Raw genomic sequence first — 57,671 nt, forward strand, 5'->3', positions numbered from 1 at the left:
CGGGCGGCCATCGAAGGGGTGGCGGTGAGCGCCGACGGCACCGACGTTCCATCCAATAAAACATGGATTACCGCTGCGGCGATGGATGCTCTCAAGGCCGCTCTCGCTGATGGGGAGGGCGTGGCAGCGCAACCGCATCCGACCAAGGATGCCGTCGACTCCGCCGTCCAGGCCATCGCCGACGCGAAGGCCGCGTTCAAGCCCGCTGCCGGCACCAAGGCCGTCGACGGCGACGTGAGCGACCTCGCCGCCTCTGCCGCGGCCGCGAAGGCGGCCCGCGAGGGCGTGGCCTCCAGCGCCGACGGCACCAATGTCGAGTCGACAAAAACATGGGTGAGCGCGAACGTCGCCCAGACGCTCGACGATGCCGTCGCCGTCGCCGAGGCGCTCGCGAAGCAGGAGAATCCCGATCAGGTGGAGGTCGACGCGGCGGCGAAGGCCCTGGCCGACGCGATGGCCGCGTTCAAGCCGGCCGCCGGCACCATGGCCGCTTCCGCGTCGGTCGCCGCGCTGGGAAGCGCCGTCGCCTCCGCCGCCGAAGCCGCCGACGGGGTCGTCGTCAGCGCCGACGGCTCTGACGTCACCTCCGACAAAACGTGGGTGACGGAATCGGCGAAGGACGCCTTGGAAAAGGCCCTGGCCGACGCGAAGGTTCTTGCCGAGCAGGACAAGCCCTCGCAAGCCGACGTCGACGCCGCCGCCAAGGCCCTGGCCGACGCGAAGGCGGCCTTCCGGCCCGTCGCGGGGCTGAAGGCGTCGCAGGCGGCGATCTCCGGGTTGACCGGCGCCGCCGACGAGGCGGAGGCCGCCCGCAAGGGCGTCGCGATCGACACCGACGCCGCCAACGTGGACAAGGGCGCGTCTTGGGTGACCCAGGATGTGGCGGACGCCCTGGACGCGGCGATCGCCGCCGCGCGCACGGTCGCGGCCGATCCCGACACCACCCAGGCCGAGGCGGACGCCGCCTCCCTGCAGCTGAACAAGGCGCTCGCCGCCTTCGACGCGGCCAAGCAGGCGGGGACCAAGGGCTCCGGCTCGGGTGCGGTGACCGACCCGGGCAAGGGCGGGGCCGGTTCCGGCGGAACCGTGGGCGGCGGGACATCGCCGGCTTCCCAGGGCGGGGCCGGCGCGCCGCTCGTCAAGACGGGCGATCCGGTTCAGCTGCTTTCCATCGCGGGCACGGCAGCGGGAGCGCTTGCTGCTCTTTGCATGGCTCGCTTTTTGATGTATCGTAAACGAGATTAATCTCGAATAGAGATATTATGGACGCGTTGACTCCGATCGGTCGGGGTCAACGCTTCGCTTGAACAGCGTTTTTCGGGGGTGCGGAACTTGGGCAGGGCCGAGCATACCAAAAAAAACTTGAAGCGATGGCGTTTGGCAGCGACCATGCTCGCGGTATGCGTGGTCGCTCTGACCTTGACGAGCTCCGTCGCGCCAGCGCGCGCTTATGCAAATCCGTTCCTGAACAGTTCGAACATTTCCGCCTCGGGCATGCCGGTGTCGGGAGTCATCACGCTCCAGTTCAGCAACAACGTCGTCGGGCAGAGGGACCAGTCGACGGGCGACTGGGGCATATGGGTGTTCGACCACAACGTCGGATGCATTTCGATCTACGACGAATACGGCTCGAGCGTCGGTTTTTCGGCTTATCATAATTTCAACGGATACCAGAACGACGATTCGGGCTTTGAGCGCCAGAAGATATACGTGAGTTACGGTCCGCTTCAGCCTGGCACCGTCTACACCTTGTCGATAGCTCCAGGTATGCGGCAAGCGGGGAACCCGAGCGTCAACTCGGGCAGTGGAGGTTCCATCACCTTCACCACCGCCGGCGAGAAGCCGGTGGAGGAACCGCCGGATCCGCCGCCTCCGCCCGATCCCGATCCTCCTCCCGTCACGCCTGACGGCGGGGGCGGGTCGGGCGGCATGGCGGGCTCCGACTCCACCGGCGGCGGGCTCGACCAGAGCGGGGCGAACGGTTCGGGCGCATCGACCGGCACCTCGCCCGACGCCACCTCCGAGGCCGTTGCGGCACCCGAGGAAGCCGCCGTCGAATCGTCAGCGAAGGGCGGCGAGAGCCGTGCGGCCGGGTTGGGGGGCGGCGTGCTCTACACCATAGGAGCGGCCGGGCTCGATGCGGGCAAGGCGACCGACGAGGCTCCCGTCGAGGTTCCGGAGCTCACATGGCGGTTCGTTTTGACGTTGGGCCTGATAGCCGTTTGCCTCGCGCTGCTGGGAGCGGGGAAGCGCGCCGCAGCGTGGCGCAGGCACACGGCGCATTAGGGAATAGCACAGCCGCAAGGGGGCGCCCCGCACGGGCGACGGGAACGCGGCGCGAGAGACGAGGAAGAAGACGATTTTGGACGTTGACGTAGCGATAGTCGGCGCGGGCATCCTGGGGTGCACCATGGCGCGCGCCCTGGCCCGGTACCGGCTGGACGTGTGCGTGCTGGAAGCCGCCCATGACGTGGGCGAGGGCGCCACCAAGGCGAACAGCGGGCTCGTCCACACCGGGTTCCACCCGCGGGGCGGCAGCCTGAAGGGGACGAGTTGCGTCGAAGGCAACGCGCGCTTCGATTCCATCGCCGACGAGCTGCAGGTGCCGTTCGAGCGCGTGGGCGCCCTGTACGTGGCGTTCCACCCTGCCGGGATGGAGCATATCGCCGAGAAGCGCGAGCGCGCGCGGCTGAACGGGGCGGGCGACTTGGAGGTCGTCTCGGGCGACGAGGCCCGCCGGTTGGAGCCGCGCCTGTCCGAGCGCGTCGTCGCGGCGCTCGTGGCGCCCACGACGGGCATCGTCTCGCCGTTCGAGCTCGCGCTGGCCACGGCGCGCAACGCCGCCGCCAACGGCGCTCGGTTCGAGTTCGGCTTCGAGGTCGACGCCATCGAGCGCGTCTCCGGTCGATGGGAGCTGCGCACGAAGGACGGCCGCCGGGTTCGGGCCCCGTACGTGGTGAACATGGCCGGCGAGGAGGCGGCGCTCTTAGACGTGCAGGTTCATTCCGCCGACTTGGTGGTGCGCCCGCGCCGGGGGCAGTACGTCGTGTTCGACAAGCAGGAAGGCGGCCTTGCGGGCAAGGAGCCCATCCGCCACGTGCTGTTCCAAGCGCAGGAGACCGACGAGGGCGGCACGCTGCTCGCCCCCACCGTCGACGGCAACCTGCTGGCGGGCCCCACGAGCGAGAACGTGCGCTCCTTCGCCGACAACGCCACCACGCAGGCCGGCATCGAGCACGTGAAGCGCGTCGCGCGCAAGCTGGTGCCCGATCTGGATTTCGGTCGGGTCATCACCGAGTTCTCCGGCATCCGCGCCAACATCGTCAACGTGGAGAAGGAGAAGAAGGACTTCGTGGTGCGCGTGTCGGCGCCCGGCTTCGTGAGCGCGCTCGGCATCAAGAACCCGGGGATGACCAGCGCTCCGGCGCTTGCCGATCGTGCGCTTCGGTTGCTGGGGGAACAGGGCCTGCGCCTTGAGAACAACCCGGCCTTCGATCCGCGCGACCAGGGTCCCGTGCATCGAAGGCCCTTCATGGACTGCATCGCCTCCGAGCAGCACGCGCTGCTGGGGGCCGATGCGCGCTACGGGCACGTGGTGTGCCGTTGCGAGCGCGTCACCGAAGGCGATGTCCGCAGTTGTTTGCACGACACGCTGCCGCCGCGCACCCTCGACGGGTTGAAGCGCCGGCTGCGCTGCGGCATGGGGCGCTGCCAGGGCGCTTTCTGCACGCCGCGCATCTTGGAAGTCATGGCCGACGAGCTGGGGTGCGCGCCCTGGGAGATCGCGAAGGGCGAGCGCGGCGGACGCGTGGTCAAAAGGCAGGTGAAGCGGGCATGCGGAAGCCGGTAGCGGAGGGGCGCGTCCTTTCGGCCGCGGAAGGGCGCGTCGATGTGGACGGCGTGTTCGACGTGGTCGTCATAGGGGGTGGTTCGGCGGGGCTGGCGGCTGCGGCCGCCGTTGCGGAGAGCGGCCCGTACCGGACGCTCGTGCTGGAGCGCGAGGAGTACCTGGGCGGCGTGCTGCCCCAGTGCGTCCACGACGGGTTCGGCCTGTACCTGTACGGCGAGTCGCTCACGGGCCCCGAGTTCGCCCATCGCTGGGTCGAGCGCGTGCGCGGCGACGGCGTGCCGACGGCGCTCGCCGCGACGGTGCTGTCGGTGGAGGGCCCGGGTTCCGACGGGCTGCTGCGCGTCGATGCCCTCGGGGCCTCCTTGGGCGGCCGCGCGACGCTGGCCGCGCGCTCCGTCGTGTGCGCGACCGGCTGCCGCGAGCGCACGCGCGGGGCGCTGCAGATACCGGGTGGGCGTCCGGCCGGCGTGCTGACGGCGGGATCGGCCCAGTACATGGTCAACGTGGCCAACCAGCTTCCGGGCGACAAGGCGGTCGTGCTGGGGTCGGGAGACATCGGCCTCATCATGGCGCGGCGCATGACGCTGGAGGGCGCCGAGGTGCGCCTGGTTCTGGGTCAGGAGGCCACGGGCCTCGTGCGCAACCATATCCGCTGCATCCAGGATTTCGACATTCCCATCCGCTACGGCTGGGGCTTGGCGAGCGTTCACGGCTACGGGCAGCTGCAGGGGGTCACCGTGGCGCCCTTGCGGGCCGACGGATCGTTCGACCTGGCGCGCAGGGAGTACGTGCGCTGCAACGTCCTGCTGGTGGCGTGCGGCCTCGTTCCCGAACGCGAGGTGCTGGGTTCCTTGGCGCTCGCGCCCGACGCTCCGGGCCTGTTCCTTTGCGGCAACGCCAACGTGCCGCACGATCTGGTGGACCAGGTGACGCAGGAGGGCCTGCGCACGGGCGCCGCCGCAGCGGCCCATGCGGCCGCGCTCTCCGGCAAACCGGCTCCCGCGCTGCCCGACGACCTGGCGCGCATGGCCGGCCTTTCCGTCCGCGAGCCGAAAGGCAGGATGGGCGACATGGCCGGCGACGTGCCCTCCGGCCACCAGCGCATCGTGTGCACGGTGTGCCCGACCGGATGCGTGATGGAGGCGTCCGGGCGCGGCGGGGTGGCGGGCAACACCTGCCCGCGCGGCGAGGAGTTCGCGCGGCGCGAGCTGGCCTGCCCCACGCGGATGTTCACGGGCACCGTCGCCGTTGCCGGCGGCCGCCGTTCGCTCGTGCCCGTGCGCACGGAGCGTCCGGTGCCGAGGGATCGGCTGTTCGACGTCGCCCGCGCCTGCCGCCGCTTGAACGTCAAGGCCCCCGTGCGCATGGGCGAGGTGCTGAAAAGCGATATCGCGCGCACCGGCGTCGCGCTCGTGGCGACCGGCGAATGCGAAAGGGCCGCGCATGGGGGCAGGTAGGCGCATCGCTTTGCGGTCGGCGGCGGTCTTCGCGCTGCCGCTCGTCTGCGTGTTCGCGTCGCTGTTCTGCGGGCGCTACGCCCTGACGCTGCCCGAGGTGTGCCAGGCGCTCGCGTCGTGGTTGCCGGGGAGCCCCTCCGCCGTCTCGCCCGAGTCCGCGACGCTGGTGCTGCAGGTGCGCCTGCCGCGCGCGTTGGCCGCCGCCGCCGTGGGCGCGGCGCTGTCGGCTTCCGGCGCCGCGTTCCAAGGGGTGTTCCGCAACCCGTTGGTGAACCCGGGCCTTCTGGGCGTGAGCAACGGCGCGGGCTTCGGCGCCGCGCTCGCCATCGTGCTGTTCGGCGGCGGCGCGGCCATCTACCCGTCGGCGTTTTTGTTCGGGATCGTGGCCGTATGCGCCAGCTACTGGATCGCACGGGTGTACAAAAGCGCGCCCACCATCATGCTCATCCTGGGCGGCACCATCGTGTCGAGCGTGTTCTCGGCGCTGGTGTCGCTCATGAAGTACGTGGCCGACGCCGACACGCAGCTGCCGTCCATCGTGTACTGGCTCATGGGAAGCCTCTCGTCGGTGGGGTGGGAGAACTTCTGGTCGGTCGCCGTCATGGCCGTCGGCTGCATCGTGCTGGTCTTGTTCGCAGGGCGTGTGGACGTGCTGTCCATGGGCGACAAGGAGGCGCGCTCGCTGGGGCTGGAGGTCGGGCGGGACAAGGGCGTCGTGGTCGCGGCGGCCACGTTCGCCACGGCCGGCGCCGTGTGCATGGCCGGCGTGGTGGGCTGGGTGGGGCTCATCGTGCCGCACATCGGGCGCATGCTGGTGGGAAGCGAGAACAGGCGCCTCATCCCCGTTTCCATGGCGCTCGGCGGCGCCTTCCTCGTGGTCGTCGACACCTGCGCCCGCTGCCTGTGGGCGAGCGAGATCCCGCTCGGCATACTCACGGCCCTCATCGGCGCGCCGTTCTTCGTGTACCTGCTGAAGAAGACGAAGGGCGGTGGCTGGCGATGAGCGAATCGGCAAGCGCGTCGGCGTCGCCGACGGCCGACCGCGCGGGAAGGGCCGGGGGCGGCCATCCGGGCAGTCTTCCCATGCTCAGGGCGCGCGACGTGCGGTTCTCGTGGGGCGACCATCGCGTGCTGCAGGATTTCTCGCTCGAGGTGAAGCGGGGGTCGGTCGTGTGCCTGATGGGCGTGAACGGGTGCGGCAAGTCGACGTTCCTCGACTGCGTGCTGGGCGAGAACAGGCCGGCGTCCGGCGTCATCGAGGTCGACGGCGGCGACACGGCGGGCATGCGGGCTTGGGAGCGGGCGCGCCTTCTGGCCTACGTTCCCCAGATACACGAGCGCACGTTCCCCTACACGGTGGAGCACTTGGTGCTCATGGGCCGCACGGCCTACCAGGCGGGTTTCGGGTCGACGGACGCGGACGACCGACGCCGCGCGCTCGAGGCGTTGAGGACGTGCGGCATCGATCGTTTGCGCGAGCGGGTGTGCACGGCGCTTTCGGGCGGCGAGATGCAGATGGTGCTGCTGGCACGCGCCCTCGTGCAGGACACGCCGCTCATCGTGCTGGACGAGCCCACAGCGCATCTGGACTTCAAGAACGAGCTGGTGTTCCTTGAGACGGTCGAGCGGCTGGTGGGCGAGCGCGGCGCGACCGTCCTCATGGCCACGCACGCGCCGAACCAGGCGTTCCATCTGGCGGCGGCCGGCTTAGACGTGAAGGTGGCGCTCATGTCGCATGGGCGGGTGGCGCGGGAGGGCACGCCCGACGAGGTGCTGACGCCCGACGCGCTTCGACGCTACTTCGGCGTGACGGCCGCCGTCGCCGAGGTTCGGTTCCGGCAGGGCGAGGATATAGAGGGTTTCGGCGACGGCCGCGCGGCCGTCGTGAGGCAGATCGTTCCCCTGAGCACGACGGGAAGCGAGACGGGAGAGGATGTTCGATGACAACGCAGAAACGCGGAGCGGGAACCGTCTTGGCATCGGCTGCGGTGGGGTTGCTCATCGTGGCGGTGTGCGGCCTGGGGCTGTTCGCGTTGAACGGCGGTTCGCCCGCGACGCTGTTCGGCGGTTCGACCGCCGTCCGGGGTTCCGCCACGGAGACGAAGGAGGTCGTCGACTCGCTCGGCCGCACGGTGAACGTGCCGACGGAGCCGCAGCGCATCGCGGCCCTGGACGCCTTCTCGGGCAACGTGTGCGTGCTGGCGGGGGCGGGCGACAAGCTGATGGGCGCGCCGGGCGGCGTCCTGTCGAACAAGCTGCTGCGGGACCTGTGCCCCGGGCTCGAATCGGTCGAGCAGCTTTCGGGGAACAGCATCAACGTGGAGACCCTGCTTTCCGCCGGCGTCGACGTCGCCCTGGTCAAGCGCGACCTGTACGATGGAGGCGAGGAGACCGCCAAGCTAGACAAGCTGGGCATTCCCTACGTGGTGGTGGACTACTCCACGATGGAGGAGCAGCAGGATGCCATCGAGCTGGTGGGCGAGGTGTGCGGCCCGGGGGCATCCGAAAAGGCCGATGCCGTCGCGGAGTACTACCGCGAAACGGTCGCCCTCGTGGAGGAGCGCGCCGCGAGCGTTCCCGAAAGCGAGCGGAAGCGCGTGTACCACTCCATCAACGACCCGCTGCTAACGGACGGCTCCGGCTCGCTCGGCGCCGACTGGGTGGCGCGCTGCGGCGCCGTCGACGTGTCCGCCGAAGAGGCGGACGTGGGCGGCACCGGCGACTACTCGGCCACGCTCGAGCAGGTATACGCGTGGAACCCCGACGTCATCGTGTGCAGCACCGCCGACGCCCGCGCCTCCATCTTGGGCGATGCGCAGTGGCAGGGCATGGCGGCCGTGGCGGCGGGCGAGGTGCGCAACCTGCCGGTGTCCACGAGTCGTTGGGGCCAGCGCGGCGACCCGGAGACGTTTCTGGGCATGCTGTGGCTGGGCAAGACCCTGTACCCGCAGCTCTACGAGGATGTCGACCTGAAGGATACGGTGCGCTCCTACTACCGCGACGTGGTGGGGCTGGACATCGACGACGCCACCTGGGAGGCCATCGTGGCGGGCGAGGGGCTGCGCGCCGAAGGCTCCGGCGGGCAAGAGGGCCAAGGCAGCGGATCCGGAAGCGGAGGGGGAAAGTAGATGCGCGCCCATCTGATGAACACGCCGGCAATCCCGGCGGCCTCGGAGCTCGTCGGTGTCGTCGTGGGCGTCGACGACACCGACGACGAGACCCGCGCCACGTCCACCGGCGAGATAGCGAGCCTCATCGCCTCCGACGTTGTGGCGCTGGGAGGAAGCCTTCGGCTCGAGGTGACCCGCCATCAGCTGCTGTTGCGCGACGACGTTCCCTACACCTCGCACAACTCCTCGATGGTGTTCGAGGCGCTCATGCCGCGGTCGCGCATCGACGAGATGCGCGCGCGGGCGGTGCGCATCATCGCGGAGCACCGCGCTCCCACGTCGGATCCGGGGCTCTGCGTGGCGCGCGTGCCCGAGTCCGCATTTCGAGCCGGGACGGCCGTCGACCACGAGAACGGGCGGATGGTCGAGGAGCTCGTCGCGTTCGGACGCCGTGCCAAAATCGACTTTTGCAGCATCGAGTCGGCCTACGAGCTGGCTGGGCGCATTCCCTGGGTGAGCTTGAGCGAGCACGGGGGCGACGGGTCCGGCGTGGTGGGGGCCCTGGCCGGCGTGGGCCTGCGCCTGGGGGGCAACGACGGGCGTTTCCGGGGCAAGTGGAACTTCTCGAAGCTCTGCGCGGGCGAGGCGGCCTGCGACGTGGCGGCGGTCGCGTGTCGGCTGTCCCGCGACTTCCGCGGCCCCGTCCGGCTCGTCGACGCGCGCGGCGAGGGCCTGCCCTTCAACCTGCCGTTCGCCCTTGACGCGGAGGGCAAGCCCATCCTGCACGACGGCGCGCTCACGGTCGTGTGCGACGTCGTCGACGGCGTGGCGCACCCGTGCTCGAAGGTCGACTTGGGAGAGATCGGCAACGTTGACGACAGCTGGTCGCGCGTGTGCTCGGTCTTCGAGTGGGACAACGACGCGGAGGAGTGCATCGACCGCAGGCCCTCGTGTAAGAACTGCCTGCACCGGCGTTGGGTCGCCGGAGGCTTCCAATGCGCGCGGGACCTGGTCGTGCAGGCAACCTGACCGCAGCGCGCAACCGCTTCCGTTCCGCGCCTTCGAGCTCTTTGAAAGGATTCCAATCTCATGAACTTCCTCAACCAATTCTTCGCCAACGACGCGCTGCACGCGCTGTCGCAGGGGCTGCTCATCCCCACCGTCGTCTGCCTGGTGATACTGGCCGCGTACGCCGTGTACACGTTGGGCTCGCTGGTGGTGGAGGTGGCAGTCGAGCGCCGGCGCTACCGGGTGGCGCTGCCACAGTTGATAGCCGATCTCGACGCGGCGCCGTACGGCCAGCTCGACGGCGTGATCGACCGAAGCGGCCTGCTGGACTCCCAGAGAAGCGGCCTGCGGGAGCTGGTCTCGTACATGTACCTGCCCGAGGACGCGCTCACCGAGGTGGCCAAGCGCTTGCTGGCCGACGAGAGCGCGCGCTACCAAAAGGCGCTCTCCCTCACCGATTCCGCGGTGAAGATCGCCCCTATGCTGGGCTTGATGGGCACGCTCATCCCCTTGGGTCCGGGCATCGTGGCGCTCAGCTCGGGAGATCTCGAAACGCTGTCGTCATCGCTTTTGGTGGCGTTCGACACCACCGTGGCCGGGCTCGCGGTTGCCGTCGTGTGCTTCTTGGTGACGAAGGTGCGCCGTCGTTGGTACGCCGACTACCTGATCAGCATCGAGGGCGCCATGAACACGATCTTGGAGAAGGCGGACGCCCTGCATGCGGAGGGGTTCGCGTTCCCGCAAAGGGCGGGCTCTGCGGCCGCCGCAGCGGCTCCGGGGCTCGAGGGGAAGGCGGGCCGCCATGCCGAGGCGTGATCTGAGGGCCTCCCGCTTGGCGGGGTCGAGGCTTCTGGGCGACGACGAGCGCGACCCCATGGGGTCGATGGGCAACCTCATGGACGTGATGCTGGTGTTCGCCTGCGGCCTGCTGCTGGCGCTCATCGCCAACTGGAACGTCGATTTGGAAAGCGTGCGCACGTCGGGCGGCAGCCCCGCCATCCGCGAGATACAGGGGGACTTGGAAGCGGTGGAGGAGGGCATCGCCGCGAGCGGCAGCACCTACGAGAACCTCGGCACCGTCTACCGCGACGAGGAGACCGGCCAGCTCTACGTGGTGGCCCAGGAAGGGCAGGAGTAGGAAGCATATCTCGACGGTCGTTCGAGCGCCCGCCCGCCTTCCGTAATATGGAGAAACCGTGCCGCTGCCGTGCGGGGTGCGCTACACTGGGGTCATCTTGCTTGCCTTTGTGGGGCGGAGCAGCGCCGCCGGGTTTCCGGTCGGCACCAACACCAACAAACCACTGGACACCAGTTTCGCGGACGCGCGCCTGCGCGTCCGCCTGCGCCTGCCACCGTGCGGCGCGCCTGTCGAGAGAAGAAGAGGTACTGCATGGCCCGTTCCGAAAACGTCGGCGAACGCCGGGGTCGCTACACTTACGCCGATTGCCTGCGCGGCGACTTCAATCCGCCCGCTTCGGAAGGCGAGGGGACCTTGTTCCAAACGCTGTTCGTGGTGGGCATGGCCACGGCCATGATCCTGTTCGTGAACGTCGTCGTGCATCCGGCGCCCTCGTTCGACCCGCTGGCGCTGCTCGCGTCGTTCCCCCTGTGGTTCTGCATCGCGTTCACCGTGCGAAGCCTGTTCGCGAACAAACTCAGCTTCTGGCTGCTCGACAGGATCTGCGGCGGCAGGCGCGAGGGCGTGGGCGTGTCGGCCGTGCTCGTGCTGGTGAACGTGTGCATCATGGCGCCCGTCATGTGCGCTGTCGGCGTCACCATGTCAGGCGTGCCCCTGGGGGCGTTCGTCGGCGCCTACGCGGCAACGCTGCCCCTCGCGGCCGCAGCCGCCTACGCTCTCTGCTTTCTTTTGGTGCGCCCCCTTGTCATGCTCGTGTTCAGCAACGCCTGCAAGCCCCTGCTCGCCCGCATAAGGCAGGCGGGATAGGGGCAGAGCGGGCTCTGGAACCCATGAGGGTTCGCCGACGAACCGGCCTTGCGGGGTGGTCCATGCCCCGTTGTCCGGCTTTCTGCCGCTCGTCGGTACACGGGCGCCGGGCGGCCGCGCTATTCGCCGTCGAAGAGCGCGGTGGAGAAGTAGCGCTCGCCGGTGTCGGGCAGCAGCGTGACCACCGTCTTGCCGGGGCCCAGCTTGCGCGCCAGGCGGCGCGCGGCGGCCACGTTCGTGCCGCTGGAAACGCCGCAGAGCAGGCCCTCCTCGCGCGCGAGGGCGCGTGCCGTGTCGAGCGCCTCCTCGTCGGACACGATGCAGATGTCGTCGTAGATGCCCTGGTCCAAGAGGCGGGGATGAGCCCGTCGCCAATGCCCATCTGCAGGTGCGTGCCGATGCCGCCGCCCGAGAGTATCGCGGCGTTTTCGGGCTCCACGGCCCATATCTCCACGTCGGGGTACAGGCGCTTCAGAATCTGGCCCACGCCCGAGATGGTGCCGCCCGTGCCGATGCCCGAGCAGAAGCCGTGCACGGGGCCCTCCACGTCCTCCACGATCTCGAGGGCCGTGTGGTAGCGGTGCGCGAACAGGTTGTCCTCGTTCTCGAACTGCTGGGGCACGTAGACGCGCGGGTCTTCGGCCGCCATGCGCTCGGCGGTTGCGATGCACTCCGCGATGCACTTGCCTATGTCGCCGTCGTCGTGCACGACGACCACCTCGGCGCCGTAGTGGCGCACGAGCTTGCGGCGCTCGATGCTCACGGAATCGGGCATGATGATGCGCGCAGCATAGCCGCGCACCGCGCACACGAGCGCCAGGCCGATGCCCTGGTTGCCGCTCGTGGGCTCCACGATAATGCTGTCGGGGTGCAGCTCGCCGCGCTTCTCGGCCTCGTCGATCATCTGGAAGGCCGTGCGCGTCTTCACCGAGCCGCCCACGTTCACGCCCTCGTACTTCACGAGCATTTGCGCCGCGTCCGGCTCGGCCAGGCGGTTCAGGCGTATGAGGGGCGTGCGCCCCATGGCGTCGAGCACGTTGTCGTAGATCATGATGCTCCTGTTCGTCGTGCGGATGGCCCGAGGCGCGCCGTCTCCCGGTAATTCGAGCGATCCTTTCGGGTTATCGCGCATCATCATACGGCACCGCGTCGGTTTCGCGAAGCGGCGGCATCGTTCATCGCAAGAGATGCAAAGTATCGCGTGGCTCCGTCAAGCAACCGATGTCAACGCTCGTTAAACCGTCGGGCACTGCGAAGGCTTTCCCGTTTCGGGCTCGCATCGCAGCGCGGCGGGGTGGTCGGCTTGCGATGGATTCGCGCGCAGATCGCCTGCCCGCGGACGAACGGACTCCAAAGAACGCCGGTTCTCGTCCCAACGGCGAATAAGTGACAATATGGCGGAAGATAACGGCCAGTTCTCGGCGAACAGCCAACATGAGATTTTCTCCGTTCGGCTGAATTATTTCGTTACTAGAATACTACCTGTCAGGCAATGCGTGGGCGTTACGATAGAACGCAGCCGCTAACGGCGGTATTCCGATGAAAGGAGCGCATATGGTTTTGGCAGAGCAAGAGGAAAAGAAGGGTCTGGTACAGGGCAAGACGAAGCGCGTTCTTGTCAGCCTTGTCGCGGCTGTGGCGTTGACGATGTCGTTGTCGATCCCGGCTTTCGCTGTTGGCGGGCAGATGCAATCGCCCTACAGCGCATCTGGCGGAGTCACCGATTCTTCCGGCGCGTATTTGGTGGACGTCGATTCGACGGCCTTCACGGCACCCAGCAAGTTCTGGGGCTTCAACTCGATGGACGGAGGCCCTGGCTCATTTGCCGTGCGCTTCGAGAACACGGCAAACGGCTCCTCGTTGTCTTTCGATATGGCTAACGCCCATCTGGGAGTCGCCGCATATGGTCCTCTGTACACCGACGGTTCGAGTTCGGGCACTCCCGACTCGTACGTCGGCAACATAACGACCGATCCCGCCGAGGCTGCCGACGTGTGGAGCGGCGACTGGGTCTACGCCTTCCGCGTGTGCCCGTCGGCAACGTTCGGAACGGATCCGAGCGGGAACGCGGCCGTCGGCTTCAACTGGAAGGGCTGCTTCGGAACCTACTTCGATACGTGGGACTTCACTTTCAATGCGGCTTCGGTGCTGGGCGATTCGGCCAAGGGCGCTGAAATCACTTTGACGTACTACGGCGGCTACGTCGCGTCCCAGACGAGCCGCGGCACGTCGTACGGAGCCGACCTGGCCTCTACGGCGACCGATCTGTCTTACGGAAGCACCACTGCCGGTGCGACGGTGAACACGCCCGACACGCCGGTTGGCACGTCCTACACGGCAACCGCCGATGCTGAAGGAAACGTCACGTTCCACGGCATCGTGTACGGAGGCAACTACACCATATCGTAACCGGTCGAGCGGCGGGGCCGCTCGCGGTGACAACCCTCCGAGGCGCATGCGCCTCGGAGGGCGAGACCAAGGCCGAAGATTTCGCTTCCGCAGCTTCTCGATCGAAGGGCTGCGAAAGCGAAATCCATTGCATAGCGTCAGCCTCGCGTTCGCGGAGGCTTGGCGCAAGCGTGTCCATCTAGGAGAACAAGGAGGAACGGTATGGGGTGCGAAGCCGTGAGAAACCGGGGCGTGAAGAGGAGGTTGGGGCTGGCGCTCGCGTTCGCGATCGCTGCGATTCTTGCCGTTTCGCTGGCTCCCGGGCTCTCTTCGAGCGCGTATGCCGAGACGACGCCGATCGTGTACAGCCAACAGGACGGCTATGAGCCGTACCAGGGCTGGCAGGACTCGCCTTGGGACGAGGCCAGTGATCCGTGGTACGCGTCGTCGGGCGGCACCTCGAGGAAAGGGTTCCCGGCCTGGTCGCTTGTCGATCCTTTGTCGAAGGGTGTCACCGGGTACGACAACGGGGCGGTCACGGGGTCGACGATATCCGTGCTCACCGACATGAACAAGACGGACACGTCCGGCTCGGGCACGTACAGCGATCCGTATTATTACAAGAACATCATCCTTCCTTCCTACGACGCGAACGCCGCGACCTTGCAGTTTACGTTGACGTACGTGGGCGCCGGGGGCGTGAACCCCGTGTACCTGTTCGACGGCCACGGCGGGCTGCTCGTCACCAAAAGCGACGATCCCGCATCGTGGAGCGATCCCGCCAACGTGGTTTGGGAAGGGAACGCTTCGAACGTATCCGTGCTGGGCACCTCCGACAACTGGTGGAAGAACATCGTCTGCACCGTCGATGCAAGCAACATCGACCCCGATCAAACGTACTATTTCGTCGTCAAGAACGGCACGGCCGGCCAGTGGGCGCGCCTGTACGCGAACATCGTGTTCGAATTCAACACCTTCACCGACAAGGCGGTCGTGTGGAACGGGGACGAGTCGCAAGCGGGTTACGGACGGGAGCAGGGCAACGGCGGAACGAAGCTCGGCATCATGTCCCCTTCGCCGTCCGAGGTCGTCACCGATCTTTCCAAAATAGGCTCCTGCTGGTTCAACAAGATGCGGCAGCCGATGACTCTGGCCGACGACGGCTCGGTTTCGATGGTGATCCATGCCGACGGCAGCGGGTCGAATTGGCAGCTGCTGAACACCTGGACCGGAACGTGTGCCGACAAAGTGCTGGTGTACGACAGCGACCCGACGGCGGGAGGCTCGTTCGACGCGAGCGCTTTGACGCCGGTCGCCTCCGCTGCCAGCGGTACGTTGGGCTTCTCCCTAGTGAACCCGGATCGCGATTGGCCATCGTATGACGGCGTGAAGATCACGGCGACCGGCCTCGAAGCCAACAAGACGTACTACCTGGTGTTCGACGCCGACCTGCAGCCGCAAACCACCCGATCGCTCGGCAAGCCCATCGTGTACGAGTTCGCCGCCGCAGCCCCTGTCACGGCGATCGGGTCGTGGGACATCGGCAAGGAAACGCCGTCCGATGCTACGGCGACGCTTTACAGCGATGGGCAGTTGATAATAGCGGGTTCAGGGGATTTGAAGACCTATGACGCGGTCGGCAAACCACCTTGGTGCGCGAATGCCTATAAATCTGAAGTGAAATCGGTTCGTTTCGAGGGCGTTTCCCCGACGGACATCTCGAACTACTTTATCCAGTGCAACAAACTTGAAGTCGTTGCGAGCCTGCCTGACACGGTGACGAGTTTGGACCAAGCCTTCAACGGCTGCTCGTCGTTGAAAGACGCTCCCGTTATTCCCGAGAACGTGGAAAACCTTCACGCGGCTTTCGGTGGTTGCACCTCCATGGTGAAGCCGCCTCGCATTCCCGATGGTGTTGAAAACGTGGAAGGCGCGTTTGTTAACTGCTCGTCGCTGGACGAGGCTCCCGTGCTGCCGGAAGGCATAACTTCGATTGCAAGCATGTTTTCCGGGTGCGGGGTATTGTCCGAGGCGCCTTCGATTCCTTCAGGCGTCACGGACATGAACAACGCCTTCTACGGTTGCGCATCGCTCGAGGCCATGCCGGCCATTCCAAATGGCACCATTAACCTGCAGAACGCGTTCAGCGGTTGCATTTCGTTGAAGGTCATTTCCGAAGTGCCCAATTCCGTTGAGAACATGTCGGGAGCGTTCAACGGTTGTGCAGCGCTTGAGACGGCTCCTGTTTTGCCGAACGGCGTGAAGTACATCGCCAATATTTTCAACGGTTGCACTTCCTTGAAGGCCGCTCCCGAGATTCCGGAAAGCGTCGAGGAAAGCATGTTCGGCTCGTTCCAGAACTGCGTCGCCATGGAAACGGGCCCTTCCAAGATTCCCAACGGCATCACGAACATGTGGCGGGCCTTCCAGAACTGCCGGGCGCTCGAGCAGGCTCCCGAACTCGGCGAGGGCGTTGAAAACATGAGGGAGACGTTCTCCGGCTGCTCTTCGCTCAAGACGGCCCCTGCGATTCCCGGAACGGTGACTTCGCTGCAGGGCGCCTTCCAGAACTGTTCGGGGATAACCGAGGCGCCGCTGGTTCCTTCTTCGGTAAAGAATATGACGAGCGCGTTCATGAACTGCACCTCGCTGGTGCGCCTGCCCGACGGGTTCGCATTCCCCAACGTTGGGCTCACGAATACGTTCAAAGTCAACGACCCGTACTCGTCGAGCAACCTGCTGGCAACCTACACGACGTCGAAGGACGAATCGCTTTCGAGGTACGACTGGTCGGGTTCCAACCGGCTGCTGGTCGTGCAGGACTTCGATGCGCTGACGGCCGCCGTTTCCGGGGCCGAATCCGCCCTCGAGGCCGTCGCGGTCAGCACCGACGGCAAGGACGTCGCCAACGGTTCCGCCTACGTGGTTCCCGGCGACGCGAGCGCCCTGACCGATGCGATAGCCGCTGCGAAGGCTGTGGCGGGGAAGGCCGATGCCGCGCAGGACGAGATCGACGCGGCCGTTCAGGCGCTCGGCAACGCGAGGGCGAGCTTCGACGCTGTCGTGAAGACGGCGGTCACCGACTACGATGCTTTGAAGTCGTCGCTTGCCGAGGCCGCCGCAGCCAAGGACGCGGTCGTCGTCAGCGTCGACGGCAACGACGTGCCCGCCGGCAGGGATTGGGCCACCCAGGAGAACGTCGACCAGCTGCAGGCCGTTGTCGTTGCCCAAGCGGCCGTCGCCTCGAATGCGGCGGCGACGCAGAACGAGGTCGACGCCGCGCTGCAGGCGGTAAAGAGCGCAACGGCGGCTTTCGAAGCCTCTACGAATACCGCCAACCCCTCCACGGTGTCGTTGGCTGCGGCTTTGTCCGTCGCGCGCGCCGCCGCCGACGGGCCGGCGGTCTCGACGGACGGCCGAGACGTGCCCCATGGCAAGACGTGGTGCACCTCGGAAGATCTGCAGGCGCTCGAGAACGCCATCGGAGCGTCGCAGGACGTTGTAGACGCCATCGCGTCAGCGGCCGGCAACGGCGTTGCGGCCGACACGTCGCAGGCGGGGGTGGACGCCTCCTTGGCTGTCCTCAACGAAGCCCTGGCGACGTTCAACGCGCACGTCAAAACCGCCGCTGTCGACACGGGCGCGCTGTCCGAAGCTGTGAAGGCCGGCGCCGAGGACCTTTCCGCCACGACGGTGAGCGTGGACGGAACCGACGTCCTTGCTCGGAACAAGTGGGTCACGCAGGGACAGTTCGACGCGTACGAGCAGACCCTGGCCGCTGCGCGATCGGAGCTGCAGAACGCGTCTCGCACGCAGAACGGCGTGGACGCCGCCCTGAGGGACCTGGCGACCGCCTCGTCGTCGTTCGACGATGCGAAGCGGGCGGGCCTGAAGGCCGACACCTCCGCGCTGGCCTCGCTGGTCAAGGAGGCGCGCGAGGAAGTCGCCGCCGCGACGGTGGCGGCCGGCCCCGGCGAGGTCGCGTCCGGTGCCGAGTTCGTCACACAGGGGGCGCTCGACGCGTACCGTGCGGCGATAGCCCGGGCTCAAGCCGTGCTGGACGACCCCCTCGCCCTGCAAGACGAGGTTGACGCGGCAGCGAAGGATATGATCGAGGCCAAGGCCGCGTTCGCCTCCGCCAAGCAGGTCGGCACGCTCGAGCAGGGAGGGAGCGAGGCCGGCTCTACGGGCGGCGCTTCGGCTGGTTCGCCCGGCTCCGCAAGCGGCGTCAAGGCTCTGGCCTCCACGGGCGACGCCGCGATGCCCGTTCTGGTTTCCGGCTTCTTGGCTTGCCTTGCATGCGTCTGCGTTGTCCTCATCGCCCGCAGGCGCCTGCGCGGCTAGCGAGAACACGCTCCATCCTGGTTTCACCGCCTTTCCGGCTGCCGGCTCCCCTTCGGGAGAGTCGGCAGCCGGTTTCGTATGCCATGCGACGAGCGCGAGACGATCTGCAGGGCGCTGGGCGTATAGTTTCTCATATGGATGGATGCACTCCGACGTTCCTCGTCCGCCCTCGCCAAACGCCGGCCGGAACGCTAGAATCGAAGACGCGCCGGTTCTCTGGCGCGCTGCCGGCACATTCGAGCGAAGGGGTTTGCACATGCTGCTTTTGGTGATAGGCGACGAGGCCCGCACGAGGAAGTACCTACCCGACCTGCCCATCGTGGGCGAGGTCGAGCTGAAAGTCGTGCCGCGCGGCACCGACGACGACGCCATCTTGGCGCAGGCGGGCGACGCCGACTTCATCTTGGCCGACGCCATCAGCCCGGTGAGCGCCAAGCTCATCTCGTCCATGCCGAACCTCAAGCTCGTCCACTCCGAGGGCGTGGCCTACAACGCCATCGACCTCGACGCGGCGCGCGAGCGGGGCGTGCACGTGTGCAACAACGCCGGCGTCAACGCGGGCGCGGTGGCCGAGCAGACCGTCCTGCTCATGCTGGCGTGCCTGCGCGACGCCGTGGCGGGCGACGCCGCGGTGCGCGCGGGCCGGCAGATCCAGACGAAAGAGCGCATGATGGTGGAGGGCATCCGCGAGCTGGGCGACTGCAAGGTGGGCTTCGTGGGTTTCGGCGCCATCGCCCAGGCCACCGCCGAGCGCCTGGCGAGGTGGGGCTGCGAGATGGTCTACAACAAGCGCGCGCCGCTGCCGCCCGAGGACGAGGAACGCCTGAACGTGCGTTTCGAGGAGCTGGACCGGCTGGCCGCCACGTGCGACATCGTGAGCCTGCACGTGCCCGTGACCGACGCCACGCGCGGCATGGTGGACGACGCCTTCCTCGCCCGCATGAAAAGCGACGCCGTCCTCGTCAACACGGCGCGCGGCGAGATCGTCGACCAAGAGGCGCTGGCACGCGCCATCGCGAACGGCGTCATAGGGGCGGCGGGCTGCGACACGCTCTATCCCGAGCCGGTTCCCGCCGACCACCCGCTGCTGACCCTGCCCCCCGAAGCCGCCTGCCGCGTGGTGCTCTCGCCCCACATCGGCGGCGTGACCGAGGGCATGTTCCACCGCGCCCACCGCGCGGTGTGGGAGAACGTCGCCCGCGTCGCGGCAGGGGAGCGCCCGGTCAACGTGGTGTCGTAGGGCGTTGTAACGATTCGTTTGCAGCGGCGGCAAACAAATGCGACGGCGCGGACGGGTCGCCGGTTGCTAAGATGCACGGAGGGGGTCCGCATTTCAAGAGGGGGTATCGCGCATGCAGCTTGACGACATCGAGATATTGATGACCGTGGCGGAGACGAAGAGCCTCTCGCAGGCCGCCGAGCGCCTGTACATGTCGCGTCCCGGCCTGTCGCAAAAGATCGCGGGCATCGAGCAGCGCTACGGCGCGAAGCTCTACAACCGCACGTCCACGGGCGTCGTTCCCACGGCAGCCGGGCAGATAGTCACGAAGTTCGCGAAGAAGATCACCACGCTGGAGAACGCGCTCGCGGCCGAGCTGGCCGCCGTCGACGAGCATTTCGACAGCACCATCGAGGTGGGCATGAGCCTGGCCGACGGGGTGACGCTGCTCCCCGCGCTCGTGAAGAAGTTCCACGACCTGCATCCCGAGGCGCTCGTGCACCTGGACGCGGGCTACGAGCCCGATCTTCTGGAAAAGCTCAAGAACGGCAAGCTCGATTTCGCGCTCCTGGAGAACCAGCCGCTCGAGGACGAGATATCCCGGGAGACGCTCGGCTACAAGCAGCTCGCGTTCTGCGCGGCCGACATCCCGCCCTACAACTCCACGCCGCAGCCGGTGAGGGTGGAGACGCTGCTCAAGTGGCCCATGATCATCTACGAGTGGAACTCCGGGCGCCACATGGTGGGCAACCGCCACTTCCGCGAGCGTTACGGCGTGTCCCTGCGCGACCACAACATGGTCGCGCGCTTCGACACGCACGAGGCCATGATGAACGGCGCGAAGGCGGGCCTGGGGTGGGCGACCGTGCCCGAGTGCATTCGCGACCGCTACAAGAACGAGCCGGGGCTCATCTGGTTCAAGGTCGACACCGACCCGATGCGCTACCCGGTGGACCTGGCCTGGCACACGGGCCGCGTCATCTCGCCGCTCGCCCTCGAGTTCAAGGACTTCATCCGCGACAACGTTCCCGAGAAGTACTTCCGCCAGCACTGACCTCCCATCGGCTCCGCTCCCCCTGCTTCTCGACGGCCATGCCCTCCCTCTTCCGTGAGCTCCCGGGGCCGTTTTGCGCGTCGTTTTGCCCGCCAGCCGTAACCTGCCGTTGACGGCCGCGGCAACTCCCTCGTCCATGCAGGTTTCCTTGACCGCCGCCGCAAGCAATCGCGACGGCGAATGTCCCTCCGCGCATCGAGCGCCGCCTTCCGACGGTCTATTCTTCCGGGCATGAAAACCGCCCCGCAGACGAGGAGCGGAATCGTAAGAGGAGGAGTCGATGGACAAACAAGGCATCATCGATGCGAGCAAGAAGCGGCGTGAGGGCGAGCGCATCTTCTACACGTCGTGTCCGGCCAACGGATGCTGGGACTCGGCATGCGTTTTGAAATGCCACGTGAAGGACGGCAAGATCATCGCGATAGAACCCGATGATTCCGTCAACCGGAACGACAGCCGCGAGGACTGCGGCTGGGAGAACATCTGGAAGGGCAACGTGCAGATGCGCCCGTGCGCCATGGGCCATTCGTGGAAGAAGGAGCTCCACGCCGAGACGCGCCTTCTGCATCCCATGAAACGCGTGGGGGAGAAGGGCGCCGGCAAGGGCTACTTCGTGGAGATCAGCTGGGAGGAGGCGCTCGACACCATCGCCGAGAAGATGGTCGAGATCCGCGAGAAGTACGGCCCGTACGGCATCTTCCACTCGCAGTACCCCAGCTTCGAGAAGAACGGGTTCCCGCTGGCTCCCTGGTGGGAAGCGGGCTTCGGCGCGTGGGGCGAGCATTCCACGTCGGGCCATGCGGCCGGCGAGATGCTGCATCTGGGCGTCGACCTCTCCAAAACCGCCAAGGGCCTCTCCGACGCGCTGCCCGGCTTCGAGGCGAGCGACATCTTCAACTCGAAGCTCTTCGTCATGTGGGGCATGGACCCGGTGGTGGCGTGGTTCGGCCCCACGTCGTACTACATGCAGCTCGCGCACGAGTACGGCTGCAAGACCATCGTCATCGACCCGCGCTACACTCAGAGCGCCGAGATCCTGGCCGACCAGTGGATACCCATCCGCCCCGGCACCGACCTCGCCATGATGCTGGCGGTGGCCCAGGTGCTCTACGAGGAGGACCTCTACGACCACGAGTTCGTCGACGCGTGGGTCGACAAGGATGGCTTCGAGGAGTGGCGCGCCTACTGCATGGGCGAAGGCGAGGACGGCGTCAAGAAGACGCCCGAGTGGGCCGCCCCCATCTGCGCGGTCCCGGCCGAAACCATCCGCGAGTTCGCGCGGCTCTACGGCACCACCAAGCCGGTGCACCTGCAGTACTTCTACTCCTGCGCCAAGCGGCACATGGGCGATTACAGCGCCGCCGCCTCCATGCTCCTGCAGGCCATGACCGGCAACATCGCGTGCGCCGGCGGTTGCCAGACGGGCGCCTGCCTGCCCACCCCGGGCCGCGTTCCCGCGCCGCTCGCCGATTTCGGCCGCAACCCGGGCGACTACCAGGTGCCCGTGCTGTTCAACAACAACTGCCTGACCGAGATCCTGGCCTGCCAGAAGGATTACTGGGAAGGCCGCATGACCGAGAGCGAGTTCCGCCATCGCATCGGGTCGCCTGCCAACGACGCGCCGCTGCCGAACGTCCAGATGATCATCTTCGAGAACAACTACGCCAACAACCACTCTAACGTTAACAAGCGGTTCGCCGGCATGGCCTCCACGGAGTTCAACTGGGGCTTCCAATGGCATGTCAACCAACCCACGGCGGAGCTCTGCGACATCATCCTGCCCGCCCCGGTGTGGCAGTTCGAGGGCATGGACGAGTACATGTACGGCCACCAGCGCTTCGTGAGCGGCCCCAACGGCATGCGCAACTACTTCACGTTCTGCGCCCGCGGCCTCGACTTCCCGGGCGAGGTGCGCTCGAAGGAATGGGTGTGGACGCAGATCGCCAAGCGCCTGGGCGACGAGGTGGTCCAGGGCTACAACCCGCGTCTGGCGGACGTGGACGCGGAGCATTGGGTGGACGCCCAGGAGGATATCTACCGGGAGGCCTTCGAGAAGTGGGCCGACAACGAGACGGTCATGGCGTACCTGGGTTACGAGCGTCGGCCCACGTGGGAGGAGTTCAACGCCAGCCCTGTCGTGCGCACCGAGATCGACGTGCCGTATTACCCGTTCAAAACCACGATGGAACGCGGCGCCAGCCCCTTCGGCACGCCCAGCGGCAAGATAGAGTTCGCGTCGAACTTCGTCAAGACCCACGACATGACGGAATCCCGCTGGCGCGGGCAGATCGACCCCATGCCGGTGTGGAGCCCCAGCTACGTGGAGGGCGACATCGGGTCGGCCTCCAACGACGGCTTCTACAACCCGAAGGTCAAGGATTACCCGCTCTCGCTCGTGTCGCCGGTGTCCATCTACCGCCAGCATTCCAGCAACGACAACAACCCCTTCATGCGCGAGGACTGCTACCGCCACGCCGTGTGGATCTCGGGTGTGGACGCGCAGGCGCGCGGTATCAAGGACGGCGACGTCTGTCGCGTGCGCAGCGACCGCGGCGAGGTCTTGCTCACGGCGTACGTGACCAACCGCATGACGCCCGGCACCGCCGCCGTGCACCACGGCGCCTGGTACCAGACCGACGGCGCCCCGGCCAAGATGAACGAGTACGGCCAAGACCTGCGCGGCACGCCGAACATCCTGCTCGACGACGGCCACCTGCCCCATATCCTGGGCGCGCTCATCACGGCCGGCCTCGTAGAGGTTGAGAAGGTCGCCGACGGCGACGCGGAGGGCTTCGGCGGAGAATCCGAGCGCGGCGGCATGCGCGGCGCGAGCGTGGCGCTGAAGCTGCGCCGAACGCTCGGCGAGGGAAGGGAGTAGGGCTATGACCCAGTACGGATTTTTCTTCGATGCGAACCGCTGCTACGCCTGCCAGGCATGCAGCATCGCGTGCAAGGACTGGAACGGGCTCGAGCCCGGCGCCGAGAAGTGGATGACGGTCTACGAATGGGAGACCGGCACGTTCCCGCGCGTCCGCCTTCATTCGCTGGCGTTCCCCTGCGCGCACTGCGAGGACCCGTCGTGCGTGAAGGCATGCCCGGAGGGTGCGATCTACAAAGAGGACGAATTCGGCGCGGTGCTCGTCGACCAGGACAAGTGCAAGGGTTGCCGCACGTGCTACGATGCGTGCCCCTACGGTGCGCCGCGGTTCGCCTCCGACGCGCCCGACTGCAAGATGAGCAAATGCACCATGTGCGTCGACCGTCTGGCGGAGGGCATGCAGCCGGCCTGCACGATGAGCTGCCCGTTGCGCGCCTTCGATTTCGGCCCGCTCGACGAGCTGGTCGAGAAGTACGGCGACGTGCGCTACTGCGAGGGCATGCCCGCGCCCGACGCCACGAAGCCGGCGTTCCTCGTGTGGAACCCGCGCGAGAAGCAGCAGCTTCTGCCCTACGACGTGGACGAGGCCGTCGCGCTCAACCGACAGCGCGGCGACCTGGGCACCATGTTCGAGAGCGCCGACGACCTCGAGAACTTCGACGAGGGGGCCATCCGCCGAAACGAGCTGCGCATGAAGCATGCCTCGACCGTGGAGCTCATGAGGGCCACGCGCAACGACATGGCATAGGTGGTTCCGCGGGCCTTCGGCCTGCGGAACCTGCCGACGCTGCGGCCGGCCGCGGCACCCGATCTCGCGGCGATGCCGGGGGCTCGCGTACCCAAGTACGCTTCGCCCCCGCCATCCCCACGATCTCGGGCACCACGGCCGCCCTCGCTGACTTACTGCGCCAACCTGGAAGGTGCGGAACCATCCGTAGGGGCAAGAAGGAATCGGGATACAAAACAACGAAAGGGGAACGGTTATGGAATGGATAGGGGTTGTCGGCATCGTCGCCGGGCTCGTGTTCTTCGTCATCGCGGCCATGAGGGGCTGGAACGTGCTCATCACGTCCCTCGTCACCGCCGTCATCATCGCGCTCACCAACGGCATGGACGTCGCCGCCGCCATGGTGGGCGGCGAATCGTCCTACGTCACCGGGCTCGCGGGCTTCGTCCAGAAGAACCTGCTCATCTTCATGGGCGGCGCCATCATGGGCGAGTTCATGGACAAGTCCGGCGCCGCCAAGTCGATCGCGAACGCCATCATGAGCAAGGTGGGCACCAAGAGCCCGTATCTGGTGCTCTTGGGCATCGCCGCCGTGGGGGCCATCCTCACCTACGCGGGCATCTCCATGTTCGTGGCCATGTTCGCGCTCATCCCGCTGGCGCGTCCCATGTTCAAGGAGTGCAACATCCCGTGGCACCTGTTCTGCGCCGCGTGGACGCTGGGCGCCTGCTCGTTCACCATGGCCATGATCCCGGGCGTGCCCGCCATCGCCTGGATCAACGCCGCCAACGGCTGCGGCGTGTCCCTGACCGCCGCGCCCGTCATGGGCATCGTGGGCTCCGTCATCGCCATCGCCGTGTCGTGCCTCTACATCAAGTTCGCTTTGAAGCGCGCCCAGGCCAAGGGCGAGGTGTACGAGGTCGCCGAAGGCGAGAGCCGCATCGCCGACGACAAGCCCGTCCCGAACGTGCTCGTGGCCCTGTTGCCGCTCGTCCTGCTCATCGCCATCATCATCGTCGGCTCTCAGCTGGGCGTGGCCAACATCGTCTACATCGCCATGATCGTGGCCGTCGTGGCCAGCATGATACTGTTCGGCAAGCACATCGACAGCCAGCGCGACGTGCTGGGCAACGGCGCGAAGGCGGCGCTCGGGCCGGCGCTCTTCACCTCCGCCGCCGTCGGCGTGGGCACCGTGGCGGCCGCCTCCGTGGGCTTCACGGTCATCTACGAGGCCATCTTCAGCATGCCGGGCGGCACGTACGTGTCCGCCGCCACCATGGCCGCGGTCCTGGGCGGCGTCATGGGCTCCGGCTCGGGCGCGGTGGGCATCATCGCCGGCAACTTCCTCGATCCCTATCTGGCTACGGGCGTCGATCCGGCCGCGCTCGCCAAGATCATCGCCACGTCGGCCACCATCGGCGGTGCCCTGCCGAACTCCGGCGCCATGTTCGGCATGCTGGCGGCCATGGGCCTCAACCACAAGAACTCCTACAAGCACATCGCCGCCATCTCCATCGGGGCCGGCCTGTGCGCGCTGGTGGTCATGATCGTCATGGCCAATATCGGCATCGTCTAGGAGCCTCGGTAAGGGGGGCGTCATGAAGGAATCACCAGCTGCCGGGAAGACCTCTTCCGAGGTGAAGGCGCCGGCGCGGGGGAGGGCTCCTTCCCCGGCATCGCGGTCGTCGCTGTTCGAGCGCGTGCCCGACAGCGAGCGGCTGGCGTGGCCCGACATCGCGTCCATCCTGTCGGGCGTCGTGTCGAGCCTCTCCAAGCTCATGGGAGGCGGCATCGTGGCGTTCTACGCGGGCTGCCAGCTGGGCGGGGTGGCCATGGCCGTCACGTTCGCGCTGAGCTTCGCGCTCACCTACCTGGTGGGCAAGATCACCTTCCGCGAGGGCTTGCCCAACAACGTGGTCAGCCGTCTGTACATCTTCGGCACCAAGGGATCGGCGGCGGGGTCGCTCGTGTGGATATTCGTGTTGGTGGGCGTGCTGGCCGTGGGAACCGTGCAGCTGGGCAACGCCGTGCTCTTCGCGTTCGGTTGGAACGAGGAGTGGATGCGCTGGGCGCTGTTCGTGGGCATCTCGTGCGTCTGGGTGTTCATGGCCCTGTTCGGCACGAAGGCCATCGCGCGAATGAACGCGGTGTTCGTGGTGGCGCTGTTCTGCGTCATGGGTTATGTGGTGTACCTCGTCGCCGCGAACGGGCAGATGGCCGACGCGCTCACGCACGGCATCCTCATTCCGGGCGTGGGCGAGGCGGAGGGCTTCGCCTACGGCGTGAACTACGCCATCATGACGTCGGGCTTGCTCGCGCTGTTCGCGGCCGACTTCACGCGCTTCGCCCGACGCGAGCGCGACCTGGTGCCCATCTCGCTTGTGGGCAGCTTGTTCGCCGTGGCCACGTACCTGTTCGGTGCGCTCATCACCTACTACGGCTTCGAGCGGTCGGTCGCCTACTTCTCCGGCATGGGATACGACGCCGCCGGAGCCGCCCATGCCGCCATCACGAATCCCGGCGTGTCGCTGGTGCTGGCGGCCGGCGGGGTGGGTCTGGCCATCATATGCCTGTCGCAGATGAAGGTGGAGACGTCGAACTCCATCGGTGGCGCGAACGCGGTGTCGAACCTGTTCGACTCGTTGTTCGGCGTGAAGCTGAAGTGGCCGGCAGCCGTGGCAGTGGCAAACGCCGTGGGGCTCGCCTTCATCCTGGGCGGCATCTTGGACCAGGTTAACGCGTTCATGAGCTTCGGCAGCATCCTCACCATCGGATGGTGCGTGCTGCTCGTCACCGACTACTACGTGGTGCGCGGGCCGATGAGGATCGGGTCGCGCAACGTGGCTCTCGACGCTGTGGAGGACGTGAACTGGCGCGGCGTGGCCACCTTGGCTTTCGTGAGCGTCGTCAACGGCGTGCTGTACGCCACCGGCATCGTGGCGGTGCCGTTTTTGACGACGGCCCCCATGTCGTTCGCCGTGTACGTGGGCTTGAGCTGGGTGTTTCGACGGCAGGTGCGCGAGCGCGATGCCGCGCGGCGCGCCGAGGCCGCCGCGGGGGCCTGCGGCGTCGACAGCGCGGCGGGATAGGCTGAAGCGACCCGCTGCGGTTCGCTTCCGGCGACGGCAAACCTGGAAGTTCCCGGTCAGACGACCGTGAGCGATAGACAAGTTCCAATCGAACAGAAGGAGAGACACTATGTGCTTCAGACCAGCGACGACCGGCATGGGCCCCGTGAAGTGCCCGAAATGCGGCGCTGAGGTCGACCCCAAGCTCGACGAGTGCCCGAGCTGCGGCGCCAAGGCCGCGCCGACACCGGAGATCCCTGCGGCTCCGGGCGCCCCCGGCATCCCGAAGCCTCCGAGCGCGCCGCAGGCCCCCGGGGCTCCGAAACCGCCGAGCGCGTAACCGCCCACGGCGTTGCGCCTCTCGCGGCGATATCCTCTCCACCGGCGGCCAGGTGGCGGATGGGCCTCAATTTGGCACAAAAGCCGAGTTCAGGGAATCGGCAGTGGAGCGCAAGGAGGCTTCGTGTGACGTTCGAGAAGTGCGACCTGCGGTTTTGCCGCCAAGGCCCGGTGAAGCCCGTCGTTGCGAGCCTCTGGTATTCCCTGAACTCAATTTTCGTGCCATGGAAGGGCATACCCGCCGCCGAGTTGCGTGCGTGGAGAGCGGTTGCATTGCGGCACTCCTTGCACCCGTCAGCCGGCCACGCCGTACGCCCACATCGACGAGCTGGCTGACAGCACGTCGTCGAAGCTCCAGCGCTTCTCGGTGCGATCGACGCTGCCGGGATCGCAGACGACGAGGCGGCTGTGCTCGTCGATGCCGCACAGCACGATGTAGGTGGTGCGTCCGCCGAAGGCGTCGGAGGAGACGGCGCAGATGACGGGGAACCCCGCGTTGAGCTGGCGCCGCAAGGCGAGCTCGCTGGCTTCGACAGGGCGCGCCGTCAAGCCGATCTCGGCGGCTCCGTCAGTGAGCAGCGCGGTGGCGTCCGGCTGGTCCGCGTAGCCCTTGCGCTGCGCGAGGGAGGCCACCTCGACGGGTCCCATGGAGGCGTCGCCGGTGAGACAGGCGTGCACCATGGCCAGGCTCAGGGGGGCGGCGCCGGACGAGCCCATGGTGCCGGAGCCGTAGGGCCGGTCGGACCATTGGTAGTCGGCCTGGTACAGCTGGGGCACCGAGCCCTGCTCCCATTCCGACGCCGCCGTGCTGAGCGGGGCGTTGCTTCCCGCGGCGTCGGCCGAGTCGATGCTGAGCACGGTTCCGTCGACGATGCCGGTGAACCCGTTCGCCACGCCGATGCCCACGAAGGCCGCGGCCACGGCTACCACCGCCATGAGCATGACGGCCGCCAGGATGCGCATGGGCTCGACGTCGGAGAGCGCCGGCTTGGCGTCGAGGCGCGACTCGTCCGCGCGCGGCGGGCACACGGTCTGACAGGTGCGGTAGGACACCACGCGGCGCTCGTTGCTGCGGGGCGCGCTCGAATAGCGCACGCCTTGCGCGCAGTCGGGCAGGGCGTGGCGCTCGGACGCGTAAGGGTCGACGCGGCCGCCGACGCTCGCCTGTTCGGATACGAGATAGGGTAGTCCGCGGTACGGCATGCCGCGCCTCCTTTCGGTTTGGTTGCCCGTCGCGGCCGATCGCGTTTCCTCCATCGGTCCGCCCGAGGGTTTTCTTCAGTGCGAAAAGGGAGTTTAGGCCCCGGCCGTCGTCTGCCGCCTGCGATCGATCCATCCGTTTCCCGTGTATGGCCGATCAGTCAGCGAGCCGACACCCGCTTTCTCTCCCGATGCCCTCCCGGCATCTTCCCGTCAGCGGCTTCGCGGGACGGTCGGGCCGTCCGCTGATCTTTTCGGCCACGGTCCGCACGCGCGCGGCGCGCGCATAGTACAATGCATCCATGCTCAATCACCCGCCGCTCGCATCGCGGGCATCGCCGCTCGCGTCGGCCGGGGAACCGAAGAGAGAGAAGGAACGCGCATGGCCAGGGTGTACAACTTTTCAGCAGGTCCCGCCGTCTTGCCGGAGGAGGTGCTGGCCGAAGCCGCGTCGGAGATGCTGGACTACCGCGGCACGGGCATGTCCGTCATGGAGATGAGCCACCGCTCCAAGGCGTTCGGCGAGATCATCGAGAACGCCGAGGCCGATCTGCGCGAGCTCGTCGGCATCCCCGACAACTACCGCGTGCTGTTCCTGCAGGGCGGCGCGTCGCAGCAGTTCGCCGCCGTGCCCATGAACCTGATGAAGAACCGCGTGGCCGACTACATCATTACGGGCTCGTGGGCGAAGAAGGCCTTCAAGGAGGGGAAGATATACGGCGACGCGCGCGCCATCGCAAGCAGCGAGGACGAGACGTTCTCCTACATCCCCGACTGCTCCGACCTGGACGTGTCCGCCGACGCCGACTACGTCTACATCTGCGAGAACAACACCATCTACGGCACGAAGTTCCACACGCTGCCCAACACGAAGGGCAAGGACCTGGTGGCCGACGTGTCGTCGTGCTTCCTGTCCGAGCCGGTTGACATCACGAAGTACGGCGTGATGTACGGCGGCGCGCAGAAGAACATCGGCCCGGCCGGCGTGGTCATCTCCATCATCCGCGAGGACCTCATCCGCGACGACGTGCTGGAAGGCACGCCCACCATGCTGAAGTGGAAGACTCAGGCCGACGCGAACTCGCTGTACAACACGCCGCCCGCCTACGGCATCTACATCTGCGGCAAAGTGTTCAAGTGGCTGAAGGACCAGGGCGGCCTCGCGGCCATGCAGCAGCGCAACGAGGAGAAGGCCGCGCTGCTCTACGACTACCTGGACCAGAGCGATCTCTTCCGCGGCACCGTACGCAAGGAGGACCGCTCGCTCATGAACGTGCCCTTCGTCACCGGCGACGCCGACCTCGACGCCGCGTTCGTGGCCGAGTCGAAGGCCGCCGGTCTGGAGAACCTGAAGGGCCATCGCAGCGTGGGCGGCATGCGCGCCAGCATCTACAACGCCATGCCGAAGGCCGGCGTGGAGGCCCTCGTCGCTTTCATGGACAAGTTCGAGAAGGCACATTCTTAAGGAGCCAGCTCGACCTCGTGGAACCTCGAGCATCGATCCAGGACCCGAAGCGTTCGCTTCGGGTCCTCTTTTTGCCGACGGGGCATTCCTATATCCAATCGAAACCGTGTGATTTTCCTGCGGGAATCCTTCGACGGTCAAAGTTTTTCTTGCGCGGGGAGGATCGTAGGGTATACTGGCCATCAACAACTTCATAGATCGAAATGCAATGACGAGGACCAGTAGGGACGAATCCATCCTCAGAGAGCCGGCGGTTAGCTGCGAGCCGGTGATGGACGGTCCGAAAGCCCCCTCCGAGCAGTTCGGCATGAACGTTTCGCGCGCGAACGGACGATCTCCGCATCGACGCGCGGGGCAAGTAAGGCTGAGCCGGCGACAACCGTTACCCGTCTAAGCGTGCACCCGTCGTTTGCCGAGGTGCATCCTTTCTCATTAACCGTGGTCCTGGTGCAGCGACTTGCCTGCAGCGGGATTTTTTTATGGGCACACGGGCCGCAACCGCAGTGTCAAGGGCGGGGGCGGTACGCACGAGGAGAAAGGATCGGCATGTACCTGAGAAGCGAAGCCGTGACCACCGGGGTCGCGCGGGCACCGCACCGCAGCCTGCTCAAGGCCGACGGCATCACCGACGAGGAGCTGAAGCGGCCGCTCGTCGCCGTGTTCAACTCTCGCAACGACATCATCCCCGGCCACAACAACCTCGACAAGATCGCCGAGGCCGTGAAAGCCGGAATCTACCTGGCGGGCGGCGTTCCGTTCGAGATATCCACCATCGGCGTGTGCGACGGCATCGCCATGAACCACGAGGGCATGCACTATTCGCTCGTGTCGCGCGAGACCATCGCCGACAGCCTGGAATGCGCGGTGCAGGGCCACGCCTTCGACGCGCTCGTGTGCATCCCGAACTGCGACAAGATCGTTCCCGGCATGCTGCTGGGCGCGCTGCGCGTGAACATCCCCACGGTGTTCGTGTCGGGAGGTCCCATGCTCGCCGGCAAGCAGCCGGGAGGGTGCGGTCCCACCACCGACCTCAACACGTTGTTCGACGGCGCTGCCGCCGTGCAGAACGGCACCATGACCGAGGGCGAGCTGAAGTACTACGAGGACACGGCGTGCCCCACCTGCGGAAGCTGCTCTGGCATGTTCACGGCGAATTCCATGAACTGCCTGTGCGAGGCCCTGGGCATCGCGCTTCCCGGCAACGGCACCATCCCGGCCGTGTACTCCGAGCGCATCCGCCTGGCGAAGCACGCGGGCATGAAGGCGATGGAGCTGCTGGAGCAGGGCGTCTGCGCGCGCGACATCGTGAGCGAGGCCGCCATCAAGAACGCCATGGAGTGCGACATGGCCTTCGGCGGCTCCACGAACACGGTGCTGCACCTCACGGCCATCGCGCGGGAGGCGGGACACCCCATCACCATGGACGACTGGGACGCCGCCAGCGCGCGCACGCCGCACCTCGTGAAGCTGCAGCCCTCCGGCCCGCGCCCGCTGTCCGACCTGTACGAGGTGGGCGGCGTGCCGGTGGTCATGCACGAGCTGGACGAGCTGGGGCTCATCGACCGCGGCGCGGTGACGTGCATGGGCCCGATGGAGGAGTACCTGCGCACGTGCACCAAGCCCGCCGACGGCGAGGTCGTGCGTGCGCACGGCAACCCGTTCTCCCCGGTGGGCGCGCTTAAAGTGCTGCACGGCAACATCGCGCCCGACGGAGCCATCGTGAAGAAGTCGGCCGTGGACCCCTCGATGCTCTGCCACACCGGTCCCGCCCGATGCTTCGACAGCGAGGAGGAGGCCTGCGCGGCCATCAACGCCGGCAAGATCGTCGCCGGGGACGTGGTGGTCATTCGCTACGAGGGGCCGAAGGGCGGCCCGGGCATGCGCGAGATGCTCACGCCCACGTCCTCCATCGTGGGGATGGGCCTGTCCACCAGCGTGGCGCTCATCACCGACGGGCGCTTCTCGGGCGCCACGAAGGGCCCGGCCGTGGGGCACGTGAGCCCCGAGGCGGCGGCCGGCGGCCCCATCGCGCTCATCGAGGAAGGCGATCCCGTCACCGTCGACATCGAAGGCGGCGCGCTCACGCTGGGCGTGGACGACGCCGAACTGGAACGCCGTCGCGCGGCTTGGACGCCGCCGGCGCCGAAACACGACCACGGCGTGCTCGCGAAGTACGCGAAGCTCGTCTCGTCCGCAGACAAGGGGGCGTACGTCTCATGACCGAAGAAGCGAAGCAGAACGCACCGCGGCCCGGCGCGACGGCGGCCGCCGTCGGAGCGCCACGCGGCCTGGGCAGCAGGACCGACAAACAAGGTTCCACCATGACCGGCGCGCAGGCGGTCGTGGCCTCGCTCGAGGCCGAGGGCGTGGACCTGGTGTTCGGCTATCCGGGCGGCCAGGCCATCAAGATATACGACGCGCTGTACGACTCGAAGCAGATCAAGCACGTGCTCTCGCGCCACGAGCAGGGGGCGGTCCACGAGGCCGACGGCTACGCGCGCGCCACGGGCAACGTGGGCGTGGCCATCGTCACCAGCGGTCCCGGCGCCACGAACACGGTCACGGGCATCGCCACGGCCTACATGGACTCCGTGCCGCTCGTGGTCATCACGGGCCAGGTGCCGCGCGGCGTCATCGGCACCGACTCGTTCCAGGAGTCCGACATCGTGGGCATCACCATGCCGGTGGTGAAGCACAGCTATCTGCTGCAAACCACCGACGAGCTCACGCAAACCTTCCGCGAGGCGTTCCATATCGCGAAGACCGGCCGCCCCGGCCCCGTGCTCATCGACGTGCCCAGCGATCTGGCCAGCGAGCAGCTGGTGTTCGAGTACCCCGACGAGGTGAACCTGCCGTCGTACAGGCCCACGTACCGCGGCAACGCCAAGCAGATAAAGCAGGCGGTGGCGCGCATCCGCCGCGCCGAGCGTCCCGTGCTCTACGTGGGCGGCGGCGTGGTGTCCTCCGGCGCGTCGGCGGAGCTGAAGGCGCTGGCCGAGCTCATGCAGATCCCCGTGGTCACCACGCTCATGGGCAAGGGCGCGTTTCCCGCGTCGCACCCGTTGAACCTGGGGCCCGTGGGCATGCACGGCTCGAAGTACGCGAACCTGGCCATGACGGAGAGCGACCTCATCATCGCAGCGGGCGCGCGCTTCTCCGACCGCGTGACGGGCCGCCTCGACGAGTTCGCGCCGCATGCCGAGGTCGTCCACATCGACATCGACCCGGCCGAGATCGGCAAGGTGCGCGAGGCGCAGATCCCCATCGTGGGCGACCTGAAGGGCGTGCTCGGGGGCATCGTGGCCCAGCTTTCGAAGGAGGGCGCACAGCCCGAGACGGAGGCGTGGGTCGCCCAGATCGCCGAATGGCGGCGGCGCCACCCGTTCTACCACCCGAACGTGGGCGACGCCCCGAACGAGATCGTGCCCGAGGTGGTCATGGAGAAGCTCTCCGACGCGCTCGATCCCGAGAAGAGCATCGTCGTGACCGAGGTGGGGCAGCACCAGATGTGGGCCGCGCAGCACGTCGCGCGCGAAGTGCCGCGCTCGTTCATCTCGTCGGGCGGCCTCGGCACCATGGGCTTCGGCTTCCCGGCGTCCATCGGAGCCGCCATAGGCTGCCCCGACAAGACGGTGGTGTGCGTGGCCGGCGACGGGTCGTTCCAGATGAACAGCCAGGAGATGGCAACGGCGGCCATCCACGGCGTGCCGGTGAAGGTGCTTATCATGGACAACCGCTGCCTGGGGATGGTGCACCAGTGGCAGCACCTGTTCTACGGCGAGCGCTACTCGTCCACGCTGCTCGACGCCAACCCCGACTTCGTGAAGCTGGCCGACGCCTACGGCTGGCGGGCCGCGCGCGTGGAGGATCCCGGCGAGTTGGACGCGGCGCTCGCGCGCATGCTGGCCGCCGAGGGGCCCTACCTCTTGGACGTGGCCATCTCGCGTGACCAGAACGTATTCCCCATGGTGGCGCCCGGCAAGGCCCTCGACGACGTCATCGGCGCCATCGACGTGGCGGTGGGCGCCGTGCGCACGGACGTGCCCGAGGCGGACGGCGCCGCGGGCGGGAAAGGGGGAGAGCGATGAGGCACATCCTGTCGGTTCTCGTGGAGAACAAGCCCGGCGTGCTGTCGCGCGTGACGGGGCTCATCTCACGGCGCGGCTTCAACATCGAGTCGCTGTCCGTGGGCCCCACCGAAGACCCCACCATGTCGCGCGTCACGGCCATCGTGAAGGCCGACGAGGTGGCGTACGAGCAGATCACGAAGCAGCTGCACAAGCTCATCAGCGTGCACAAGATCAACGACCTCACCGACGAGGGCGCCATCGAGCGCGAGCTCGTGCTGTTCAAGGTGAACGCCACGCCCGAGCGCCGCAGCGAGATCATCGAGATAGCCAACGTGTTCCGCGCGAAGATCGTCGACGTGGGCAAGAGCTCGCTCACCATCGAGGCCACGGGCGACGAGAGCAAGCTCAAGGGCATGGAGGACCTCTTCCGCGCCTACGGCATCAAGGAGATCACCCGCACCGGCAAGATAGCGATGAGCCGGAACAGCAAGGACGTGTGAGAGCCTTGTCATCCTGAGCGGAGCGACCGAAGGGAGCGCAGTCGAAGGATCTTCAACTGCGGAGGTCTTGCGTTGCCGAAGATCCTTCGACTCGCTCCGCTCGCTCAGGATGACAAATGGGGCATTCATCCGCCCAGGACGACAACCTGAACCAAGGTAAAACCAGCCAACAGAAAGGACAAACAACCATGGCTGTTACGATCTACCACGAGCAGGACGCGAACCCGGAGCTCATCCAGGGCAAGAAGGTCGCCATCATCGGCTACGGCAGCCAGGGCCACGCCCACGCGCTCAACCTGAAGGACTCGGGTTGCGACGTGCGCGTGGGCCTGCGCGAGGGCTCGAAGTCGCGCGAGGCCGCCGAGGAGGCGGGCCTCAAGGTCATGAGCGTGGCCGACGCGGCCGAGGAAGCCGACCTCATCATGATCCTCACGCCCGACGAGACGCAGGCCGCCACGTACGAGGCCGAGATCGCCCCGCATCTGAAGCCCGGCGACACGCTGGCGTTCGCGCACGGCTTCAACATCCACTTCGGCTACATCACGCCGCCCGAAGACGTGGACGTCGTCATGATCGCGCCGAAGGGTCCGGGCCACATGGTGCGCCGCGTGTTCACCGAAGGCGCGGGCGTGCCGTGCCTCATCTGCGTGCAGCAAGACGCATCCGGCCAGGCCAAGGACGTGGCGCTGTCGTACGCGTGGGGCATCGGCGGCGCGCGCGCCGGCGTCATCGAGACCACGTTCAAGAACGAGACCGAAACCGACCTGTTCGGCGAGCAGGCGGTGCTGTGCGGCGGCGTGACGGCGCTCATCAACGCCGGTTTCGAGACGCTGGTGGAGGCGGGCTACCCGCCCGAGATGGCCTACTTCGAGTGCTTCCACGAGATGAAGCTCATCGTGGACCTCATGTACGAGGGCGGCATGGCGAACATGCGCTACTCCATCTCGAACACGGCCGAGTACGGCGACTACTACGCCGGCCCCCAGGTCATCACCGACGAGGCCAAGGCCGCCATGAAGACCATCCTCGCGCGCATCCAGGACGGCAGCTTCGCCCACGAGTTCATGGAGGATTCGAAGAACGGCCAGAAGTGGCTGCTCGAGCAGCGCAAGGAGCACGCCGAGGCGCAGATCGAGGAAGTGGGCGCCAACATCCGCTCCATGTTCAACTTCGTGCGCCGGTAGGCCCGCCGATCGGCCGCGGCGGAACAGGGGGCAGCGTCCGTGCTTCGACGCCCGTACCGAGGGCCTCTCGTTTCGCAATTCATAGGTTATTTCGCCGCTCGTCCTTAAAGGGCGGGCGGTTTCGTTTTATCATGGGGGCCGCTGCGCCGACGAGCGGTAGAATGCTCCGGCGCGGTAAAGCGAAAACATAGGAATCGAACTCTTGCAGAGGTGGTTGCCGTTATGACGAAGAAGGTTCTGGTTGCCGAGAAGCTGGCGGACGCGGGCGTCGCGCTGCTGCGCGACAAGGGCTACGAGGTCGACGTGAAGCTGGAGATGTCGCCCGAAGAGCTCGTCGCCGAGATTCCCGGCTACGACGCGCTCATCGTGCGCTCGGCCACGAAGGTCACGCGCGACGTCATCGAGGCGGGGAAGAACCTGCGCATCATCGGCCGCGCCGGCGTGGGCGTTGACAACGTGGACGTGGAGGCAGCCACGGACAGCGGCGTCATCGTGTGCAACGCCCCCACGTCGAACATCGTGAGCGCCGCCGAGCACACCATGGCCCTCATGTTGGCCTGCGCCCGCAACGTCGCCCAGGCCAACGCCTCCATGCACGCCGGCAAGTGGGAGCGCTCCAAGTTCACCGGCGTGGAGCTGTTCGAGAAAACGCTCGCCATCTTCGGCCTGGGGCGCATCGGCGGCCTGGTGGCCGAGCGGGCACGCGCGTTCGGCATGAAGCTCGTCGGCTACGACCCGTACTGCAGCCCCGAGCGCGCCGAGCAATTGGGCGTGACGCTCTACGACGACGTCGACGCCATCGTGCCGCTGGCCGACTTCATCACCGTGCACCTGCCCAAGACCAAGCAGACCATCGGCATGTTCGGACCCGAGCAGTACGCCCGCATGAAGGACGGCGTCATCCTGGTGAACGCGGCGCGCGGCGGCATCTACAACGTTGACTCGCTCGCCGACTTCCTAGCGGCCGGCAAGATAGGGGCCGTGGGCCTGGACGTGTACGAGAGCGAGCCCTGCACGGAGAGCCCGCTGCACGAGTTCGACAACGCCATCCTCACGCCGCATCTGGGGGCGTCCACGAAAGAGGCGCAGCTGCGCGCCGGCGTGCAGACGGCCGAGTACGTGGCCGCCGGCCTTGCGGGTTCCATCGTGCCTACGGCCGTGAACATGGCGCCCGTGCCCCCCGAGGTCATGGACGCGGTGGGGCCGTACGTGCCCGCCTGCCAGATGATGGGCAGCATGCTGGCGCAGATCCACGGCGAGGTGCCGCAGTACCTGAAGCTCACGGCGGCCGGCTCGCTCGCCGCCGCCGACCCGTCCATCCTCGTGGCGGGCACCGTGAAGGGCCTGCTGTCCTACCAGGGCCGGGCCACGGTCACGCCCGTGAACGCCGACGCGGTGGCCAAGCGCCACGGCATCAAGGTGGAGACGCAGGCGCGCCCTGACGCCGACGGCTACGCTTCCACGGTGGCCGTCATGGCCGACGGCACGGAGGTGGCCTGCACCCGCGGCGACGCCGCGCAGACGGCGCGCATCGTTTCGCTTCTGGGCTACAAGATAGACATCGCGCCGGGTCGCCAGTCCCTCATCTTCCAGTACGTTGACGCCCCGGGCCGCATGGGCACCATCGGCACCATTCTGGGCGAGGCCGGCATCAACATCACCACCATGCAGATAGGCGCGAAGGACGAAGACCCGTGCGCGCTCGTCTACATGAACGTGGAAGGCGAGGTGGACGACGCCGTGCTGGATCGCCTGCGCGCCGAGATATCCGAGTTGAAGAACCTCTGGTACGTGAAGCTGTAGCGAGAAGGGCGAGCATTCGGCCAATCGCGCAGACCTGAATGACTGCGAAGGCGAGAAGGGCGGTTCCGGAGAGGAGCCGCCCTGTTTCATAGAAAGGCAGATGAAACGAACGAAGAAGGCATGGGGCGCGCTCGTCGCCGCCTTTGTTCGAATTCGCCATCCGCCGCAGATCCGCATGCTTGCAAAGGTGGAATCCTTTGTGCAAGAATGAAGTTTGTTTTGTGCGGGGGGGGGGGGATCGCCGATGAATCTATTCCAATTGAATTTGTTTGTGAACACGATCCACAGCGGCTCAATGAAGGTCGCTGCTGATAACTTCTATATTTCGCAGTCCGCCCTGAGCCAAAACATCAAGAAGCTCGAATCTGAATTGGGATGCACGCTCATCGATCGCACGCATTCTCCCCTGAAACCGACTCTTTATGGGAAAATCGTGCTCGACCGCGCTGAAAGAATCCTTTTTCTCGCGAACGAGATCGAGGAGGAGATAGCACGTCGGAAGCGAATCGATGCGCAAACGATAATGGTCGGGTCCTTTTATCCGACGTTGGCGAATTCGGAGATGGTGTATGTGGCCAACGCTCATCCGGATTTGAATTTCCAGGTGGTGATCGACGACGAGCCCGCGCTTCTATCGGACTTGATAAAGGGAGCGTTCGATTTCGTATTTCTCTCAAAACCTCGTTCGATACCTGGTTTTGAATCCTTTGAATTAACGAGAGAGCAGCTTTTCGTATCCCTTCCGAACAATTCCCCTCTTTCGGACAAAGAATCGATTGCCTGCGACGAGATAACCGACTTGCGGGTTACCGTTCCATCCGACCTTGACGGTGTGAGCTCCTGGTATCATGAATTCCTCGATGAAATAGACATGAAGCAGGAAAACGTTAACGAGCTCAGCTCGGAAGAATATTTTGCCGCCATGGTCAACCCGGATGTGATACATTTTCGATCGTCTCTTATGACCGCGCCCCTGAACATGCTTTCGAAGAAACGGCATCTGCCACTGGTAGAGCCGGAAATATGGCGATCCATACTCGTCATGTATCCAACCGTGAAAGCCAAAAAACTCGAGCCCCTTTTGAAAACGCTGAAAAAAGGGGCGCAGACGGCATCGGCTATATCGATCATTCCGAAATTGCTTCAATTCAGCGCGTCTTCGAATCTCGTGATTAAAAAATCCGTCGAAAAGAGCGACGAATAGACCCTGATGCGACTCGCCATATCGGCAGCCTTTAGATTTGCTTAACTATTGTTAAGCAAAGAACGGGGATGAAAAAGCCCCGCGTGCTCTAGGCTTTTTTCAGGAACCCAACGAGCGAATCCCTTTGCTCATTGGATGAGAGAAAAGAGGAGGCCATGGCAAGCACGCAGGATAAAACGGTCTACAAGACCACAGGGTGGTGCGGATTCGCGTCGGGCAGCAATACGGCTGCCGTCGATGTCAAAGACGGCAAGATCGCCCGCATCCGCCCCGTGCATTTCGAGGAGGAATACACCGAAGACGAGATCAATCCATGGAAGATCGAGGTGAGGGGCCATACCCTTACGAGCGGCATGACCACTACAGTGTCGCCCATGGCGCTTGCCTACAAGAAGCGCGTCTATTCTCCGAACCGCGTTCCTTACCCGCTCAAGCGCGTGGATTGGGATCCTCAGGGCGAGAGGAATCCGCAAAACCGCGGCATCTCGAAGTACGAGCGCATCAGCTGGGACGAGGCGACCCAGATTTGCGCCGATGAGATTCGCCGCGTCATAGACACGTACGGGAATTACTCGATTCTTTGCCAGGGCGACGGTCATGGCGAAACAAAGGTCATACATGCAAGCCATGGCTGCAACACCCGCCTCATGGGCCTGATGGGCGGCTTCACCCTCCAAGCAAGGCAGCCGGACAGCTGGGAAGGCTGGTATTGGGGAGCCAAGCACATGTGGGGCATGAATCCGCTCGGCCAGCAGGCCTTGCAGGAGAACACGCTTTGGGATATCAGCGAAAACGCCGACGCCGTTATCTGCGTCGGTTGCGATCCCGAGACCACTCCGTGGGGCTGGGGCGGCTTCATGGCCTCCAAGATCAGCTATTTCTGGTCTGAGATCGGCATCAAACAGATATACATTTGCCCGGACCTCAACTACGGTGCGGCGATCCATGCGGACAAGTGGATAACCCCGCTTCCGAACACCGACGCTGCCCTTTGGCTTGGAGTAGCCTATACCTGGATCGAAGAGGGAACGTACGAAAAAGAGTACGTCGCAACGCATACCGAGGGATTCGATTGGTTCGAGCGCTACGTCATGGGCGGCGAGGACGGCATCCCCAAAACCCCTCGGTGGGCAGAGTCGAAATGCGGCGTTCCGGCGGCGGAGATCAAGGCGCTTGCGCGCTATTGGGCAAGGCACAACGTCTCGACCGCCCACTGCAACGGCGGCGGATACATCCGCAGCTGCTTCTCGACGGAGCCCGCACGTTTAGAGGTCGCTCTTCTCGCGATGCAGGGCGTGGGGGCTCCCGGTCGCACGATGTTCAAGTTCATCGAGTGGGGGTTGTTCGGCATGGAGGGCTTGAACTCGCTTCCCAAGGGCGAGTGGGGCACCTTCATGTGGGCGGCTTATTCCGGGCATGTCCAAGGAACGTACCTCACGAGCTTCATCCCGCAAACGCTGGTTCCGAAGGCAATCCTCATGCCCGAAGGGGAAAAGCTTTCGTGGCCGGGACGCGTCGTGTGCAACATGCCGCTGGAGGACCAGTACGTCGACTACGAGTTCCCGCTTCCAGGTGCCGAGCGCATCCATATGATCTGGACGGACACTCCTTGCTGGTCGACATGCTGGAACGGCGGAAACACCATGCAAGAGGCCCTGCGCGACGAGTCGATAGAGTTCTACCTTGTGCAGCATCCTTGGATGGAGAACGACACGCTGTTCGCCGACATCATTTTGCCCATCTCGACCAAATTCGAGCAGGACGACATCGGGACTTCGTTCCAATGCGGTGAAAACGACATGGTGGTCGACGAGCTGCCGGCGATCGATCCGCTTGGCGAGGCCAAGACCGATGCGGAAGCCGTTTTGGCTATCGCGGAAAAGCTCGGCATGGCGGAAGAGCTTATGGAAGAGTGGTGCTATTCCCCCGATTTGAAAGGCGCCGTTGCCGGCAAGTCGGGCGGACAGATAGCGCCCGACCAGGTAGGCCACATCATGGGCGAGCCGTCGTTTGAAACGATGAAGCGCGTCGGTTACGAATTCGGCGGATGCAGCGAGCATATGCCCTTCGAGAAATTCCAGGAAAAGGGTTATCTGCCGATTCGCTTCAAGGACGAAGCCGATTGGAAAAGCGATCCTATCGGCATGCGCGCGTTCTACGAAGACCCCGAGAACAACCCGCTTGAAACGCCAACGGGCAAGATCGAGTTCTACTCGTTGAGCATCCATGAGCACTGGCCGAACGACCCTGAGCGACCTGAGGTTCCGCATTGGATCGAAGAGTCCGACGAGCATAAAGAGCGCCTGTCGAGCGATCGGGCCAAGGACTATCCTTTCTTGCTCATGTCGAATCATCCTCGCTGGCGCGTTCATGCGCAGGGAGACGACATCACCTGGTTCCGCGAGATTGCGACGTGCAAGGTCACGGGGCCTGACGGGTACCAGTACGAACCCGTTTGGATCAACCCGCGCGATGCCGAAAGGCTTGGCATCGAGAACGGTGACATCGTTCGTCTGTACAACGAACGCGGCAGCGTTTTGGGCGGGGCGATGATAACCGAGCGCATCCGCGAGAACGTTTTGAGCCAGGACCATGGAGCGCGTGTGGACGGCATCGTCCTCGGCACGGGCGGACTCGATCGCGGCGGCGCGAACAACCTCATCTGCCCAAGCGCGACGACTTCCAAGAACGCGCCCGGCGAAGTGACCAACGGCTTCCTCGTCGGAATCGAAAAGGCCGATGTTTTCGAACTGGCCGAGAAATACCCCGAGGAGTTCAATCGACCGTTCGACAAGTCCGAGGGCGCTCTCGCCAGCACAAAAATCGTTCGAGCTTAAATGAGGCTCTGTGGAGAGGATGGGAACATGTCCAAGAAAGTGTTTGTAGTAGACGTTGATAGGTGCAATGGCTGCCATAGCTGTCAAATTGCCTGCAAGGACGAGCACTGCGGTACCGCTTGGCTTCCGTATGCCGCGGGGCAACCGGACACGGGGCAATTCTGGTGCAAGGTGCAAGAAGAGGTGCACGGAAGCGTCCCGAAGGTCAATATCACGTACACGCCGATCATCGGCGCTCAAAGCGATGCCATCAAGGACTACGCCCCTGAACTGCTCATGGATAGGGATGACGGGCTGATCGTCATCGATCCGGAGAAGGCGAAAGGCCGCAAGGACCTAGCGGACAAATTCGAGGGCGTGTATTGGAACGAGGCGCTGGAGATCCCCCAGGGATGCACCGGTTGCGCTCATCTGATAGACGATGGCTGGAACGTTCCGCGCTGCGTCGATGCCTGCCCTATAGGAGGCTTGCGCTTCGGCGACGAAAGCGAATTCGCGGAAGAGATCGGTAAGGCGGAGAAGCTCGACCCCGAATCGAACGTCTATTACCTCAATCTTCCCAAGCGCTGGGTCGCGGGGCAGGTCATCGACGACGCAGCCGACGAGGTGGTCATAGGGGCGAAGGTGTCCCTGGAGCCTCTTGACGGTTCTTTCGAGGCCCTGGAGACGGCAACCGACGAATTCGGCGACTTCTGGTTCAGAAACCTGAAGGAGGCGGATTACCGCCTGACGGTCTCGGCTGCAGGGTATGCTTCTCGGGAACAGACCGCATCCACCAAGGAAGCCGATTGCAATGCGGGAATGATTCTCTTGGAAAAGTCCGCCTAGGCACACGAAACAACGTTCTTGTCGCGGGACTGCATCGAAACGAACGAGACCCCGAATGTTGGACGGTTGCATAAAGTTCTCAAGCGGCTCTGATCGAATGGCCTCGGTATCGCACCGGGGCCATTCCCTTTAGACCGACCTGGTAGCGGCCGTTGTTCCGATAGTGCAAGTGCTGAACATGTCCTGATTGGGGACAGTCCCCAATCAGGACATTTTGCCGCAGGTGCGGCGGTTCTGGCACGAATGGGGCCGATCTGGCAGGTACGGATCCGCGCCCTGGTCACGATGCGACGTACACTTATCCCATAGCCGATATCGCCCGTGCCGCGCAGGCTGGCCGTGTTCGTGCGGACGACTTCGGACGGCTCGACGTGAACGGGGTGGTCGCATGGAAACTAGGGGGAAGCGCGCGTTTTCGATGGCGATGGCGCTGGCTTTGGCGCTGGGGCTCGTGCCCGCAGCCGCCTTCGCCGAGGAGCCCGGGGCGACGCCCCCGGCTGGCGAGACGATTTCCAGCGAAGCCCCAACCGGCGGGACGGCGCCCGGCGAGACCCCGCCGGAGGCGACGGACGAACCCGCAGTCGACGGCGCAGCCAAGCCCGCGCCCGAGAACCCGGTGCCCGGCGAGGCCCCGTCGTCGTCTGAAGACGCCGCGAACGCGGCTTCCAACGCCCTCGGCGCGAGCGCTCCCACGAAGAAGCAGCACGATTTCGGCGACGGGAGCGGCCCGCTGGAGACTATCGTCATCCAAACCAACGTCGAGCTGGCGATGGTCGGAAAAGACCCCGCGTACCCGGCCGACGCGAACTACTACCTCGCCTCCGGGGTGTATCGGATGAAGTCCGATTTCGCTCCCATCGACGCGACGTTCACCGGGCGCTTCGACGGCAACGGCGCGCAAATCGATCTCGCGATGGACGTTCGCTTCGTGCGCGGGACGGCCGACGCCGGCATCTCCTTCCTGTCGATGTTCCGCAAGAACGCCGGCCTGATCGAGAACCTGCTCATAACCGGAGCGGTCACCACGTCCAATTCCCTCGAACCTGCCGCCGTCATGTACGCCTCGGCGCTGGCGTACGAGAACAGCGGCACCATCCGCAACGTGAAGCTGGACTGCGCCATCGGGCCGGTGGGCCTGGTGGGCGGCATCGCGTGCCTCAACGAGGCCGGCGGCGTCATCGAAGGCTGCACCGCGGACGGCGATTTGCAGGGAACGACCGTCGGCGGCATCGCGCTGTCGTCGTCGGGCCGCATCGCGTCCTGCGAAAGCCATCTCGACCTCGAGGGGCAGGGTGCGGGCATCGCAACCCGCGCGGAGGGCAAGGCGGTTTTCGAGAACTGCGTCAATTACGGGAACATCACGGGCACGGCTGCCGACGCGGCCGGCTGCTTCCTCTACTTCAACGACGATGCGCGTGCGGTCAACTGCGCGAACTACGGCGCCGTGGCGAACACCAGCTCCGACAACAACTCGTTGACGGGCGGCATCCTGGCGCATTTGGACGGCAAGGGCGTTCTGGAGAACTGCGAGAACCACGGCACCGTGTCGGGCGACGGCTCGGTCGGCGGCATCGTGGGCAGCATCAGCCCCGAGATCGATTACGACTGCTACGTCACGGGGTGCGTGAACCACGGCGCCGTGTCGGGCACGGGCGACGGCGTGGGCGGCATCGCAGGCACCAACAACGCCGGCGTCTTGCTGTGCGTGAACCACGGCGCCGTGCAGGGCCGCTCGGAAGTCGGCGGCGTGATCGGCGACAACAAGACGTTCGGCATGGCCCAGTCGCTTTTGAACGACGGCGACGTGAGCGGCGCGGACAACGTGGGCGGCATCGCGGGCAGCACCTCGGCCTCGAAGGTGATCTTCAAGGTGCCCATCGGGTTGGACCACGCGCTCGGCCTGTGCGCCAACTACGGCGCCGTGACGGGAACCGGTACGGGCTGCGGCGGTGTGGTGGGCTATCTGAGCGGACACTATCTGGAGGATTGCTTCAGCGAGGGCGACGTGCGCGGCAACCTGCGGGTGGGCGGCGTCGCAGGCGACGCGAGCGCGGATATCGCGTACTGCTACTCCACGGGCGACGTGGAAGGCGAAAACGCGGTGGGCGGCATCGCGGGCGACATGACGGACACGCCCCAGCCGCGCAGCCTGAGCGATTGCTACGTGGCGGGCGGCGTCTCGGGCTCGGACGACGTGGGAGCGTTCGTCGGCGCGCGCAACAAGAGCACGGGGAACTCCCGCCTGAGCGATCTGTACTACAACGCCGACCGCGTGAGCCTCTCCCCGGTGGGCGACAACCCGACCAACAACAACGACGTCCGCGTCGAGGGGCGCACGACCGACCAGATGCTGGAAGAGGGCTTGCGCGACGAGCTGGGCGACAGCCGGTGGTCGTACACGAGCGCGCGCTCGACATCCCACGACGGCGCGTTCGAGCTGCGCTGCTATCCGCTGTTGGCCCCGTTCGCGCCGGGCGGGGCGGCGGCCGCGCTCGGCGTCGGATACTCCGGCATCGTGTCGCGGCACGACTTCGAGAGCCAAGAACTCGACGGTTCGACGACGCCGGTGTTCGAGGAGTTCGCCTTCCTCTACACCGCAGACGATCTGCTTGAGGCCGAGCATCATCCCGATCAGAACTACGTGCTGGCAAACGATATCTACCTGGGCACGGCGTTCGCCGGGTTGGGCGGCGCGCAGGGGTATCGCGGCAAATTCGACGGCATGGGGCATACCGTCACGCTGTCGTACGACATGGCCGGATTGGCGGCCGTGCTCGACGGCGGCAGGATCATGAACGTGAAGGTGGACGGCGTTCCGCATCTCGACAGCGAACCATGCGGCTCCCTTGCGGGCGAGGTCCGCAGCAACGCGATGCTGTACAACTGCATAGGCAGCGCGATGCCCGAAGGCAGCATGGCCGGCGGCGTGGCGGGACTCGTGTCCGGCGACGACGTGCTCATCCGCGCGTGCGCGTGCGAGGAGGACATCATGGCGCCGCATGCCGACGGCGTGGGCGGCCTGGTGGGCGCGGTGACGGGCGATCGGCTGCTTGTTCGGGATTGCAACGTCGAGACGGACCAGCTGTGGGGCCACGATTACACGGGCGGCCTGGTGGGAAAGCTTGCGGGCGACGACGCGCGGATTTCCGATTGCACCGCGCGCTGCAGGATTCAAAGCGAGGATATGACGGGCGGCTTGGTGGGGGAGCTGTCCGGTGCGAACGCGCAGATAACGAACTGCTCGTGCGTTGGCGAGGTTTACGGCGCCTCGACGACCGGCGGGCTCGTGGGCGGCCTGTCGGGTGCGAACGCGCAGGTGGAAGGGGCTTCCCACGACGGCCTCGTCTCCTGCTGGAGCGGCAAGATCGGCGGCGTCGTCGGGCGGCTGTCGGGCGTGGACGCGCATCTGGGAGACGTTTCCTGCAGCGGAAAGGTTGTCGGGCATGACGCGACCGGCGGTTTCGTCGGAGAGCTGGCGGCAGACGACTTCGCACTTGCGTCGTACACGAACACGACACCGGTGCGCGGCGACAGCGCCGTGGGCGGCATATTCGGGCTCGTGACGGGTGCGCGCGCGACCTTGTCCGCATGTGCCAACGACGCCGCCGTGACCGTCAACGAGGAGGCGAAGGGGCCCGTGGGGATCGGCGGCGTGGCGGGCCAGGTCGAGGGCGAAGGCGCCGTGCTGGACGGGTGTTCGAACTCCGGCGCCATCAGCGGCGGCGAGCGCGCGGGCGGCATCGTGGGCGACATGACCGCTGCAAACGCCGCCGTGCGTTCTGCCGCGAACGACGGCAAGGTGACGGGCGGCTACTCGACCGGCGGCCTGGTCGGTCGCGCGGAGGGCGACGGCGCGCGGATCGAGTCCGGCTCGAACACGGCCAGCGTGACGGGCGGCGATTCGACCGGCGGCCTCGTCGGCTCCATCTCCTGCATCGACGGCGTGTACGCTTCGTACAACACCGGCAAGGTGACAGGTGGCGAAGGGGTTGGCGGCGTCGCGGGAACCTTGCACGGCCCGACTTCGGGCGGCTCGTCGAGGATCAAGGGGTGCGCCAACCATGCCCAGGTGCGTGGCAGAAACGAGGTGGGCGGCGTCGTGGGCGAGATGGACTACTCCTACGCCCACAGCTCTGTGACCGAGAGCCTCAACATCGGCGGGGTTTCCGCCGAGGAGCAGGAGTATGCCTACGTGGGCGGCATCGTGGGCCGCTACTACGCGCACGGCACGATCAAAGACTGCTACAGCGGCGGGCGCGTGACCGCGCCCGCCATCGAGACGAGCTACGCCGGCGGCATCGCGTCCTACTCGTCGGGACTGCCGGGCGAGGTGGAGAACTGCTGGTACGCAACGGAGGCGAACATGCAGGTCGAAGGAGCGCTTATGTCCCACAGCGGCTCCATGCAGGACGACAAGTACGTCAACGTGAGCGGGCTTTCCATCGTCGATATGACCGGCGAAGACGCGTTGTCCGCGCTTGAGTTCTCGGAGCCGGCGAATTGGCGGACGCGGGCGAACGAAGGCGCCGCCTCCGACGGCGCGCCCGCGCAGGTCATGAACTTCCCCGCGCCCGCCGTGCTGGCCGAGCGCGAGGGCTACCCGTGGCCGCGCATCGAGAACCGCATCGTGGACATCACGCCCGACGATCTCGTGCAGACGAAGACCTACACGGGCAAGCCGACGGCCTTCGATCTGGAGCTTCCCGGCAACCCGTACTACACGGTGCGGTACTGGTACGGCTTCGACGGGCATTGGGACTGGACGGAGGTGCCGCCGACGGTGCCGAGCGACGAGCCTTACCTGGTCAGCATCAAGATAGACGAACCGTACTACACGGCGAACGGCGTGACCGACGATCACGGGTGCTTCGAAGGCCACCTCACCATCGAGAAGGCCCCTTGCACCATCAAGGCCGACGATCAGGCCATTCTGTACGGCGAGGACGAGCCGGACTACACGTATACGGTGGAAGGGCTGGTGAACGGCGAGACGCCCGACGTGATCGACGCCGTCGGCGCACCGCGCATCTCCAGCTGGTGGGAGCTTGGCACGCATGAGATCGCCTTCTACAGTGCAAGCGACGACTGCTACGACATCACCTTGCTCCCCGGCACGCTCACGGTGACACAGGACAGCGCGGAGGGGCGTTTCGCCGTCAGCGGCGAGAAGGGCGGCAACGGCCACGACGATTGGTACGTGGGCCCCGTCACCATCGCGCCGGACGGGCGCGACGGCTACGATCGCATACGCGACCAGAGAAGCGCTGAGTGGAAGGCCTCGCTCACCATCACGAGCGATACGCCGCAAACCGTGCTCGAGACCATCGAGGTGAAGAAGTCGTCGACGGGCGCGTACACGTCGAAGAAGGAGGTGCCGCTCAACGTGTGCACGGCGCCGCTCACGCTGACGCGGCTCTCGCTCTCGAACGGGTCGGTCTCCTACGATCCGGCCACCGCGACGCTCGAGCTGACGTTCAGCCAGCCCGTGGAGCGGGGCCGCGGGTTCTTCGCGGTGCTCGCGCTCGACGGCGCCGAGCTGGCCCGCCTCGACGCGAACGGCCCGCAGGTGCGGATTTCAGATGACGGCTTGGTTGCAAGGCTGGTACTGCCGCGGGCGCTCGAAGCAGGGACGTTCTACCGTCTTGCGGTCGACGGCGAGGCGCTGTACAGCCGCTATGGCGCGCGGCTGGTCGGCGCGGGGGAGGGCGCGTGGCGGTTCGGCCCGGACACGAATGCGGACGAGCCGGTGTTCGAGCCCGCGTCCGTTGCGACCGAGGCCGCCGGGACGGACGGCGGCGACGCTTCCGCGCCGACGGCGCCCGTGCGCACGGGCGACGCGGCCGCACCGGTCGCGGCTGGCCTGGCGCTGGCATCCGCCGCAGCGACGGCGGCCGTCGCGCTCGCAGCCCGCAGGCGGCGCGCGTCGAAGTAGGAACCGGGCGTCGAACGGCCCGCCGCGCACTTCCGCGGCGGGCCGTTTTCCGTATCGGCCGCGCTTCCCGTTTTTCCGGCGGGCGATGGCGAATCCCAAGCGCGGTGCTGGGCATATTTGCTATGATAGTCAAACCAAATTGAGCCGCTTGTCGTCTATGGTTTCCACCGGGTGCGATGGCGACGGGCACGTGACGGAAAGGACGTACGCACATGACGCGCAAGATCGACATTTTCGACACCACGCTGCGCGACGGCGAGCAGTCGCCGGGCGCATCCATGAACACCGAGGAGAAGCTGGTGGTCGCGCGTCAGCTGCTGCGTCTGAACGTGGACGTCATCGAGGCCGGCTTCCCCATCTCGAGCCCCGGCGATTTCGAGTCCGTGCGCCGCATCGCCGAGCTCGCGGGCGACCAGGCCGTCGTGTGCGGCCTCACGCGCGCCGTTGAGAAGGACATCGACTCGGCCGCCGACGCGCTCAAGTACGCCAAGCGCCCCCGCATCCACACGGGCTTGGGCGTGAGCCCCAGCCACCTGCGCGACAAGCTGCGCATTTCCGAGGACGAGTGCGTCGAACGCGCCGTCAAATGCGTGAAGTACGCCAAGAAGTACGTGGAGGACGTGCAGTTCTACGCCGAGGACGCGGGCCGCTCCGACTACAACTTCCTCGTGCGCGTCATCCAGGCCGTCGTTGACGCCGGCGCCACCGTGGTGAACATCCCCGACACGACGGGCTACTCGCTGCCCGAGGAGTTCGGTCAGCGTATCAAGTACCTGGTGGAGGGCGTGAACGGGATCGAGAACGTGAAGATCGCCGTGCACTGCCACAACGACCTCGGCATGGCCACGGCGCTGGCCATGGCCGGCGTGAAGAACGGCGCCTCGCAGATCGAGTGCACCATCAACGGCTTGGGCGAGCGCGCGGGCAACACGGCCATGGAGGAAGTGGTCATGGCCATCAAGATGCACGGCGACGAGCTGGACGCCCACACCGACGTCAACACGCGCGAGTTCTGTAAGGCGAGCCGCCTCGTGTCGTCCATCACCGGCATGAACGTGCAGGCCAACAAGGCCATCGTGGGCGCGAACGCCTTCGCGCACTCGTCGGGCATCCATCAGGACGGCGTGCTGAAGAAGCGCGACACCTACGAGATCATCGACCCGGCCGACGTGGGCGCCGGCACGAGCCAGATCGTGCTCACGGCGCGCTCGGGCCATGCGGCGCTCAAGCACCGTCTGGAGGAGCTTGGCTACGAGCTGGAGGGCGAGGCGCTCGACCAGGTGTACGAGGCGTTCCTCAACCTGGCCGACAAGAAGAAGGAAGTGTACGACGAGGACCTGGAGAGCCTCGTGAACGAGCGCGACCGCAACGAGAGCGCGCTCTACACCCTTGAGGGCGTGCAGATCAGCTGCGGCTTCCCGCTCACGCCTACGGCCACCGTCACGCTGAAGAACGCCGCCGACCAGACGGTCACGGCATGCGAGTACGGCACGGGCCCCATCGACGCCATGTGCAAGGCCGTGAACAAGATCGTGCAGGTGGACAACGACCTCACCGAGTTCGCCGTTCAGTCCGTCACGCGCGGCATCGACGCGCTGGGCGAGGTAACCATCCGCGTGACCGACCCGGCAGGCGACATCTACACGGGCCGCGGCGCCGACGGCGACATCGTGGTGTCGTCCACGAAGGCGTACCTGAACGCCCTCAACCGCTTGCTCAACGACAAGCAGGAGAAGCGCGGCTAGGGTCTTCGTCATATCGTGCAGTGCAACCGAGGCGGGCGTCGCAGATTCGACGCCCGCCTCGGTTTGGGACGGGGCTCCACGTCGGCAAAGCGAATTCCCAACGATCCGCTTTGAATTGTTACTGCGCCGACAGCGTTTCCCGACCGTTGACGGGTTTCCACAAAACAACGACTGACAGACAGGGGAGGCGCGCGGTATGCTGACGGCAGCGGTCGGGTTGGCCGCGAGGTTGGGGGTGACGGCGCGGCCGTCGCCGGATGAAAGGATGCACGAATGGAAAATCCCGCTCAGAAATCCTATCAGCTCTATATCGACGGCAAGTGGGTCGACGCCTCGGACGGCGGCACGATCGACGTGTTCTGCCCGGCCAACGGCGAGCAGCTCTCCACCATCGCCGACGCGACGAAGGATGACGTCGACCGCGCGGTCGACGCGGCGTGGAAGGCCTTCGAAACCTGGGGCAAGACCGACAAGGCCCAGCGCGCCATCATCCTGAACAAGGTCGCCGACGTCATCGAGGCGAACGCCGAGAAGCTCGCGCTTTTGGAGTCGCTCGACAACGGCAAGCCCATCCGCGAGACGCGTGCCATCGACATCGCGTACTCCGTCGACCACTTCCGCTACTTCGCCGGCGTGCTGCTGGCCGACACGGGCGAGGCCGACATGCTGCCCGGCAACATGATGTCGCTCGTGCTGCACGAGCCCATCGGCGTCGTCGGCCAGATCGTGCCGTGGAACTTCCCGTTCCTCATGGCCGCCTGGAAGCTCGCCCCCGTGCTCGCCGCCGGCGACTGCACGGTGTTCAAGCCCTCTTCCACCACCTCTCTCACGGTGCTCGAGCTGGCCAAGCTCACCGAGGACATCATCCCGGCCGGCGTGTTCAACGTCGTCACGGGTCGCGGTTCGAAGTCGGGCCAGTACATCCTCGACAATCCGAAGATCAGCAAGCTCGCGTTCACCGGCTCCACCGAAGTGGGCCGCGACGTGGCCCGCGCGGCGGCCGAGCGCCTGATCCCGGCCACGCTGGAGCTGGGCGGCAAATCCGCGAACATCATCTTCCCCGACTGCAAGTGGGACATGATGCTGGACGGCATTCAGCTGGGCATTCTGTTCAACCAGGGCCAGGTGTGCTGTGCCGGCAGCCGCATCTTCGTGCATGAGAGCATCTACGACAAGTTCGTCGAGGACGCGTGCCGCGTGTTCGGCAACGTGAAGGTCGGCTTGCCGTGGGAGGACGACACCCAGATGGGCTCCCAGGTCGATCAGAACCAGCTCAACAAGATACTCGAGTACGTGGACATCGCCAAGCAGGAAGGCGGCAAGGTGCTCTGCGGCGGCGAGCGTCTCACGGAAGGCGAGCTCGCCAAGGGCGCGTTCATGAAGCCGACGCTCATCGAGGTGCCGAACAACTCCTGCCGCGTGGCGCAGGAGGAGATCTTCGGGCCGGTGGCCGTGGTCATCAAGTTCTCCGACGAGCAAGAGGTCATCGACCTGGCGAACGACTCGGTGTACGGTTTGGGCGGCGCCGTGTGGACCCGCGACATCAACCGCGCGTTCCGCGTGTCGCAGGGCGTGCGCACGGGCCGCATGTGGGTGAACACCTACAATCAGATTCCGTCGGGTGCGCCGTTCGGCGGCTACAAGGAATCCGGCATCGGCCGTGAGACGCACAAGATCATGCTCGAGCATTACACCCAGACGAAGAACATCATGATCAACCTGGGCGAGGAGCCGAGCGGGTTCTATCCCGACAAGTAGGCTGGCGTAATAGATAGGCCGACGTAAAAGATTTTGATGAAGAACGGGGCGCAATAGCGCCCCGTTCTTCACGTTTGGGGTGAACGGTAAGATTCCTTTCGAGACGCCTCGCCTTTCGCGGCGACCGCCTAGAAGTCGCTGCGCTGCATGTTGATGTAGTTCAAAAGCTCGCTGCGCTTGTGTATCTGCATCTTCTCGTAGATATGGCGGATGTGGGTGTTCACCGTGTAGGGCGATATGACCAGCTTCACGGATATCGTGTTCGTGGTGTAGCCGCGCGCGATGAGCTCCAGTATCTCGCGCTCGCGCGCCGACAGCGAGAACTCCTTGGCCACCTCGATGCAGATCTCGTCCACCTCGGCCTTCGAGGGCGGAGCGGCCGTGAGTGCGAGGATGCTGAACTCCTGGCGCACGAGCGGTATGAGCAGCGCCGCCAGCACGCAGATGAACGCGAGGCACGTCTCGGGCGTCACGGCCTGGGCCAGGGCGGGCGCGTGCTCGTAGGCCACGGCCAGCGTGTTGCCCACGGCTATGCCCGCGCGCACGAAGCCGCCCGAGAAGCTGAAGGCGAGCGCCGGGGTGTTGTAGCCCTTCGACGTCAGGATGCCGAAGTACATGATGAGCAGTATCTCGAAGATGGACGATATGCCCACAGCCATGATGAAGGCGGGGAAGTACAGCGCGCCGTCTGCCAGGAACAGCGAGAACGCCACGATCTCGAACACGAGCAGCCAGGGGTAGAGCTTGAATATGTTCACCTTGTCCTTGGATGCGATGCAGATGGCGGCTATGCCCAGCATGAGCGCGGCGCCGCCCAGGATGCCGAACGTGAAGCTGACGTCGCGGGTGGGCAGTTCCTCCCACGGTATGACGGCCGCCAGGAAGTAGGCGGCCACGGAGGCCACGAACGAGATGCCGCACACCACCACCATGCTCTTGAAGCCGCCGTGCGCGGCGTTCTTAGGCAGCAGCGGCGGGAACGAGTGCGCGCCGTCGCGCCGGGCCAGCGTCAAAAGGCCGCCGGAGGCAAGCGGCAGCACCGCCACGAACGCGGTCGAAACCACGGGCGGCAGGGCCAGAGCCAAGCCCACGCAGGCGAGCAACGTGAAGCCGAACACGGTGCCGATGTGCTTGATGGAGAAGTTGGCCTTCACGCATGCGTAGCGCTCGCCCCAGAGTATCCACATCACGGCTTCCGCCCCGCCCAAAAGAAACGACAGCAGGTAGGCCACGCCGGGCACGGTGAGCGAGAACGGCGCCACGCACAGCACGAGGGTGGCGGCGGCGATGAACACGGGCGCGACGTAGCCGAGCCAGCGGAACGACGAGAGGTGCCGCTTGCGTCCCAGCAAGAGCGCGATGAGGAACAGGAACAGCACCGTGGCGCCCAGGTTCACGAGCCACGAGATGGTAACGCGCTCGTCAAGCAACTCGGTATGCGCGAACACGTGCGGCGTGAACCACAGCGCGTAGTGCCATGCCAAAAGCAGCGCGAAACCCACGTACTTCGCCGCAGGACGCGCCGCGAGGGACGCTAACGACGCTGCCGGCTTCGTGCCTCGACCCTTGAGATCCTCCGCTTGGTTCGCCATGGACGCGCCCACCCTTCGTTCTCGGTTGTGCGATGGATGATGATGATGCTGTCTACCTGCCCGAACCGCCGGTGCGCGACGGCGGGGCACCTCGCCTACTCATAGTGAGAACCTATCACCAATTCTACGGTAACGCCTCGCAAAAAAGTAAGTATTCGGCTGTTCACGGAGAATTTGCGATGGCAAAAACACGTCTCGCGAACAGAATGCGCTCATCGGCCCGGAACCTGCCGCCCACCGTCGAGAACAAGCCGTCGGCGGTCGGCAGGGGCCGGACAACTGCAAGGAGAAAGGAAAGCGCAATGTCGTTGCTTGCCAAAAGCAAGGGGGATGTCACCTACAAGGACCTCACGGGGATCCACAAGTGGTTCCTCCTCATCCTCGTGTCGATGGGATCCTCCATCATCTACACGCCCATCTACCTGAAGAACGTGTTCTACGAGCCCCTCATGGAGGGCCTCGGCGTGACCAACGCCGACTTGGGCGCGCTCGTGTCCTGCTACGCCATCGCGGCGGTCGTCTGCTACCTGCCCTCCGGCATCATCGCCGACAAGATCCGCATGCGCACGCTGTCGTGGGTGGGCTTCGGCGGCACCGCGCTGCTCACGTTCGTGTACGCGATGCTCCCGTCGCTCACCATGATGTACGTGCTGTTCGTGGGCTTCGGCATCACGTCCATCCTCATCTGGTGGGGCACGCGCTTCAAGATCGTGCGCCTGTGCTGCGCCGAGGACGAGTACGCCTCCAAGATCGGCATCAGCTACTCCATCTACGGCGCCGCGGGCCTCGTGATCGGCTTCATCAACACGGCCATCATCTCCGCCATCCCCATCCCCTCCGAGGGCATCCAGGTGCTGCTCGTGTTCCTGGGCGTGCTCATCGCGCTTCTGGCCGTGGCTTCCTTCATCTTCATCCCGAACTTCAAGGGCGAGATCAACAAGGACGCCAAGATGTTCAGCCTCGGCGAGGTCGTCCAGGCCATCAAGCACCCCGGCGTCATCTGGGCCTGCCTCGCGTACTTCTTCGTGTACGCCGTGTACCAGGGCGTCACCTACACCACGCCGTTCATGACCATGAGCTTCGCCGCCCCGGTCGCCATCGTGTCCATCGTGGGCCTCATCCGCACCTACGGCATCGGCCTCGTGGCCGGTCCTGTGGCCGGCTTCTTCGCCGACAAGCTCAAGAGCCCCTCCAAGTCTATTCTGCTGTTCTTCGCCGCGAGCGCGGTCGTGCTGGCCTGCTTCATGATCCTGCCGCGCACCGAGGCCATGGTCATCGCCGTCGCCGTGCTGGTGGTCGTGCTCGGCTTCGTCACCTACGGCGCCTTCTCTATCGGCTCCTCGCCGCTCACGGAGGCCAAGGTTCCCATGGGCATCTTCGGCACCGCCTCCGGCATCCTGTCGGTGGTCGGCTTCATGCCCGACGTGTTCGTGCACACCTGGTTCGGCGGCATGATCGACGCCCAGGGCGCCGACGCCTTCAACACCATCTTCGTCGTCCTCATCGTGTTCGCCGTGCTCGGCTGCGCCTGCCTGGTCATGACGCGCCGCGCCATGAAGAAGAACCTGGCCGCCGAGAGCGCCGCCCCGGCGATCGAGGCCGACCCGTCCTCCGCCAAGGCGTAAGGCTTCGGCGAACCGGTTCGGAAACCCTCACGCGGAAAGGATGCGACCATGAACAAGCTCGACGTGCTGGCGAAGATCAACCCGCAGATGAAGGCCGTGCTGGCTCGCGAGGACGAGCTGGCAGGCGACGCGAACGACACGAGCGCGGGGTTCGTTCAGATGCGCGAGAACTACGTGGCCGGACGCGCGTACTGGACCGAGGGCGGCCCGGCCATGGCCGAGACGCATGACGGTTCGGTGCGCGGTCCTCACGGCGACATCCCGGTGCGGTACTACTATCCCACCCAAGACGCCGCCGCGGGCCGCGCGGCGGGCGAGCCCGCCACCCCCGGCGTCGTCTACGCGCACGGCGGCGGGTTCGTGCTGGGCAACCTGGACACGCACGACCGCATCTGCCGCATCCTGGCCGACAGGACCGGCGCCGTGGTGACGGCCGTGGACTACCGCCTGTCGCCCGAGGCCAAGTACCCGAGCGCGGTCGAGGAGGTCGCGGCCGTGGCGGAGCACCTGCACGCGCAGGGCGCCGCCTACGGCATCGACGGCGACCGCCTGGCCTTCGCCGGCGACTCGGGCGGCGCTCACCTGGGGCTGGCGGCCACGCTGTATTTGCGCGAGGAGCGCGGCGGCAGCGGTTTCGTGAAGTGTCTGCTGCTGTTCTACGGCTGGTTCGGCCTTACGGACTCGTCCTCCATGCGCCTTCTGGGCGGTGCGTGGGACGGGCTCACCGAAGAAGACTGGCAGTGGTACCTGGGCCTGTACGCCGAGGATCCCGCCGAGCTCGCCCGGGCGCGCTACGCGAACCTGTTCCTGAACGACCTCACGCGCGACGTGCCGGCGTGCTACGTCGCGGCGGCGGAGTTCGACCCGCTGCGCGACGACTCGGCCACGCTCGCGGCCATTCTGGAGCAGTACGGCACGCCGGTGCGCTACGAGGTGTTCGAAGGGGTCATCCACGCGTTTCTGCACTACACCAAGATGCTCGACGAGGCGAACGACGCGCTGGAGCACGCCGCGACGTTCTACCGCCAGCAGCTGGGGCTCTAACCGCGCCCTTCGGCGCACGAGGGGAGGGCCTCCCCGGGCGACGGTGCCCGAAACGGCCATAACGACAGGCAAGGCGGCGCGGCGGAGAAGCCGCGCCGATATCCGACAAGGAAAGGTTGGCACCATGGATTTCAAACTGACTGACGAGCAGGAGCTCATCGTCGACAGCTACCGCGAGTACATGGAGAGCGAGAACTGGGAGACCTACTTCCACGAGTGCGACGAGAAGCACGAGTACCCGCTGCGCTGGGTCAAGGGCCTGTGCGAACTGGGCTTCGACCAGATCATGCTGCCCGAGAGCCACGGCGGGTTGGGCCTGGAGCAGCCCTGCGTGACGCTCATGGCCGTGTACGAGATCCTGGGCAAGTACGGCGCCCCCACCTACGTGCTCTACCAGCTGCCCGGCTTCGAGACCGTCATCCGCGAGGGCACCCAGGAGCAGATCGAGGCCGTGCTGTCCACGCTGGGCTCCGGCGAGCAGATCTGGAACTCCGCCTGCACCGAGCCGGGCGCCGGCTCCGACGTGGGGGCTTTGGCCACCACGTACAAGCGCGAGAACGGCAAGATCTACCTCAACGGCACCAAGACGTTCATCACGTCGTCCGCGGGCGTGAAGTACCTGGTCATCATGGCGAAGAACGCCGATGACGAGAGCATGTTCACCGAGTTCTTCCTCGACATGTCCAAGCCGGGCGTGAAGCTCTCGCCCCTCACGAAGCTGGGCCTGCGCATGGACAGCTGCTGCGAGGTGTACATGGACAACGTGGAGCTGGAGGAGAAGGACATCTTCGGCAAGGAGGGCAACGGCTTCATGCGCGGCGTGTCCGACTTCAACTTCGAGCGCTGGCTCGTGGGCGCCTGCGACTACGGCACCGCCATCAGCGCGTTCGAGGACGCCATGGCGCACGCGAACACCCGCATCGCCTTCGGCAAGCCCATCAGCCGCTTCCAGCTGAACCAGATCAAGATAACCGACATGTGCATCAAGCTCACGAACATGAAGAACATGCTGTACGAGGCCGCTTGGAACGCCGACAACAACGGCGGCAGCTTCGACCCGGCCGCGGCCGCCATGTGCAAGTACTACTGCGCCAACGCCGCGTTCGAGGTGACGGACGACGCCATGCAGATCATGGGCGGCATCGCGGTGGCCAGCGAGCACCGCATCAACCGCATCTGGCGCGACCTGCGCGTCGACCGCGTCTCCGGCGGCACCGACGAGATGATGATCCTGGCTACCTCCAAGGGCGCCTCCATCAAGTACAAGCAGAAGTAAGCAAGCCGTCATCCCGATGTCGTCCTGAGCGATCGAAGGTCCCGCCTGTCATCCTGAGCGAAGGCCGTAGGCCGAAGTCGAAGGATCCCGCGCGGCGCCAGCAGGGAATCCCACGGCTCACGTCAAACGGGATCCTTCGACTCCGCGCTGCGCGCTCCGCTCAGGATGACAGCTTGGGGGCGCATGTCGCGCTCCGCTCAGGATGATAACTACCATTATCG

General features: G+C 65.9%; 38 protein-coding genes and 1 pseudogene (1 of these 39 only partly in view). 35 read left to right on the plus strand and 4 right to left on the minus strand.

Going from position 1 to position 57,671, the window contains the following annotated elements:
* The 11 genes from C1878_RS12755 to C1878_RS12805 form a co-directional block, all read left to right on the plus strand.
* Positions 1-1,245: the final stretch of a leucine-rich repeat protein gene (locus C1878_RS12755; protein ID WP_114602002.1), read on the plus strand. Its footprint begins 3,984 nt before the window's first position; only the last 1,245 of its 5,229 coding nucleotides appear in the window; the start codon falls outside the window, past its left edge; the stop codon is at positions 1,243-1,245.
* Between the two features lie 132 nt (positions 1,246-1,377).
* Positions 1,378-2,286 (plus strand): hypothetical protein, encoded by a 909-nt coding sequence (locus C1878_RS12760; RefSeq protein WP_147272946.1) that lies wholly within the window; start codon positions 1,378-1,380, stop codon positions 2,284-2,286.
* A gap of 76 nt (positions 2,287-2,362) precedes the next feature.
* Positions 2,363-3,850, plus strand: coding sequence for an NAD(P)/FAD-dependent oxidoreductase (locus C1878_RS12765; RefSeq protein WP_114602004.1), 1,488 nt, complete (start codon positions 2,363-2,365; stop codon positions 3,848-3,850).
* Complete coding sequence (locus C1878_RS12770; protein WP_114602005.1) at positions 3,835-5,307, plus strand: DUF1667 domain-containing protein; 1,473 nt, start codon at positions 3,835-3,837, stop codon at positions 5,305-5,307. Before C1878_RS12765 ends, C1878_RS12770 begins: the two co-directional genes overlap by 16 nt.
* The gene (locus C1878_RS12775; protein ID WP_114602006.1) at positions 5,294-6,310 is read left to right on the plus strand and encodes an iron ABC transporter permease; all 1,017 of its coding nucleotides are present in this window, start codon (positions 5,294-5,296) and stop codon (positions 6,308-6,310) included. Before C1878_RS12770 ends, C1878_RS12775 begins: the two co-directional genes overlap by 14 nt.
* Entirely contained in the window at positions 6,307-7,251 is a 945-nt protein-coding gene (locus C1878_RS12780; protein ID WP_114602007.1) for an ABC transporter ATP-binding protein, read from the plus strand. Before C1878_RS12775 ends, C1878_RS12780 begins: the two co-directional genes overlap by 4 nt.
* Positions 7,248-8,435, plus strand: a complete 1,188-nt coding sequence (locus C1878_RS12785) for an ABC transporter substrate-binding protein (protein WP_114602008.1) — start codon at positions 7,248-7,250, stop codon at positions 8,433-8,435. The genes C1878_RS12780 and C1878_RS12785 overlap by 4 nt, the downstream gene beginning before the upstream one ends.
* Entirely contained in the window at positions 8,436-9,446 is a 1,011-nt protein-coding gene (locus tag C1878_RS12790; RefSeq protein WP_114602009.1) for a hypothetical protein, read from the plus strand. It begins immediately after the preceding gene.
* A gap of 60 nt (positions 9,447-9,506) precedes the next feature.
* Positions 9,507-10,241, plus strand: a complete 735-nt coding sequence (locus C1878_RS12795) for a MotA/TolQ/ExbB proton channel family protein (RefSeq protein WP_114602010.1) — start codon at positions 9,507-9,509, stop codon at positions 10,239-10,241.
* The gene (locus tag C1878_RS12800) at positions 10,228-10,563 is read left to right on the plus strand and encodes a DUF2149 domain-containing protein (protein WP_114602011.1); all 336 of its coding nucleotides are present in this window, start codon (positions 10,228-10,230) and stop codon (positions 10,561-10,563) included. Before C1878_RS12795 ends, C1878_RS12800 begins: the two co-directional genes overlap by 14 nt.
* Before the next feature lie 252 nt (positions 10,564-10,815).
* On the plus strand, positions 10,816-11,370 hold the full coding sequence (locus tag C1878_RS12805; protein ID WP_114602012.1) for a hypothetical protein: 555 nt from the start codon (positions 10,816-10,818) through the stop codon (positions 11,368-11,370).
* Between the two features lie 119 nt (positions 11,371-11,489).
* Here C1878_RS12805 and C1878_RS16995 read toward each other — a convergent pair whose 3' ends face one another.
* Entirely contained in the window at positions 11,490-11,816 is a 327-nt protein-coding gene (locus tag C1878_RS16995) for a pyridoxal-phosphate dependent enzyme (protein ID WP_255417931.1), read from the minus strand.
* Positions 11,795-12,508 (minus strand): annotated as a pseudogene (locus C1878_RS17000) (PLP-dependent cysteine synthase family protein); the annotation flags it as partial. The gene C1878_RS16995 and the pseudogene C1878_RS17000, both read right to left, overlap by 22 nt.
* Before the next feature lie 416 nt (positions 12,509-12,924).
* On the opposite strand from C1878_RS17000, the gene C1878_RS12815 reads away from it, so the two are divergent.
* From C1878_RS12815 to C1878_RS12855, 9 genes are all read left to right on the plus strand, one after another.
* Complete coding sequence (locus C1878_RS12815; RefSeq protein ID WP_114602013.1) at positions 12,925-13,779, plus strand: hypothetical protein; 855 nt, start codon at positions 12,925-12,927, stop codon at positions 13,777-13,779.
* Positions 13,780-13,980: 201 nt separating this feature from the next.
* Positions 13,981-18,102, plus strand: coding sequence for a leucine-rich repeat protein (locus C1878_RS12820; RefSeq protein ID WP_114602014.1), 4,122 nt, complete (start codon positions 13,981-13,983; stop codon positions 18,100-18,102).
* A gap of 256 nt (positions 18,103-18,358) precedes the next feature.
* Positions 18,359-19,342 (plus strand): 2-hydroxyacid dehydrogenase, encoded by a 984-nt coding sequence (locus tag C1878_RS12825; protein ID WP_158539809.1) that lies wholly within the window; start codon positions 18,359-18,361, stop codon positions 19,340-19,342.
* Between the two features lie 112 nt (positions 19,343-19,454).
* Positions 19,455-20,375, plus strand: a complete 921-nt coding sequence (locus C1878_RS12830) for a LysR family transcriptional regulator (protein WP_114602016.1) — start codon at positions 19,455-19,457, stop codon at positions 20,373-20,375.
* A 280-nt stretch (positions 20,376-20,655) separates the two neighbouring features.
* Positions 20,656-23,253, plus strand: a complete 2,598-nt coding sequence (locus C1878_RS12835) for a molybdopterin-dependent oxidoreductase (protein WP_114602017.1) — start codon at positions 20,656-20,658, stop codon at positions 23,251-23,253.
* Positions 23,254-23,257: 4 nt separating this feature from the next.
* The gene (locus C1878_RS12840) at positions 23,258-24,001 is read left to right on the plus strand and encodes a 4Fe-4S dicluster domain-containing protein (protein ID WP_114602018.1); all 744 of its coding nucleotides are present in this window, start codon (positions 23,258-23,260) and stop codon (positions 23,999-24,001) included.
* 235 nt (positions 24,002-24,236) lie between these two features.
* The gene (locus C1878_RS12845) at positions 24,237-25,556 is read left to right on the plus strand and encodes a GntP family permease (RefSeq protein WP_114602019.1); all 1,320 of its coding nucleotides are present in this window, start codon (positions 24,237-24,239) and stop codon (positions 25,554-25,556) included.
* 22 nt (positions 25,557-25,578) lie between these two features.
* The gene (locus C1878_RS12850) at positions 25,579-27,069 is read left to right on the plus strand and encodes a hypothetical protein (protein WP_147272947.1); all 1,491 of its coding nucleotides are present in this window, start codon (positions 25,579-25,581) and stop codon (positions 27,067-27,069) included.
* A 109-nt stretch (positions 27,070-27,178) separates the two neighbouring features.
* Positions 27,179-27,388, plus strand: coding sequence for a hypothetical protein (locus C1878_RS12855; protein WP_114602021.1), 210 nt, complete (start codon positions 27,179-27,181; stop codon positions 27,386-27,388).
* Between the two features lie 293 nt (positions 27,389-27,681).
* Here the strand turns inward: C1878_RS12855 and C1878_RS12860 are convergent, their stop codons facing one another.
* The gene (locus tag C1878_RS12860; protein ID WP_114602022.1) at positions 27,682-28,590 is read right to left on the minus strand and encodes a hypothetical protein; all 909 of its coding nucleotides are present in this window, start codon (positions 28,588-28,590) and stop codon (positions 27,682-27,684) included.
* 379 nt (positions 28,591-28,969) lie between these two features.
* On the opposite strand from C1878_RS12860, the gene serC reads away from it, so the two are divergent.
* The 12 genes from serC (at position 28,970) to C1878_RS12920 (ending at position 51,913) form a co-directional block, all read left to right on the plus strand.
* Positions 28,970-30,052 carry a 3-phosphoserine/phosphohydroxythreonine transaminase gene (serC, locus tag C1878_RS12865; RefSeq protein WP_114602023.1) on the plus strand — a complete coding sequence of 361 codons (1,083 nt, stop codon included), beginning with the start codon at positions 28,970-28,972 and terminating at the stop codon, positions 30,050-30,052.
* A 546-nt stretch (positions 30,053-30,598) separates the two neighbouring features.
* Positions 30,599-32,272, plus strand: coding sequence for a dihydroxy-acid dehydratase (gene ilvD / locus C1878_RS12870; RefSeq protein ID WP_114602024.1), 1,674 nt, complete (start codon positions 30,599-30,601; stop codon positions 32,270-32,272).
* A complete protein-coding gene (gene ilvB, locus C1878_RS12875) occupies positions 32,269-34,140 on the plus strand; it encodes a biosynthetic-type acetolactate synthase large subunit (RefSeq protein WP_114602025.1) in 1,872 nt (623 codons plus the stop codon). Before ilvD ends, ilvB begins: the two co-directional genes overlap by 4 nt.
* The gene (gene ilvN / locus C1878_RS12880) at positions 34,137-34,622 is read left to right on the plus strand and encodes an acetolactate synthase small subunit (protein WP_015538691.1); all 486 of its coding nucleotides are present in this window, start codon (positions 34,137-34,139) and stop codon (positions 34,620-34,622) included. Before ilvB ends, ilvN begins: the two co-directional genes overlap by 4 nt.
* Positions 34,623-34,738: 116 nt before the next feature.
* Positions 34,739-35,806, plus strand: a complete 1,068-nt coding sequence (gene ilvC / locus C1878_RS12885; protein ID WP_167510332.1) for a ketol-acid reductoisomerase — start codon at positions 34,739-34,741, stop codon at positions 35,804-35,806.
* Positions 35,807-36,028: 222 nt separating this feature from the next.
* Positions 36,029-37,609, plus strand: a complete 1,581-nt coding sequence (gene serA, locus C1878_RS12890) for a phosphoglycerate dehydrogenase (RefSeq protein ID WP_114602027.1) — start codon at positions 36,029-36,031, stop codon at positions 37,607-37,609.
* 244 nt (positions 37,610-37,853) lie between these two features.
* Complete coding sequence (locus C1878_RS12895) at positions 37,854-38,813, plus strand: LysR family transcriptional regulator (RefSeq protein ID WP_114602028.1); 960 nt, start codon at positions 37,854-37,856, stop codon at positions 38,811-38,813.
* A gap of 155 nt (positions 38,814-38,968) precedes the next feature.
* Positions 38,969-41,650 (plus strand): molybdopterin-dependent oxidoreductase, encoded by a 2,682-nt coding sequence (locus C1878_RS12900; RefSeq protein ID WP_114602029.1) that lies wholly within the window; start codon positions 38,969-38,971, stop codon positions 41,648-41,650.
* Between the two features lie 27 nt (positions 41,651-41,677).
* On the plus strand, positions 41,678-42,478 hold the full coding sequence (locus C1878_RS12905; RefSeq protein ID WP_158539811.1) for a carboxypeptidase regulatory-like domain-containing protein: 801 nt from the start codon (positions 41,678-41,680) through the stop codon (positions 42,476-42,478).
* Positions 42,479-42,866: 388 nt separating this feature from the next.
* On the plus strand, positions 42,867-48,410 hold the full coding sequence (locus tag C1878_RS12910; RefSeq protein WP_147272948.1) for an MBG domain-containing protein: 5,544 nt from the start codon (positions 42,867-42,869) through the stop codon (positions 48,408-48,410).
* Between the two features lie 212 nt (positions 48,411-48,622).
* On the plus strand, positions 48,623-50,155 hold the full coding sequence (locus tag C1878_RS12915; RefSeq protein ID WP_114602032.1) for a 2-isopropylmalate synthase: 1,533 nt from the start codon (positions 48,623-48,625) through the stop codon (positions 50,153-50,155).
* A 273-nt stretch (positions 50,156-50,428) separates the two neighbouring features.
* A complete protein-coding gene (locus C1878_RS12920; RefSeq protein WP_114602033.1) occupies positions 50,429-51,913 on the plus strand; it encodes an aldehyde dehydrogenase family protein in 1,485 nt (494 codons plus the stop codon).
* A gap of 128 nt (positions 51,914-52,041) precedes the next feature.
* On the opposite strand, the gene C1878_RS12925 is transcribed toward C1878_RS12920, so the two are convergent.
* Positions 52,042-53,505, minus strand: coding sequence for a helix-turn-helix transcriptional regulator (locus C1878_RS12925; protein WP_114602034.1), 1,464 nt, complete (start codon positions 53,503-53,505; stop codon positions 52,042-52,044).
* Between the two features lie 302 nt (positions 53,506-53,807).
* On the opposite strand from C1878_RS12925, the gene C1878_RS12930 reads away from it, so the two are divergent.
* From C1878_RS12930 to caiA, 3 genes are all read left to right on the plus strand, one after another.
* A complete protein-coding gene (locus C1878_RS12930) occupies positions 53,808-55,130 on the plus strand; it encodes an MFS transporter (protein WP_114602035.1) in 1,323 nt (440 codons plus the stop codon).
* Positions 55,131-55,178: 48 nt separating this feature from the next.
* Positions 55,179-56,174 (plus strand): acetyl esterase, encoded by a 996-nt coding sequence (aes, locus tag C1878_RS12935; RefSeq protein WP_114602036.1) that lies wholly within the window; start codon positions 55,179-55,181, stop codon positions 56,172-56,174.
* A gap of 124 nt (positions 56,175-56,298) precedes the next feature.
* Positions 56,299-57,450 carry a crotonobetainyl-CoA dehydrogenase gene (gene caiA, locus C1878_RS12940; protein WP_114602037.1) on the plus strand — a complete coding sequence of 384 codons (1,152 nt, stop codon included), beginning with the start codon at positions 56,299-56,301 and terminating at the stop codon, positions 57,448-57,450.
* Positions 57,451-57,671: the final 221 nt, after the last annotated feature.

It is taken from the genome of Gordonibacter sp. 28C (assembly GCF_003339845.1).
Taxonomy (GTDB): Bacteria; Actinomycetota; Coriobacteriia; order Coriobacteriales; family Eggerthellaceae; genus Gordonibacter.

Excerpts from the sequence above, each read along its gene's own strand:
- C1878_RS12770 (WP_114602005.1), top strand. The coding sequence starts at position 3,835 with ATGCGGAAGCCGGTAGCGGAGGGGCGCGTCCTTTCGGCCGCGGAAGGG.
- C1878_RS12775 (WP_114602006.1), top strand. The coding sequence starts at position 5,294 with ATGGGGGCAGGTAGGCGCATCGCTTTGCGGTCGGCGGCGGTCTTCGCG.
- C1878_RS12780 (WP_114602007.1), top strand. The coding sequence starts at position 6,307 with ATGAGCGAATCGGCAAGCGCGTCGGCGTCGCCGACGGCCGACCGCGCG.
- C1878_RS12785 (WP_114602008.1), top strand. The coding sequence starts at position 7,248 with ATGACAACGCAGAAACGCGGAGCGGGAACCGTCTTGGCATCGGCTGCG.
- C1878_RS12790 (WP_114602009.1), top strand. The coding sequence starts at position 8,436 with ATGCGCGCCCATCTGATGAACACGCCGGCAATCCCGGCGGCCTCGGAG.
- C1878_RS12795 (WP_114602010.1), top strand. The coding sequence starts at position 9,507 with ATGAACTTCCTCAACCAATTCTTCGCCAACGACGCGCTGCACGCGCTG.
- C1878_RS12800 (WP_114602011.1), top strand. The coding sequence starts at position 10,228 with ATGCCGAGGCGTGATCTGAGGGCCTCCCGCTTGGCGGGGTCGAGGCTT.
- C1878_RS12805 (WP_114602012.1), top strand. The coding sequence starts at position 10,816 with ATGGCCCGTTCCGAAAACGTCGGCGAACGCCGGGGTCGCTACACTTAC.
- C1878_RS16995 (WP_255417931.1), bottom strand. The coding sequence starts at position 11,816 with ATGGGCCGTGGAGCCCGAAAACGCCGCGATACTCTCGGGCGGCGGCAT.
- C1878_RS12815 (WP_114602013.1), top strand. The coding sequence starts at position 12,925 with ATGGTTTTGGCAGAGCAAGAGGAAAAGAAGGGTCTGGTACAGGGCAAG.
- C1878_RS12820 (WP_114602014.1), top strand. The coding sequence starts at position 13,981 with ATGGGGTGCGAAGCCGTGAGAAACCGGGGCGTGAAGAGGAGGTTGGGG.
- C1878_RS12825 (WP_158539809.1), top strand. The coding sequence starts at position 18,359 with ATGCTGCTTTTGGTGATAGGCGACGAGGCCCGCACGAGGAAGTACCTA.
- C1878_RS12830 (WP_114602016.1), top strand. The coding sequence starts at position 19,455 with ATGCAGCTTGACGACATCGAGATATTGATGACCGTGGCGGAGACGAAG.
- C1878_RS12835 (WP_114602017.1), top strand. The coding sequence starts at position 20,656 with ATGGACAAACAAGGCATCATCGATGCGAGCAAGAAGCGGCGTGAGGGC.
- C1878_RS12840 (WP_114602018.1), top strand. The coding sequence starts at position 23,258 with ATGACCCAGTACGGATTTTTCTTCGATGCGAACCGCTGCTACGCCTGC.
- C1878_RS12845 (WP_114602019.1), top strand. The coding sequence starts at position 24,237 with ATGGAATGGATAGGGGTTGTCGGCATCGTCGCCGGGCTCGTGTTCTTC.
- C1878_RS12850 (WP_147272947.1), top strand. The coding sequence starts at position 25,579 with ATGAAGGAATCACCAGCTGCCGGGAAGACCTCTTCCGAGGTGAAGGCG.
- C1878_RS12855 (WP_114602021.1), top strand. The coding sequence starts at position 27,179 with ATGTGCTTCAGACCAGCGACGACCGGCATGGGCCCCGTGAAGTGCCCG.
- C1878_RS12860 (WP_114602022.1), bottom strand. The coding sequence starts at position 28,590 with ATGCCGTACCGCGGACTACCCTATCTCGTATCCGAACAGGCGAGCGTC.
- serC (WP_114602023.1), top strand. The coding sequence starts at position 28,970 with ATGGCCAGGGTGTACAACTTTTCAGCAGGTCCCGCCGTCTTGCCGGAG.
- ilvD (WP_114602024.1), top strand. The coding sequence starts at position 30,599 with ATGTACCTGAGAAGCGAAGCCGTGACCACCGGGGTCGCGCGGGCACCG.
- ilvB (WP_114602025.1), top strand. The coding sequence starts at position 32,269 with ATGACCGAAGAAGCGAAGCAGAACGCACCGCGGCCCGGCGCGACGGCG.
- ilvN (WP_015538691.1), top strand. The coding sequence starts at position 34,137 with ATGAGGCACATCCTGTCGGTTCTCGTGGAGAACAAGCCCGGCGTGCTG.
- ilvC (WP_167510332.1), top strand. The coding sequence starts at position 34,739 with ATGGGGCATTCATCCGCCCAGGACGACAACCTGAACCAAGGTAAAACC.
- serA (WP_114602027.1), top strand. The coding sequence starts at position 36,029 with ATGACGAAGAAGGTTCTGGTTGCCGAGAAGCTGGCGGACGCGGGCGTC.
- C1878_RS12895 (WP_114602028.1), top strand. The coding sequence starts at position 37,854 with ATGAATCTATTCCAATTGAATTTGTTTGTGAACACGATCCACAGCGGC.
- C1878_RS12900 (WP_114602029.1), top strand. The coding sequence starts at position 38,969 with ATGGCAAGCACGCAGGATAAAACGGTCTACAAGACCACAGGGTGGTGC.
- C1878_RS12905 (WP_158539811.1), top strand. The coding sequence starts at position 41,678 with ATGTCCAAGAAAGTGTTTGTAGTAGACGTTGATAGGTGCAATGGCTGC.
- C1878_RS12910 (WP_147272948.1), top strand. The coding sequence starts at position 42,867 with ATGGAAACTAGGGGGAAGCGCGCGTTTTCGATGGCGATGGCGCTGGCT.
- C1878_RS12915 (WP_114602032.1), top strand. The coding sequence starts at position 48,623 with ATGACGCGCAAGATCGACATTTTCGACACCACGCTGCGCGACGGCGAG.
- C1878_RS12920 (WP_114602033.1), top strand. The coding sequence starts at position 50,429 with ATGGAAAATCCCGCTCAGAAATCCTATCAGCTCTATATCGACGGCAAG.
- C1878_RS12925 (WP_114602034.1), bottom strand. The coding sequence starts at position 53,505 with ATGGCGAACCAAGCGGAGGATCTCAAGGGTCGAGGCACGAAGCCGGCA.
- C1878_RS12930 (WP_114602035.1), top strand. The coding sequence starts at position 53,808 with ATGTCGTTGCTTGCCAAAAGCAAGGGGGATGTCACCTACAAGGACCTC.
- aes (WP_114602036.1), top strand. The coding sequence starts at position 55,179 with ATGAACAAGCTCGACGTGCTGGCGAAGATCAACCCGCAGATGAAGGCC.
- caiA (WP_114602037.1), top strand. The coding sequence starts at position 56,299 with ATGGATTTCAAACTGACTGACGAGCAGGAGCTCATCGTCGACAGCTAC.